Raw genomic sequence first — 57671 nt, 5'->3', positions numbered from 1 at the left:
GTCGTTCACGCACGCCCGACTCGCCGTCGCGATGGGCGATCGCGGTTGCCTTTCCATCTTCGGCGACCGCGCCGAGCAACACCGCCTGTTCGCCGAGCAAGTCACCGCCGAATACTTCGTCAAGACAGAGGGGCGCGGACGAACTGTGGACGAATGGAAGGCGAGGCCAGAGCAACCCGACAATCACTGGCTCGATTGTCTTGTCGGATGTGCCGTTGGAGCTTCGATGCAGGGTGCGTTGCTGTTTGGGACGGATAATCATGTGGCTAGCCGTCGCGAACGAGTTAGTTTCAAAGAGCTTCAACGCCGAAAGAAGGGATAATCGCAAGGTTTGCAAAGTTACTTGGTGGCTAGAGCGTGCTCCGGCGTCGGCCACCGGAGAGTCTACGCCGCTTGGAAAGACTTGCGCCGGCCTGAGGAACTCGTCCAGTTTTGTCGGCTAATAGTGAGTTGTAACGTACGGGACCGCAAGCGATTGCCTGCTTTGAGTCTTGGTACTTATTCTTACTTGGAACCTTTTTTTCTTCGCCGACAAAGTGATGGTGTAATTGGTCGAATATGTGTTAAGCGAGTAGTCTTGTCAGCGATAGCAAATTTCCACACGCATCGGCCCGGAGAGGGCCTCCATTTCAGATTCAGTAAACTCACATAGGCTACATTCGACACACAGCAAGCAGAAGGTCTTGAGCCATTCTGGAAGAATATTTTCGAACCGACCACCACGATAATTCTGATAGGACGTCCTCCACAAACTAAGCTCTTCATAGAAGATCTCTAGACGCTTTTGTTCCGCTTTGTTCAGTCGCGAACGATCCGATTCGTATCGACAAAACGCTCGCTGTATGGCAGGTGCAGCCGGGTGAAGCGAGTTGAAGTGTGTACACAATATCGACGATCTGCTAAACCTGCTCTCGATGGACAGGACGCAAACACAATCACTCATTTCCCCCGAAATCGGAAAAGCTTTAAATTTTGAATATCCTAAATGAAACGTCTCGCGTTCAGCAAAAACTTCTCTTTTTCGACGGAGCGTGAACAGGTGATAGTCGCCGTCTATCAAGTGTCCATGGAATCCAGTTACTTCAAAAACTCTCGAGATTATGTTGCGAAACACTGCGCTGAGTGAAAGCCATTCTGCTGCAACATTATCACGATAACAGAATCCAAGGCTGTCCACTACAACTTCACGACCATGGCCTAGGACACGTTCTGAGTCACAGCGAACACCTTTGAGCCATTTCTCAATGTCTGGCCATTGCTTAGAATGGCGACGGTCAGTCATGAATGCGTTGGAGACAGTCTCGATTTCGTTTGGAAGCTCTCCAACAGTTTTGAGAAATAGTTCGCCATTGCCATGAAATACGCCGATAGGAAAACTAACCATTGGAAATACATTGCCGATCTCACATGGCCAATAGCGTTTGACTCGAGCGACGACACGACAACGTTCAGCTAAATTACCTTTTTCGAAGTCATTGCCAAACGTCTTTCGCACATAATCGTTGATTGTATCAAAGACAATTTTACGTACCGGATCAATTGAATTGCGGATCGCCCTTCGTGACAATGTTACCTTCAATTCCGTGGCGACAGGATTGAGGTTTACCGCGAAGTGAGGTCTTGGACTGCCACCAGCAAAACATTGCATTTCAAAATTGCACTCAGGCACCTTGATTCCCTGAACAAAGACATCTACGTTATCTTTGGACCGTATGCTAGGAGGGACACAGTCGTCACTAGTTGGATTGCTAGGGCTTGGGGGCGGCGACGGCCAGCGAACATGGACTGTGTTTGTTAGGTTTTTGACAGAAGCATTGGTGCCCCATTGGCCGACCCCTTCAATAACGTATGATTCTAACAGATCGTCGGATGGTTCAAGGAATCTGATCGTGCCACTGAATTCAATGCCATCAATCGTGCGGCAGAATGTTAGTTGCCGTTCGGTATACAAAACTCCTGAATGCCCTTGAGCAATCGCATCAATGTAGATTTCGGGAAGCGGATAATTGGAGTGTTTGTAGAGCTCATACGCGGGGTATTGAAGGCTGAGGTTCTTGCACTCTTCAGCGGTCGAATCGGCAGAGACAATCAAAGTATGCATGCCCCCTTCATCGATGAGGATGGGCGTGGGGCAGAACCCCGCTAACGACTTAAGGTAACTTGTCGCATTGAAGCCCCCGCAATTTGCAAGCCAACTATTAGTTAGCTTTTGTTCTGACAGTACTACCTCTACCGACGTGCCAATTGGGCCCGTGTTTTCGCCTAAGTTGCTGACACGAAATTGCTGTGTAGGCTCCGAGATTTCAACCAGAAGCCCTTCGGAAGATCCCCACCTGGGATCTTTTCTTGTTTGTATTGTAACTAAATCCGCTACCTCAAAGCAACTCAGCAACCCAACGCCAAATCGTGAGATGGGTTTAATTTCGCTTTTAAGCCTCTCGAAATCTTTGCTTATGTAGTAGCTTTTTCCGATGCATGCCAAATACTCAGTGACGATATATTGATCCATCCCCACACCGTCGTCCGTTATCGATATAGTTGGATTTCCGGCGTTATCGTGCGTAACGACAAACCGTATCGACTGTCTTCCTGGCGAAGCGTCATTGTCGGCCTTGTAAAGATCTGCCCTTAAGCGAGTGGCATCGATTGCATTTTGAAGCAACTCTCGTAAAAACACGTAAGGGTCGCTATCGTAGATTTCCCCACCAATCAATTTGATCATGGCTGTCCGATCGAATTTGAAACGGATATCTATTGGGACAAAACCTACCGGTTGCACCTGCCAGTCCAGTTCGATGTTTCCCAGTCCATAGTTCAAACATGCACGCAATGCCTGGATGTTTTCTTCAATTTGAGCGTGACAATAGCGTTTGAGATCAAGCAGTGCAGAGAAGAGTCTGTGATCAGATGTCTTGCCGTGTACGCATATCTGCCTGGGGATGTTGGCTTCTTCGCATGAGTCGATCGACACCGCATCAAGGATGTGATGTTTCTTCCATTCGGTAGCGGAGTACATGTTTTTCGGATTCACGAATTTCCACAAAGAATATGGGGTTCGATTGCTTCCGATGTCCAGGAGGTCAATGAGCCGCATGTAAATGGCAAGAGCCTTCAAGTTGACTTGTTTTCCAGCCACCGGCCTCTTCTCGCCCATGCATCGAATATCCGAGATTTCCATGCCGTGAGCGGCTGAAACTTCACCGACTGCGATACCGAGATGCCGAGTGTCTTCCTTGAAATACGCTTCAATCCGTTGCCTGCTCCGTTCGGCGTGAGTCAGACGCACATAGTTTCGCCACAATTCCTTTTCTACCATTGCCTCCTCCCTCACAAACCCAAATTGATTTGTCTCGATGCCTGCTTCGTTCGCAAATTGGGACCATAGGTGGTGTTCCTTTGGAAGAAGTGCAAATGCAGTGTGCTGCGGTGGTTTGCCGGTCACGATGGCAGATTTCTCATCGTTACTCACTGCCATACCCCAGTCATGGCCGTAAATAGAGCATGCCAATATGCATGCTTCCACACCGTTCAGCTGTTCGACCTTGCTGTCGAGCAACTCATCTACTATGCGAAATAGTGATTGGATGTGATTGGACTCGTCATGTGGCGTAAACTCGTCGAATAGCTGATTAGTTTGTGCTAGTAGTGGAGCGACATGTGATGCGAAATTGCGAACGATCGAATCAAGAGTGCTAGGTAGTGTTGAGTCCTTGCTTGTCGCTTCAAGCCTCGAGGTAAGCTTGCATGTAGGGAGGTCGTGCATCTATGCGTTCCTGAAAGCGTGCTGTCGGTCGAGTACAATTTGTATGCCGGTGTTTTCTCCCGCAAGCATAGCACAGCGGAGGTTATCCGCTTAGGGCGGGAAAAAGGTACGGGTGAGGAAAAGGTACGCGGACTTTTTTTTGCGGAGTTGCAGGTCGGTTTCAGCGTTCCGGTGGCCGACGCCGGAGCCGATTTCTCTTTTCTCCGGCATGCTCCGGCTTCATCGTTCGGAGCGTTGGACGGTCCCGTGACTCCGTCCCAACATACCTCGCTTTGATGCAGTATCCGCTGGGCTAGAAGTCCCCGCATCGTATTACAAGAGGGCCTACCGGCTCTTGGAACGAGATATTGGTGCCAAAAGCTAGCGTGCCGATGAGTTTTAGCACTCTTGGGAACGGGAGTTCGTGGATTGAGGCCGGACCGCCACCCTGCCGGCCGTATCAACTTCGCCATAGCTTCGGGAACTGCAACTAAATGAAGCTGCGCAAGCGAAATTGCATCTTTTTTCCCTGGCGTTCCGCCAGAATGCCTCGGGTGAGAGTAGTTCAAGGGGTAGAGAGCCTACTCACTTACACCAACGCAGTTGCGAGCCTTTGCCAAACAACCTCGAAGACGAGATTCACGAAAACGCCACCGGGCCTGCGAAGGCTTCGGGCGATGCGGGGTCGGTCGAACAGCACAAGTTGACCGAACAGATCGCGGCCGACAAACATCTCGCTAGTAAAGATGCCGTTCGTAAGCCGAATCGCGGTTTGCGGTTTAACAAGATCGTGCCGCCATCGGCTGGCTGATTTCTCTGTCACACAACACGACCAAAAGGGCTGCCGGGGACGGCAACAGGAACAAGCAAGGATGCTGAAACGTCTGTCAGGGATAATCGAGCAATTGCGTGGCGGGAATGTGTCTCCTTCTGCCACCTCTGGACGCTCGCCCCGGCAGCCCTTTTTTTCGCGGCTTCGTGCCAAGTACGACGCTGCGAATACGACGCTCGACAACATGAAACATTGGTCCCGTGCTGATGGTCTGTCGGCCGCCGCGGCGAATAGTCCTGACGTGAGGCGAACGCTTCGCAATCGTTCGCGATACGAGGTCGCGAATAACAGCTACGCTCGCGGGATAACATTGACGCTGGCGAATGATGTCGTTGGCACTGGACCGCGTTTGCAAATGCGGACGCCGGATGATGCCGCGAATCGTTTTGTTGAAGCAGAGTTTTTCGCTTGGGCCGAAGCGGTTGGTTTGGCCGAAAAGCTGCGAACGATGCGGCTGGCTCGTGTTTCCGATGGCGAATCGTTTGGATTGCTGACCAGCAACGAACGTGTCGACACGACGGTAAAACTCGACATGCGACTAATTGAGGCAGACCAAGTCGCCTCGCCGACGCTGGTCGCGGACCGCTCACGATACATCGACGGCATTCAGTTTGATGCCGACGGAAACGCGATCAGCTACGACGTGCTTCGCGAGCATCCTGGCGATGTAACGTTCACGAGCGACGAAAGATATGACACGGTGCCTGCCGCCGCGGTGCTGCACTATTTCCGTTGTGATCGGCCGGGACAGATTCGTGGTATTCCCGACATCACGCCGGCACTGCCATTATTCGCACAACTTCGCCGGTTCACGCTCGCGGTACTTGCGGCTGCCGAAACGGCCGCCGATTTCGCCGGGATTCTCTACACCGACGCGCCGGCCAATGGTGAAGCCGACGCTGCCGAACCATTCGAGCCAATCGAACTCGAGAAGCGAATGCTGCTCACGATGCCCGGCGGATGGAAGATGGCTCAAATGAGGTCGGAGCAACCTTCGACCACATACGCAGAGTTCAAGAAAGAGATCCTCAACGAGATCGCTCGTTGTTTGAATATGCCATTCAATGTCGCTGCTGGGAATTCTAGCGGTTACAACTACGCCAGTGGGCGGCTCGATCACCAAACCTACTTCAAATCGATCCGTGTTGAGCAAACCCAACTCGCTCGCGTCGTTCTGGATCGCTTGTTGAATGCTTGGCTTCGCGAAGCCATCCTCATCGAGGGCTATCTGCCCAATTCGCTTCGCACGCTCGACTCGACGTTCGAGCATCAATGGTTTTGGGATGGTCACGAGCATGTGGATCCCGCCAAAGAAGCCAACGCCCAAAAGATCCGTCTCTCAAATCATACGACTACTCTGGCCATCGAATTTGCGCGGCAGGGGCGTGATTGGGAGACGGAACTCAAACAGCGTGCCAAAGAAGTATCGCTGATGCGTGAGCTTGGTCTATCGGCCAGCGATGAAACACAACCCCAACCCTCAACCAAGGTCACGGAAGACAATGCCGAAGACAACGCCAGTCCGTAGCTATCAGTCTGTAGTCTGTAGCGAAGAGGATTCCCTCCAGACTCAAGACTCCGGACTCAAGACTAACAATGTCCCCAGTTCACTGCGAATCGTTTGTGATGATGCGGCGACGATTACTCTCGCCGCGGCCGAAACGCCGGAAGAAGGCAAGCCTTCGCTGCGCAAGTTTTCAATGACGGCTTACACCGGCGGTGCGATGCGACTGGGAGGTTGGCCCTACCCAGTCGTCGTCGACTTGGCCGGTATGCGGGTGACTCGCAAGTCGCGACCAATCCTGAAAGACCACGATCGTGGAAGCATCGTCGGACACACCGACGACATCGCGATCACCGACAAGTCGCTCGAAGTCGCTGGCACGATCTCGGGCGTCGGAGCGACCGCGCAGGAAGTGATCGCTACCAGCGAAAACGGATTCCCATGGCAAGCGTCGCTCGGGGCGAGTGCCGACAAGGTTGTCTTCATCCCTGAAGGCAAGACTGCGAAAGCGAACGGACGAGAATTCAGCGGCCCAGTCTACGTCGCTCGCAAGTCGACGCTTGGCGAGGTGAGCTTCGTCGCACTGGGTGCCGACGATGACACAGAAGCTCGCGTCGCCGCAGGTCAACATACCGATGATCCTGATGAAACCACGGAAAACATGGACGATCTCGAACCCGTTAATGCTAGTTTGAATATGAGCACGAAGCCAAAAACGAACCAAGACTCGTCCGCGGTCGATCAAATGCGGGCCGAAGCGGCAACGGAGTCACGCCGGATCGCCGGCATTCGCAAGATATGTGCCGGCAAGTACTCCGACATCGAGGCCGATGCGATCGAACATGGATGGAGCGTCACCAAAACGGAGCTTGCTGTGCTGAGAAGTGAACGACCGAAGGTGCCCGAGCAATCTGCATCGAAGCCGAGTTTTACCCGTGAAATCCTCGAAGCCGCGGCGTGTCTTTCGGTCGGTATCGACGAGAAGACGCTACTGGCCAGTTATGGTGAACGCACTTTGAACCAGGCTGATCCGATGCGTCACATCGGCTTAAAGGAACTGGTCGCCGAGTGCGCTCGTATGGAAGGGATCGACGTTCCTCGCGTCTTCGGTGACGGGACTGCCACGATCCGCGCTGGCTTCTCGACGATGAGTCTGCCGAGCATCCTTGAAAACGTGATGAACAAGACGCTGTTGGCGGCTTACACCAACACACCAATCGCTGCGTTTGATCTGTGTAGCGTGGGAACGGTGTCGGACTTCAAGGAAGTCTCGCGTTACCGTTTGCTCGGAACGGGCGGTTTCGAACAGGTCGCTCCAGACGGTGAACTGAAGCACGGAAAGTTGTCGGAGCAGAAGTACAGCAACAAGGCCGACACCTACGGTCAAATCTTGATGCTCACTCGGCATGATATCATCAATGATGATTTGTCGGCCTTCATGGATATCCCGCGTCAAATGGGTCGCTCGGGTGCCGAGTCGATCGACGATCTGTTCTTCACGCTGCTCTTGAAGAATTCTGGGTTCTTCGCGGCCGGCAACGGCAACTTGCTCACTGGAACTGACACCAAGTTCGGTGCCGACAGCCTGACCGTTGCCAAGACGACGTTCCGCAAGCAGAAGGCGGGTCCAGGGTCGAAAGCCAAAGATCAAAAGCCGATCAACATTCGGCCCGAGTACTTGGTGGTTCCTGTCGAGCTGGAAACCGAAGCGGAACTGTTAATGGGATCGGCCCAGTTGATGATGGACGCCCAGGGTTCACCGACCAAGATTCCAGTCGACAACCCGCACCGCAACAAGTACCGCGTCATCAGCACGCCACACTTGTCGGATTCGTACTACACCGGCGCGAGTGGCAAGGCTTGGTATCTGTTCGCTACCGGAGCAACCTGCTGCGAACTTGCCCAATAAGCTGCATCAACGCAACTGGACCGGCAAGCTCAACCAAGGCAGCTGCGTCCACGCGTCGCTCGTCAATCACTTGCGGTGGCTCAACGAGTACGAACTCGGCGAGCGTTGGCGAGCGACCTACAGCGATGGCGAATGGGACTCGCGATTGCGAAGCCGACTCGATGCCGCCGACATCGACTACAGCTACACGATCAAGGCCGACCCGCGGTTCCTTGATTGGGCGACGGCCACTCGGCGCGGTGCAATCCTGTGGTGGAAACCGGCCCACTGCTGCACCTTCGTCGGCTGGGTCAATCGCGACGGTCGGCAATACGCAGCGATTCTCGACAACAACTATCCCGGCCGCTTTGAACTCACACCGCGCGAACAATTCGTTCGCCTCTGGGCTGGCTACGGCGGATTCGCACTCACGGTCCTCGACGACCCGACCAGCTCCTTGCCCTATCGAAGTTATGAGGTGTTTTGATGTTTGTGAACGATGGAATCCGGATTCGATTGAGCATGGGCCTCGTCGCCTTGGCGATCATCCACGCACTATTGCTAGGTGGAGTGTTCACGGCACTGCGACCATGTTCGACCGTCCAGCCAGAGGATAACGCATGGAATGTACCCAATGCGGTTTCGCCCGCTCCACGCGTTGGCAGAATCGAAAAGTTCGATGAGCCACACTCAGTGAACCTGAGTGCGCAAGGTGAAATCAAACAGCAGTCTGTTTCGATTTGCCCAACATGCGAACCGACGACGATCTATACGCCGACGATCGCACCTCGGCCTGCGTTACCGACCGCGGCCCCCCAGCCTCAGCCAACGACGAAGAAGTATCAAATCGCTTTGTTCATCGGCAGTGATGCGAAGAGCAAGCAACTACTCGACTGGTTCAATCACGACCCGAAGCTTTACAAGCTACGAAACGCGTGCGACTTCCAAGTCTACACGTCGGGAAACGCACTCTACCGAACCCGTTTCGCGAGCATCGTCCCCGTTGAACAGTTCCCCGTCGTGCTGTTTCAAGACAACACTGGCGGACACGTTCATGCCGCGGGCCGAACCATGTTGCCGGCAACGGCAGCCGAACTCTACGCCGACCTTCGCCAGGGTTACCAACTGTATCAACAGACTCGGCAGGCCCAAAAGACCGGTGCGTTGAAAACGCGAGGCTATTCGTGGGACGACGCGATCTCGCCCAAATTGCAACTCAACTCCGAGGATTGTCCCGACGGTTACTGTCCGGTTGAACCATCGGATAGTTGGCGTCCGTTCGATCGCGACCGAGATCGTGACGGCGTCCGTGACCTATTGTTCGACAGGGCGAACGAAACTCGCAATGCCTTGCTTTGGGCATCGGCAGGCGAACTGGCAACCATCGCGATGATCGTGCTGGCCGTCTTTCTACTCGGATTCATTCTCATCAAGCGAGGTATGTGAACAAATGACGTTACTAACCGGAATCGCGACCGTGGTGGTGCTGGTGTTGATCGCCGTCGCCTTGTTGCCAACGAAGAAACGCGACAAAGACAGCAATCAATCAGCCAGCGTTATCAATCCGTTTCATTCGCCGGCCAATCCAGTCAATCTGCGTGAGCAGCAATTGCAGGAAGAGTCAGAAGCGATCGCCAGCGAGTATCAACGGCGATCGAATGAGGCGTGGCTGGATGATTTGAGCGACAAGGCATCGACGCTATTGAAAGCTCCAGCGAAACCCGCGGCTCGCAAATCGTGACCGACATGCTGCATCACGGGCAGTCTTGGTTGGCCGACAAACTGACCAAGCACGCTTCTCGCAGCGTGGTCTATCGCCGCGATGAACTCGGTGTCGAACTCTCGGCCACGATTGCAAAGAGCGAGTACGAACAGGACGACGGCGACGGCGTTATCACCCGTGCCCAAGTACGTGACTTTCTGATCGACACCGACACCTTGTTGTTGTCGATTATTGGATCGCTTCCCCGGCGTGGTGACTGCATTGTCGAAGTCGACGGTGATACAACGTTCATTTTTGAGCTGATGTCGATCGGCAACGAGCCACCGTGGCGATACAGCGATCCCTTCCGCGTCAAACTCCGCATTCACACCAAACTGGTTGACACGATCACATGACAGCAACACCTGCAACCGTCATTCAAATTGCCGAATGCGTCGTCGCGGAGATCAACGCCGGCGAGTTTAGCAAGACGAACCTCTCCGCACAGCGACTGTACGTCCCCAACTTCGATCTCGAAGATATGAAGGAACTGCGAGTCACGGTTGTGCCGCGCGAGGTGGAATACCTGCCTCTCGATCGAGTAACGAACAAGTACCACGCCACGATAGACGTCGCAGTCCAAAAGAAGTTCAGCAAGGGCGATGCAAAAGAGATCGACCCGTTGGTGCTCTTTGTCGAAGAACTGGCTGACTACTTCCGGCTCAAGCGACTCAATTCGTTCGTTGCAGCTCGCTGTATCAAGGTTGAAAACTCAGTCCTGTACTCCTCCGAGCATTGGACGCAGTTCAATCAATTCACGAGCCTACTTTCGTTGACGTTTGAGCTGGCGAAATGATGCAATTTCGGGCTCGCGTGCGATTCACGCCGGGCCAACTGAAAAAGAAGGTCAGCCAAGCGACTTTCAAAAGCATGAATCATGCTGCCGGCACCATCCGGATGACCGCTAAACGATCCATCCGCAAACGCAAGAAACCATCCAACCCAGGATCGCCGCCCAGTTCGCCGACCGGAATGCTGCGTCGTGTGCTTCGCTACGAAGTCAACCGCGATCGCGGTGAAGCAGTCATTGGCCCAGTCAACGAGATTGCTGGCCGACTGTGGAACCTGCACGAGTTCGGTGGCGTTGTTACCAAGCGACGCAAACTGAAACGACATCGGTTCCGTGTTGGCGAGTTTGGGCCGATCCGTGCGAAACAACCCGGCAAATTTGCCCGTATAAGACTGCTCACCGTCGCCCAAGCCAACCGAGCCACACGCCTGATCGAACAAGAGAACGAACGCCGCGGTGCCAACAATCCGCGTCGCTACCCCGCACGCCCGTTCATCCGTCGATGGGGATGCAATGAAGCTGTGTCGTGAACGGTTGCGTCCCGTATTTGGACTCATCCCAGCAAGATGGCGTGAACTCGAAAGGGACGAAGAACAGTTAGTCACGCTGACCACACAGCAACAAGTTGTACTTGATGGGTTGAGTGACAATCGTCGACTTGCAGTTCGCGGCGGTGCAGGCACCGGAAAGACGATGCTCGGACTTTGGCGCGCCGTTGAATACGCGAGAGAAGGTATCGACACGCTGTTTCTTTGTTTTAATCGACAATTGGGCCAGTGGCTGAATGAGCGCATGGACGAGGAACTTAGTTCCACCACTCGGAAGCATCTACAAGTCAATACATTCCACGGTTTGTGTCGCGAGTTCTATCGCCGGGCAAGGATTCCATTCTCGCCGCCCCAAGATCCGCAGCAGAAGGCCGACTTCTGGGCCAATGTCGTTCCGAACAAGATGTTTGATGTTCTACTTGACGAGGTTCCAAGCCTCCGATTTGAAGCGATCGTGGTTGACGAAGCCCAAGACTTTCGAAGCGATTGGTGGCTCGTAATCGAATCGCTCAATCGCGAGACAAATGGTCGTTTAGCAATTTTCTACGACCCCAATCAGAATATTTTCACTGATGAGAACACCATTCCGCAGACGGACGCAGTCTTCAATCTGAAGATCAATTGTCGAAACACGCGTGAGATACACGACTATTCAGTGAAAATGATGAATGCAGACGTGCAATCAAGCCCACGAGTTCCTGCTGGACTAAAACCTATCGAAATTGAAGTCGCTGATAGCCCGCAACAGCGTGAGCAATGCGAATCGTTGATCAAGTCATGGAAAACAGATTATCGAATTAGCCCAAACCGGCTTGCGATCCTGTCGCATCGCAAGCTGGAGCGATCCTGCTTCAATGGAGTTTCTCGCGTCGCAGGGATGCCAATCACGAGCGACTTGAACGAGTGGAAGAAGGGAAACGGAGTTTTGTTCTCCACCTTCGCCGCATTCAAAGGTCTAGAAGCCGATGCAATCGTCTTACTTACGTCTCGCCCCTCGCCACCTTCTGCAAGTGATTTCTACGTGGCTACGTCGAGGGCGAAGCATCTACTTGCAGTCATCGAGACAACCGAAGCGTAGGCGTCGTCTCGACGAAGCAGGCACTTAAATAGCAAAGCCGCGACGTTTTGCAGCGATTCTGACGATGTGTGACAAAGTCTCGGAATTCTGGGAGACAGGTGTGACGAACGCCGCTTGTCGACTGGTTGAAAACCGCCACCGCAGTGTGTTAACCGGCGTGTTAACCAGTGTTGCCATGTTAAACAGAGAACCAGAGAGTTTCTGGGGTTGTGTTCGGGGTTCGAACCCAACAGGTGGGGTTGGCTTCGGGGTCCCGGACTCTCGCCACGAAACGTGGATTCTTGGTCAGGTTGGGCGTATCACCAAAACACGGCGAAAAACGGGGTGAAAACGAAAAACGCCCGCTGGCCCCTAATGGGCAGCGGGCGTTAACCGGTTCGCGAGCGTTTTCGCTTTTTTAAATTCAGCTCCCCCGACAGGACTCGACCGACACGGCAAAACACAGTGTTTCTGCGCAGCAGCCTGAACTTACCCCTGAATATACCCCACAACCGGCAGCTATGTTTGCCGAGTGCATGCGGCAGCATCTGACTACAGGGCAGATGCAGGAACTGCTGCATCATATGCAACAGCCCTGCCGGTAGAGGTGACAGGTATTACATTGGGGCCAGCAAATGAGGCAACACCTTGACATGCAATTCGGCAGTATGCCCTGCAAATTGGCGATTTCTCGCTGTTGCGATGCCCTACAAAATTGCCTACCCAACGATTCGCAATGCTCGTTTCGCGTACAGTGCGTCTACACATCAACCGGCCGTATCAATGAGTGCGTTTATTTGAATTCATTATGCGGTGTCGTTAGCTACTTTCGACGATGATGTCGCGAGTGCCTTCCAAACATTTTTGCATCTCCTCGCACGCGAGCTCTTTTGGACCTTTACACTTTCCACACGTTTTCCCTTCTGTGCGATATATGACCCGAAATACCGGGATAAAATAGTGTCATTCCTTTCACCTGTTTTGGAGTGGAACTGCTGATTTGGCGGAATTAGCGGGTTTTTCGAAATATTTGCTGCAAAAAAAACACTGCCTGATCTGCGACTTTTTACCTGCGACAGCTCTAGATTTGGTAATGCGCGCGTCACAGCCGATAACGTCGCCAGCTGAATGGGGGGCCAAAATTCTTGGAACCGGAAAACTCGCCCAAAATGGAGGACTTGGCTGGGTTAACTGTATACGGGTAAGGGGGTGACTGGGGGCGACCGACTAAAAATGTCTTTAGACGCCATTTCCGCTTACGCCGAATGCATCTAAAGCTTTGCAGAGGCTCTCAAACATTGGAAAAACGCATAGTTTTGTTGTTATCGCTTCGGTGGGTCGAGTGATCAGAGTTTGGGAGCCGTCGGCGACCGGCGCGCAATAACTTGTGAACTAGGTTCCACCAGTGTCGATGCGTTCGGCGGACATATTTGGGCTGATTACGGTTCACTTCAAATTTAGGTCGGTAAATCGACGATTCGGCAGCCGAATCAAGATTGCTTCGGCATCACGGTGATGCAACGGGGTTTACCAATGGCTAAGTAAGGTTGGAATCCCATCTGTCTGGGTACCTAATCCCGCAAAAACTACTGCACTAACTCCATCAGCCTTTCGTAGCTGTCGACGACGTCGTATTTGACGTTGTCACTGGTGATTCTGGCGAAGAACTTGCGGGCGCAGTCGATTTTGGCGGCTTCGATCTTTTTGAGTTCCAGCGAACTCATGCTGCCTTTGGTCTCGGCGACGAAGAAGACGTGTTTGACTGTGCCTTGGTTGAAGGCGATCGCCCAGTCGGGGTTGTAGTTGCCCACGGGGGTTGGGATCGAAAAAGCCTTGGGGAGTTTTGCGTAGACACAGACTTCGGTGGACTTGTCGAGTGTTTCGACGAACTTACGCTCGGTTTTGCTGTCGGTGATGACATAGTCGTAGACGTGGCGGTCGGTGGGGTAGGCGTCCGAGATGGCGGCTTTCTTGTCGGCGTTGAAGATGTCCGTGTGGATTAGCCGTCAATGAGCAGCAATTCCCAAAGTATGCGTCCAAACATGAGCACAATCAAACCCATGATCCCAAGCACGACCGAACCAATCGAGGGAGAAAGTATCGTGCACACGGAGATCATCGCAAAACCAACACCCTTGATTGCAATTCCAATTCGGTCAACGAAATCGCGTCCACGTCCCCACGATGGAATCCAAACGGTGTCAGCGAAGTGAAAGTACGTAACCAGCCAAAACAAACCGGCAAACAACTCTTCTGACTTAGAGTCACTTTCGGCATTTTTTGCTGCATATGCCGTTATAGACATCGTAAACAGGGTGAACATCGCGACAGGTAAAAAACAGGGTTGTAAAGACCATTCCAATAGCGATCCAAGTTGACGGCTTTAGGCCGAGAATCGACCAAGACGTCGGTTGAGTGTTAGCATCCGTTCTGGACGGACCGACAGCTGGCTTCGATAGACGTTCATCCAGGGCCGTGTCAACAAAAAGTGAGCATAGCTTCGGATCAGCAATCGCTTGCCTTGAAGCAACTGGACCCTCAATGCTATGCCAGACTAGGTCAGTAGAGACAAAGCGTCCGGATCCTGCGAGCTCCGCAAGCGTGTCAATTCGAATGGCCCGTGAGTCTCACCACGTTGAGTTTGGATTACTCATTTAATTCTTAGAGCCTCTTTCGTTGCAGACGGTAGTCGCACAGATGCTCTGCACTTCTTGCAAGATGCTTTCTGCGCAATAGGGCGTTCTTCGTAGCGAAACCTCGCACCGCAATTTGGGCAATTACCGTGTTGCACTTGAGACTCAGAGCATCAATCAAAAACGAAAAAATTTTAATTACAGACATTAGCATTAGTGGGCCAATATGTCTTGACCCATTTGGCTTAACTAGCCAACTTTACTTCGTCGGCATGGTTATTCGCCCGGTTGTTATTGATTCTTCTTTCTCTTTAGGGCAGCTGACTTCTTGGTAACAGACTTCTTGGCTGTCTTCTTTGATGCGGGCACGGACTTCGTCGCCTCTGATACAACGGTTAGCACCTCGTCATCGAGTCCACACGCATAGTGTTGTAACCGGACAATAAAGGTCGACTCTTTGTAGTTTGGGATCAAGTCACGGTTCACGTTTAGCACCGGAAGAGCATCAAGATCGTAAGGTTCACCATCGTGGGATTTGACGTTACGCATTAGTCGAATCGTGAGTCCATTATAAGTGTAGGACCGCTCATTATTCCAAATCGGAAACCAGTCAGCAACGTCTTCCCGAAACCATTTCAAGCGAACGTCTTTCAGGGCGTCAACGTCAAACATTCGCTTAAATTCGTGATCACGAATACGGACGCCATCGTACCCTCGCCGCCAAGCCTCAACCGCAAGGAAATTAGCGACTATACGATGGTATCTACGGCAAGCGTTTCGGTATAGATCGGCGGGTTTGGTCATGAATCACAGGCCGGTTAGAAATGCATCAGTCGATAGCGAATTGCATTCTATCCGGGGACCAGGCGTGGAAAGGTCTTGATCAATGGTTGACTTGTTTCGCCTGGTCCACGGATAGAATGTGCGTTGCACTTTGTCGCGTGATCGCTTACGTCGGCAATCCGCTTAGAGTGAGTCTATCACAAAGTCGGTGCTCGGACACAGTCCCGCAAAGTACAACTGCTCAGCAGGGGCTCTGGTGGACTCTTCATTGCACTTTCTACCGCACTTTCCGCATACCAGTCCTCATAGCCAATACCATACTCGCGGTCTAAGTACTCACACAGTTCCTTGTAGTCACTCTCGGCGTAGACCATTTTCGGCGTGAAGGTCGACCCCGGTTTCTTGCCGGGAAATAGAAGCGACGGCGGCTTGTACTGTATCCAGTACTCTCGCAACTCTTTGAGCAACCTTGGCGAGAGCGGAACTTGTCGTTGTTTGGCTCCCTTGCCGTGGGTAATGTGGATCTGCATCCGCTTCGAATCGATGTCCTCGATCCTCAAGTTGGCTGCTTCGGAGAACCTCATCCCGGTCGCATAGAGGGTCGTGATGAAGGTTCGTTGTTTGAGATTCTTTGTGCATCGCAGTAGCTCGTCGACTTCTTGTCGGCCGAGGACCACCGGTAGCGTCTTAGGTCGTTTCCCAAACGGCACCATGGTAACCGGCCAAGGGACACGGATCGAATGGGTGTAGAGAAATCGTAACGCGCAAACCGCTTGATTGAAGCTACTATAGGCCAGCTTTCTGGTTTCAATTAGGTAAAGCTGGAAGGATCGAACGTCTTCCGGGGTTACCCGGTCGAGCGGTTTTTTAATAAAGTCGGCGAACTTGGCGGCGTGGTAGGTGTAAGCGTCGATGGTTCGATCCGCCATGTTGCGAATCTTCATATCTTCTGCGAGTCGCTTGGTGAGCGGACAAAGACGTTTTCGGTAGGGGGTCATCGTGGTAAACAATCCAAACTTGAGTGATTAAAAACCGCGATCAAAGACGTTTTTGATCGCGTTAAGTACTCAAGTAAAGGTCGTAACTGTAACCGGCGCAAGTCATTTAATCGTTTTAACCGTCAAACGAACAAAATAGTTCCCGAGCAACATGTGGTCAGGATTCTGACAGTGTGGCTGTACCCCTTTTGGCTCGCAAAACAAGCCAGCAATTTCGTTCTGACGATCACGAGAACCGAGCCAGCGCAGCGTGTATCGCATGCCTTCAAAAAAACAGCGAGCGAAGCTCATCGATCCCGTTCTTGGTTGGCATGGACGCCAACCCTCTTCCCGCAGGGATGCGGGCAGTCACCCCAGCAATAGAGACAACGACCTGAACCAGAGTGATTCGATTAAGTTCAACGGTAGACATCACCGGGTGGCGGCGAAAGACTTGCAAGCAAACGAAAAACCTAACCACCGCCACTCCGGTGCACATACTCTTAGGTGGACTGATTGGATTTTTAAATGAAAATGGCTTCTCTCGGTGTAATAAACGAGCTGAATCACGAGGATTCGCTCACTTGGTGTTAATGGTCGTAACCAACAATTTGGACATCGTGGTTCGACAATACATGCGAAAGAAGCCTCATGAATTCTACTACAATCTCAATGACACCATCAAACGCTGTTGAAAACCTGTTAGAAACCACCACTTTATCGGTGCATAAAATGTCAAAAAAAATCCATCACGCGCTAGAACCGCCCTAGACAACGTGCCTCAGATGTCTCCGTTGCAACCCATGGTTCGCCGCTTTATGACAGTCGCCGCGGGAGAAGACGTGAGTTGCAGTCGGTTCGGCAACAAGGCCGCATGTGATTTCATTATAGGATGCCGCGGGTGACAACGCGACAGGAATCCGAATGCAGCGTCGACCATGTCATCGCTTCTTTACGCCCAGCACCAAGTCAATGATCTCGGCAAAGAAGATGAATGGAGACATTAGGATGAATACGATCAAAGTTAATCCCAAATGATCCCATGAGTTCCAGACGATGTAGATAAGGACTGCGGAGTATGTCGTGATCTTGAACAGCGTGCGGAGCGAAAACTGCGGTCTCTGCACGGATGTTTGCTCGTCGGCGGATTCTTCGCTCATACACGTGGCCAGGTGCCGGGATTCAGTCGGCGAACGTTAACGATAACCGCGTCGGCCAGATTAACGCTGACCACAGAGTAAACGGCCGTGGCCGACTGCGGTTGATCGATTGGTTCTGCTTTTTACGGCTCACCTTGTTTAGGGTCGTTGGCAAACCACGTGTAAGGCTTATGGAAATCCAGATACGTCCCGGGTGTTTCACCTTTTTCGTCTTGTATTAGTTGAGCCACAGCTTTGATGAAAGCATCGTTGTTAGGTTCCACGGTTACATAGGCTTGGTCGTTGGAGATACCCCAGTCGAGAATTGTGTAGAGTTGTCCGTCCCATTTAACAGGTTTAGAAGGTACATCAAAATGCGTATTGAGCATCGTCGTCCTTTTTTTTCAGAGATCGTGCAGTTACCTATGCGGGTAGGTGTTATAGTGATCGAGTTCAACTCCGGGTTGTATCACGGTATGGCGTGGACAGCTAACCGCGTACTGCCGAAACAGTCTCACGAGTCGTTCGATACGGTTTTAGAGGCGACACGTGCTGCGGTGGTATCGGCGAGCAACGTGTGTCAGCAGAACTACTAAGTTATCCCTTGATAGTTAAGGGATATTGGGGAAATCATACTCTTATCCCCCTACTAGACAAGTTATTTTACCAATATCCCCCTGTCAGTCAAGTTGTTTGGCTAATATCCCGTGATGTGCGGGGGGATAATAGGGGAATCGTGCTCTTATACCCCTGTCAGTCAAGCTGTTTGACTATTATCCCCCTGTCAGTCACGTCGTTTGACTAATATCCCGTGACTGGATAAAAAGGGGGAATCAGGTGTTCAGCTGGTGACTATTTTCGCTTTTTGAAGGATTGTGTCGTCATGAGTATAGCTCAGTTTGAACGCGAGGTTTTGGGGGACCGACTGGGGGAGAACGATCAGGTTTGGTTCCCACGCTGGCTGAGGCGGTATGCGATGGGCGTTCGCAATGGCATGGTGGATGACTTGCCCGTGAACAAGGATTCGGTTCTAAAATTCTCGAGATCTTTGCTGGCCAACGGTGCTCCTGCTTGGCAGCGATATCAGGCGGTGCGTGCAGTGGAATGCTATCGTAATTTGGTTTTGCATCGCAGCGAGCCGGATTTGTCGTCCATCGTGATGACACTGGCTCAGTTGGGACGGCAAGAACGGAACATTGACCTCGAAGCACCTCCGACGGCGGAGGAATTGGCGAAATTACGGGGTAATATCAATCGCGGCGAACCGGCGTTCATTCAGACCATGCGCGGCGAAATGCGGGTACTGCATTACGCGATGGCGACTGAGAAGGCCTACGTTCGTTGGGTGAAGCGGTTTAGTGGCCACGTCGGTTCGACGAAGTTGGACCAATTTGACGAGAAGGATATTGGAACTTTCTTGACTTCGTTGGCGGTCGAAGGGAACGTTTCGGCGAGCACTCAGACACAGGCACAGTCGGGACTCATATTCTTTTATCACTGCATACTTGGCAAGCAACTTGGCTTCTTAAACGCGGTGCGTGCGAGGCAGAGCGAGTCGATCCCGGTATGGTTTAGTCGCGGAGAGATCGAACGCTTGCTGGTTCATTTTGTTGGTATGCACCGGCTGATGTTTTTGTTGATCTACGGTGCTGGGTTGCGGCACAAGGAGTGTCGGCGATTACGGATTAAGGATGTCTGTTTCGACGAGGGGCATATTGTGGTGCGAGACGGCAAGGGAGCGAAGGATCGAATTACCTTCCTGCCCGAACGTGCCAAGGATGGCTTAAAACGCCAGATTGAGGTCGCCGCCCGATTTCATCGTATTGACGTCGACGAGGGTTTTGAGCAGGTTTATCTGCCTTATGCATTGGCGAAGAAGTATCCCAATGCTTGCAAGGAGCTTGCTTGGAAGTGGGTGTTTCCATCAAATCAGCGATCTCGTGATAAGCGGAGTGGTCAATTGTGGCGACATCACATTGCGGAGCAACAATTTGCCAATGCTTTTAAGACGGCGCTAAGATTGTCGGAGATTCCAAAAAACGGTGTGCCTCATTCACTGCGTCACAGTTTCGCGACGCACCTTGTCGAATCGGGGACGGACATTCAGACGATCCAAAAGTTGATGGGGCACAAGGATGTTGAAACGACGATGGGCTACGTGCATACCAGTCAAGTGCTTGGCAAAAGCATTAAGAGTCCGATGGATACTCTAGAGGATTGAACGTTAGAAGACTGAAATGAAGTCTAGAGTGCCGAGTCGCGTTCACGTCGGCGCCCGGCACCGGCCAGAATTGGCCGTGACCAGCCCTGTCCATTACTTAGCTTTCCAAGCTGAATCAGCAGCGATCAAAAGTCGATTACCACAGGTAAAAATGGCAACGTCTGCCTGCACTTCGTGCTCTTGGGTGACAGCAGCAGCCTGTCAGCTCCGGCGAGTTGAGTGGAATCGTGTTCCCGATAAGTTCATGTTATGACGCGGGCGGTAGGAATGCAACTAAGAACATTTGCGCTGCGTTGCCAAATGAGAAAAAACGGATTCAATGTATTTACTCCAGGAACCCGCGGAGCTCACCGAACCGTAGCAACCGCTGCTAGTCGATCTTGGGCATTCGTCTGCACTTGCGACCGATCCTCGACTTAGCGCGGCGACCACCAAATTGTTCACTTGGCCGCCAGCGGCCACAGAGCATGCAGCCACGTCCCACGGTTCACCCCCCCGTCCAGTTGAAGTCGTTGCCAATTGAGATCTTTCGATCATTATTAATCGCTAATGTGCGATCAATTCGTGCGATCAACTCGTGCCATCAAACTCGGACCACTGTTGGTTGACGTACTCTTGAGCATCCTCGGCTACGATTAGCTCTTCCGGATCTCGATTGTCGTTTAATGCCGAATAGGTGTTTAGAAGCATGTTTGGACGGAATAAGAGTTCGGACCCAGCGACTTTGCGAAATCCAAGGCTCGCTAATTCTTTCGGCTCCAGATTCGTCGTGTCCTTCGACATCACCGTGGCAGTGTCCTCGGGAAACATGTGGCAGACGGAATCGAGAATAAATGTCCTCCATGAGTTGAGGTCTGGATGAAACACAGCCCCATGGATAAAGACCAAGCCGTTGACGGGATCGTCGAAACCGAAGTCCTCGCGAATCCCAAGGAAGTTGATGTCCGGCTCGATGGTGGTTTCATAGATTTGCATCCAGGTCGCTGACACGGCGTCACAAACGTGTAGGATGCTCTGACCATCGCCAACGGCACGGGCGATGTCGAAGTAGTCGACAGCCAATCGAGCTGCGACAGTCGGCTCATCACCGGCGGTATGGCACCAAACGTCAATCTCGCTGCTGCGGAAATAATGAGTCAGGTCGGTCGGTTTCGGATAAAAGGTCGAGTTGCATTCAAAACGCATCGTGTTGGCTTCCGTGGCTGGTCTCGTCAAATAGAACTCAGACAGTTTAGCGGAGTTGCAAATACTGACCAGCACCTTCCAAGCACCTTCGAGTGCTGAGTGCCAAATCCAGCAGTGCGTAGTATGTCGATGAAGCCCAGTTCTGTGTGGGCCATTCAGGTGGAAACGACGGAAGTAAGGCCAAACGCTGGGCTGATGAAAATCAATGCGACCGGGACATTTAGAGAGTCTGGGATGCACACGGCAACACAGTGAAACCATTTGCAGCAGTAGCCGATTGAAAAAGTTAAATTGTAAATTTTAAATTGCAAAATCAATCTTTTACGGGGTCTCACAGCATCCGCAATTTGCATTTTTCAGTTTTCAATTTAACTTTTTCAATAATCCCGTCCGGTCAAAAAACTCCGGCGACCCTTTGGACCGGTGATTTGCGAAGATGTTTGGACACTTCTCGCTAATCGCCACCATCAAACTATCCGCCCCCAACGACCTTGCGTCGTTGGAGCGAACGATTGTTAGCTAAATCCTAGTGTTTTTCACATGATCGACCCCAACGGGCTTGCCCCGTTGGGTGAGCGAGATCTGATTCACCAACGGGACAAGCCCATTGGGGTCTTACTTGACAACGGTGCTGTTTTTAGCTGCCAATCGTTGGCTCCAATGGGGCAAGCCCATTGGGGGCCGCTGCAATGACTGGGGCTCGGCGTTCACGCTGGTCCCATTGCCGCCGGTCTTCCTCGAGCTGGTCTCGCCCGCGATTGAGTTCACCTTGCAGATCGCCCACCGATTGTTGCAGGCGTACGAGTTCCTCGAAAGTCTCGGGTGTGACTCGTGTCGTCGTTGGCGTCGACATGCCGGGGAGAATCGTCAGCGAAAGACCACCGACGATCAGGTTGACGAGGAGTGGTTTCATGGGCCGGTTGCTCCTTGGTTGGTTGTTGGCGGATCATCATTTGCATCATCCGCCGCATGGTTCGTATTTGCCTCCGGTCGTTGCGTACCACGAGCATCGCTGACGCAAGGGCGAAAGACAAAACCGCGATCAGGACTAGCTGCGAGAGCATTCGTTGTATTGTCCCTGTTTTTTAGTCGTGAAGAGAAAGGAGCGAGGTAGTAGCGAATTTGATTCAGCTGGCTACGACGCAGTTTGGTTAAGACGGCTTTTGAGCTTTTCGATCAAGTCGCTGGCTTGCCTCAGCGTCAACTGCTTCGGCGTGGAAACGTCAAAGTCGGTTTCTAGCTGGCTTGCCAAATGGACATTCGCTTTCGATGCGATCGCGTGAATCGCTCGGATTTGGGCCTCGGTCGCTTCGCGAATACGCGATTGGCCGTTGCCGCCTGCGGGTGCTTGCCCATTGGTGTGCTGGGAAGCCTGAGGAGGGTCGCGAGAGGGCTGCGGGCTGGCTTTTGTAGTTTCAACCGCAAGTTCCCGTTCGACTTCTTGGCGTCGCTGATACCGAATCCACCCACTTCGCTTGGGCCGGCATCACGAAGGCAGAGCAGTTTCGCCCAGGCATACGGTGTGAACCGAAGCCTTGGGCGTGCTCGCCTCTGACGGCGTCTCGACCGGTTCGGTTTCTTGTTTTTCAACGCAATCATCGCAAAGGTTCTCCTGGTTTAAGCAGTGTTCACAATAGGAATCGCCACAAGCCGAGCACTCGCCCAGACAGTAGGCACAAAGGGTTTCGTCGCAGCTGCTGCAAGATTTCGAGCTGTCCTCGCACAACGTTTCGCTGCATTGGCTACAACCGCGACGTACGCGACGCAATCTCCGTCGCTATCTTTCGACATGGCTTGAATGGAAAAGCAGCAAGCTATGGGAATCCATTGCATCATTTCGGCGACGAGCCTTGAAAAACGAGGAAGCGGATGAAGACGCTGCCCAAGGTGCAACGCTTCGTTGGACGGTTGGAAGCCACACCATCAAACCGAGGCAACAAGTCTCTATCTGCAAGAAATTGTGCAAATACTTCGTATCGTCGGTGACGAAGTTCGCGACTCAGCGTCTCCCGGTATCTTGCTTTGGCAACTTGCTGAATGACTGCTCTCGATGGAGTCACAGAAACAACGTTTGCTTCCATCGGAGTTTGCTGAGTTCGTTTCGCTTGTGCTTGGCAAAAGAGACAATCTGTCTGACGAACTGTTGGTTTGGTTCGGCAAGCGGATGTTGCCGAATCCGATCGCAGCGGATTTACTAAACGTCCCGAAACAAACTTAATTTCATGCCGCGTTGCGCACGTTCGTTGTTTGCCCGACGGCCATTCTCGTGTTTGAGACGAGCGCCCAGTGACGCTTGGCTGATGGTCCGCTGTTGGACTTTTTCGACGAGGACGAAGATGACACCGGTTGCTCCCGAAGTTGACGACGCTACCGCTGGATGACGGCCGAATATAGGCCTTGACGACGCAGCAGGGCTCCAATCTCACCAGGCTCGGTACACGTTTCAGCCTCCAGTGCGATACGATGTTTGTACTCGGATGTGAAACGACGCCGATCCGCTTTTGCAACGACCTCGGGATTTTCCCCTCACTTTTTTGCCAGTAATTTCGGTCATTCAAATTCCCCCTGCCCTCAACTTTGAAAAACTCAAAGTTGTCTCACTCATGTTGGCACAGAGGCCTGTCGTTATTTCCTTGAAATAGTGATTTCACGAACCCCCTCTTCGACGGCCAGTTCCGCAAGGTAGAGATTGCTGCCGATCGATTGAAAGGAAGCACCTTCTAATAGGGGTGCACCCTTTTCGCTCCAAATCAGGAGCGGGCCGGATTCCTTCAACATGAAACTTACCGATGAGGACGTTACCGAATTCATTTTGATCGCAGCGGCAGGAAGGAACTTATCGCTACGACCGATTACAGCCCAGCCCTTGTTCTTTGGATAGATCAGGAGGAGTTTGGCATCGAAGTTTGGCACATCGGTAGAGAAGCCATTTGCTAAATCGACAGCCGTCTTTGTCTCACGATCATATACCAAGAGACCTTCGTCTGGCACGGGCCATGCGCCCTCGTTGGGCTGCAGCAGCTCACCAGCGTGGCTGTAGTCTTTAGCCGTAAATCCGCTGCTCAATGCTTTGCCACTCTCCGTAAAGTTAAACAAAGCGATCGCTGCCACCCCATCTTCCATGGGTGCAATGACACGGAAGACTTCGTCATTGCGGAAGGGATGGATGAAAAAGCTCTCTGGCAGAAGTGTCGCCGGGGCTGCGGTCCGTAGCAGTTTCCCGTCTCGATAGGCTAGTTGATGCAGCACTTTCGGGACGACCTTCGAAGGCTCATCGGAAATGTAAATGGGGCCGCCCGAGATCGCACGGGCGATGGCCATCGAATTGACATCCCGCTGGTCGTGGGTGTGGAACATGTCGAGATCACCCCAGACCGTTTGCCCCATCCAGAGATGATTCGCAAAGCTCTGGTAGGTATTGCATTTGTTCTTCGCCTTATCCATTTGGTTGTAATCCGGGCTGGATCGCGTGAGCATGCTATACTTGGTTTGCAGAGAATTCACATTGGGCTGGGCGATACAGTTCAGCAAGGGAATGCCCATCGAGTGGGTGGCCTCCTCAAGCGCTTCATTATTCAATCGCATCACGCCAACCGGATCGGCTGTCCCCATATAGTGGTCAAAGGTGCGGGTATGGAAGTCGACCTTAACGAAATCAAAACCGTTATCTTTGGTATCGGACACCATCTTTTCATAAAACGCCTTTGATGACTCTGGGCGTCCATCTGGTAGGACGGTTCCCCTACTCATGGTATTGGCCAGGAAGGGCTTCAGATCATCCATCGTGTGCGCCGATGAGGTTCCCCCCATATATCCGCCAAAGTTTCGCCAGATGCCAATCCATTTGATCTTCTCTGGATTCTTCAAATCCATGATTGGCTTCCAGCCATTCGGGAACTTCTTCTGATCCACACCAAAACTGCGTAGCTTTGCGCCCTGGACATCCAAATAGCCATCGTCGATCATGACCCAACGAATCGGTGCGCCACTTTTTTCCAGCGTGTGAACCGCCTCCGTGATGACCTCTTCTGAGATGTTTCTTTTGTAATGTTCCCAGGAACACCAGCCAAGATATCCGTAGGGCTCCTCGGGAAAGCCTTTGTCCCCACGCGGCTGGGCCGCAACGTAGCCGGACTCAAAGACCTGCTCCCAAACCGCCTGCGTTGCCGAGTAAGGCGAATTGCCATAAGCCCAGCACAGCAGAGGAATCTTACCTTGCACCGCATTGGTTCCAAAGTTCCCTGTTTTGAGCAGGAGCTTGCCCTTTTCAACAAAGAATTGGCCGTAAACCTTTTCAGAGGTCATGGGCAAAATCGCCAGATAGCGACCACCCTTGAGCTCTAGAAGAATGAACTGTCCCTGCTGAACACTCGTGTGTCCTTTCCGCGTCGCGGAGGGGCGATAGGCCTCGAGTTCAGCAATCGTTTTAAAGGCAACCGCTTCGACGCGGTTGCCTCTGGGGCCGCCACCCGAGTACGGACGATAGTAGGCACCTCGCTCGAATGTCGGTAACAACATTTCACGGATGAGCACCATACCCGACTCATCCGGCAGGGTGGAATCAAGGGTCTCAACGATCAATCCCTTGGAACGATCACCAATGACAAGGGGCTCAGCCTGCAAGGTCGAGCACAGGAAAATGATCATAAAAATCAGCGAGCATTGGAAACATTTCATATGGGGATATCCTTCAAAAATTTACTTTTACAACCGTATCGTATTGGTTTAGTAGCTTCGCCGGCGGTTGAATCGACAGCATAGGACCATCCTGACTCCAGTTGGCCTTTTTAGCATTGAGTGTTCCGTCATTCTCGAGGGCTTTCTTCCAATTGTGAATGACACTGCCATCATTAGCGTTTCTTTTCATCAGGGAAATCAGGAACGTCAATGGATGCCCCTGCCATCCAGTCCTGACCCTGGAACTCATAGGCTCCTAAATCAGGAGCCCCCACGGCATCGTCGTTTATTCCAGGAATTGCGATGCCTGCATCGATAGACATTGATATCGATTTTAAACGATAGTCTTTATTTCTTGGATCCACGTATCCCCTATCGTGCATATCCGACTGGTTGTGGTCAACCTGAGTGCCTTCGAAGTCACTGCCGTTACTTCGGTTGTTCTGAACAATGACATTTTTGGTATTGATGCTGCCCTTTTGTCCTTGGTTCATCCGGACAGCGTGTTTACAGTTTATGATCGTATTGTGGTAGACATAGACATCATGGGTATTGTTGTCCCGCGAGATGTCATTCAGATGCACGCCTGAGATAACATTCCTTATCACATTGTGATGAATCTTGTAGCCACTACTCATATTGTCGAGATAGATGCCTCCATGGGGGCGTGGGCTATCGGCGCTGGGATAATCATGCCAAATGTTGTAGCAGATTTCGGTATTGGCAAGCGGCTTCCCTCCCCCCTGATGATTGACATAGAACAATCCTCCGTCGGGGCATAGCAGTCCCAGATCATGCACATGGTTGAACTTAACCAGGGCCCGCAGAGCGTACTTATCGACCCATCGACCATTGCCCAGATCCATTCCCTCGCGGGCACCAAACCGGACGGTGTTGGCCTGAATGACATTGTCATCTCCGGGGCAGGAGATATTGGCCAATCGTTCTGCCTGCCAGTTGCAATGCTCGACGATGGAATTCTCCAGCGTATTGTGATGCCCCCACAGAGCAATGCCATTGCCCCAGGTCTTGCCGATGTAGCAGTTCTTAACCGTGTTGTGATGCCCGGAGATGTAGATACCACCGTCTCCGTTTTTGTAATCACCCCAGGCATGTTCACGAAAGGCCGAAAAGCTGGATGCATAGCGGAAGGTACACCGGTCTAGTACGCAGTTGGCCGAAGCTTCCATCTTCACCCCGGCGGCCTTGAAGTTGATTCCCTCAATGGTGATCCCCGTCCGCCCGGAGAGGTCCAGTCCCAGGATGCGGCTCCGGGCTTCGATACGTGCCGTTTCCATATCCGTGCCTGCGGGAGGATAGAGGTAGAGCGTATCGTCTTGAAGATGCCACTCGGTCTCAGCATCCAGGGCCAGCAGGTGTCCAATGAGATAGCCATAACCATCCCCCAGAAAACGTCCCTTACTGGCACCATTCATCCAGTTCCAGGAGATATCCTTGACGACGAGTGAATTGCCATCCGATTCCTGCACGAGCCCCTTATTGGCCGTGAACCAAGCGGCTACATTGTAAGAGGCGAGTCCCACAAAATAGGCTCCCTTCCAGGCGTCCTTTGCTGGCGAAGGCAAGTCCTCAAAGACAACCGTACCCAAAATCGAAGAACGCTTGCTGGTATCAGCACCGACCTTCACCAAACGCGTATCTTTGTTGTTGAGCATGTCGCCATCTTCATTGGGAGTGCGGGCCCAATTCATACGCTGGCCATCAACAAAGACCATGGAGGCCTTAAAGCTGCCAGGAGGAGAAGCCCGAGTAAACCCCGCTTTCCAGATCTTCCCTTCATGCCGAGTCCATCCCTTAACCGTATCCAACCCAGTGAGGAGGACATAATCATCTTCAAAGTTCCGGAAGGTCAGCCCATCGGCTTTGGGAATAAGGGTCTCACGGTAGACACCAGCCTTGATGATGCAAACATCGCCGAACACCATTTTGCTGGTCGCATGCTGAAGCGTCTGGAATGGCTTATCCAGGGTTCCAGGCTGGGTATCATCACCGCCGTTGGCATCGACGTATAGGTTCTTTGCCGCAAGTATGGAGGGACACCAGAGCAAGATGAATACCGCGATAACCGCTGCAACTGTATGTGCACCACTGGGCTCTTTCGGAAAACTCCGTCGTCGGCCCGAGAGCAAGTATTTTTTTGGACTGGCAACGAAGGCGAAGCAGGCGATATCGGTTGTATTGTCGATGGAGCCAGAAGCAGCCAGGCGAGAGATGGGTCGCTCGCAGCCAGAGCGAGTTTTATGACAGAGCCTAATCTTGGTCATGGGTCAAACTTTTCCTTTACTAGGATCGGCAAGAACCGCCCAATCCCAGTTGATTTAATTAGCGGTATGCCAGTTGCGTTTACTGTAAAATGTACCGGCCCTGTTTCGATTGGACCCATTTCGATTGGGCCTGTTTCGATTGGGCCTGTTTCGATTGGGCCTGTTTCGATTTCTCTAGGCTGTCCCCAAAGAACGCGGATACAAACGCTGATACACCGGCATTGTATTCAAAGGATCAACGGGTTTTCTCATCAATAAATTCAGGTTTGGAAAGATCGGAACCGGCCTTCCATTCCTCTCCACCATACTCGTAGGCGCCTAAGTCGGGGGCGTCGCCTTGATAGTCGCCATTCATTACCGGCAGGGCTATACCTTGATCGATTGCCGCAGAGCCCTTTACCAGCCGAAAATCACCTTTCTCTGCACTGACAAATTTATCGGCTTTGGCATCGTCGCGATTATGACTAAAAGCAAGCGATTTCTTATCGGTGGTATAAGGCGGACCTTGATCCGCACGCATGATTCCGTAAACCATATTACAAAGGTTATTCTTCAATTCAACGGCCCTCACCGGAGTGCGAACCCAGATGCCTGATATGCACCGTGTCGTGCATCATTTCGGCGTATGTTTTTTTGTTCCTCTGAGGAGCTTTTTGGACAATTCATTGGGCGTGAACTACAATGGCCGGCATTCGGGCAGATTCGCCGAGCAAGGATACTTCTTGTTGCTCGGTTTTGTCCGGTTTCGGTGATTTGGTAGACACGACGCGAAGTCGAATGTTGCAAATTGGGGAGGTGCTCGCCGAAACTTGGGTTATACTTAGGCCTGTCGTCCGACTTGTTTGAAGTCGGGGGAGTATTATCAACACCGTGCCGGGCGTTCCAACGCGTCGCAAGTCGTCCTTGGATGACTTTCTGCATCTCGAAGCGATGCACCGGCAAATCCTTTGTCACCATCGATCCGTCAGATGAGTTTTGAACGCGACAACCGCCGAAATATTGATTGGGGAAACATCGATTGGGGAAGATTCGAAGATTTTCGTCCTTTTCTCGTCTGGGTAGTCCCCGCCATTTTGCTGGTCATTTTTGCCTACACGTCGATCTACACGGTCCAAGCGGAATCGCAGGGGGTCGTGCTGCGGTTTGGCAAGTATGTCAAAACGGTCGACCCCGGTTTGCGTTTCAAGTTTCCTTTCGGCGTTGACCGGGTATCGATCGTCCCGGTAAAGCGTCAATTGAAACAAGAATTCGGTTTTGGCACCGCGGATGCTTCCGATCCGATGCAGTTTTCATCTGAGCAGGTAGAAGAACGCAGCATGGTCACGGGGGATCTCAATGCAGCGACTGTCGAATGGATCATCCAGTATCGGATTCGGGAACCGAGATTGTTTCTGTTTGAGGTACGCGACCCCGGCGACACGTTACGCGATATATCCGAATCGGTCATGCGTACTGTCGTTGGTGATCGCACCGTCGATGAAGTTATTACCGTGGGGCGGCAAGAGATCGAAGCGGATGCTCTGGCCCAACTACAGGAGCAGGTAAACAAATACCAGCTTGGTTTGAGCATCGATCAGGTCCAGCTGAAGAATGTCAATCCACCTTTACCGGTTCAGCCTTCGTTTAACGAAGTCAACCAGGCCCAGCAAGAGCGGGAAAAAATGATCAATGTCGCCAACGGCGAATACAACAAAGTGGTTCCTCGCGCCAGTGGTGAAGCTGAACAGAAGATTCAAGCCGCTGAGGGGTACGCGCTCCAACGCGTCAACGAAGCCGAAGGCGATGTCTCTCGCTTCAATGCGGTGTTGACCGAGTTCCTGAAAGCTCCAGAGGTGACCAAACGACGCATCTACATCGAAACGATGCGCGAGGTGGTTCCAAAACTAGGTAAGAAGATCATCATCGACGAAGATGCCAGTCAGATTTTGCCGCTACTACAACTATCAACCGAAAACCAACGGGGTCAGCGATGAAACGAGCTACTCTCCCCCTTGCGATCATTCTCCTGCTATTGGCGACCTTCTTCGGTTTCAGCGGCGCGTACACGGTGTCGGAAACCGAACAGATTATCATCACACAATTCGGCAAACCCGTTGGTGAACCGATTCGCGACGCAGGGTTACATTTCAAGATCCCCTTCATTCAAGAAGTCACCCGCATCGAAAAGCGGGTTCTGGCTTGGGACGGTCGACCTAACGAGATGCCGACCAAGGACAAAACCTACATCGTCGTTGATACGTTCGGACGCTGGCGAATCAACGACGCCAAGCAATTCTTCCTGCGACTTCGCGACGAGCGTAGCGCCCAGTCTCGTTTGGACGACATCCTTGGAAGTGAGACCCGCAACGCGATCGCGAAACACGAGCTGATCGAAGTCATTCGCACCACGAAGGACCGCGAGCCCGATCGCGATGCGACCCTGCTCGACGCGCCAGGTAACATTGGCATGCTCTATCCGATCACGATGGGCCGAGCAAAGATCGAGGCAGAAATTTTCAGCAAGGCCGCCAGCAAGCTCACCGATTTTGGGATCGAATTGCTTGACGTCCGGTTCAAGCGAATCAATTACAACGAAAGTGTCCGCAAGCGTATTTTCGAACGTATGATCAGCGAACGGCAACAGATCGCCGAGCGTTTTCGCAGCGAGGGTGCTGGCGAAGCGGCAAAGATCATGGGCAAGAGTGAACGCGACTTGCTAGCGATCGAGTCAGAAGCTTACAAAACGGTGCAGGAGATTCATGGGGTTGCCGACGCGAAGGCGACTGAGATTTACGCCGAAGCCTACAACCAAAGCGAGGCATCGGTCGCGTTCTATGAATTCATCATGACGATGGAGTCGTACCAAGAAATGCTCGATCAAGAGAGCACGTTGATTCTCACCACAGGAAGCGATATCTTTAAATTCCTCAAGAAAGTCGATCAGCCCAACGACCACGCAGCTGCTGCGAACTAGGCTGCTGCGAAGAAGTAGGGATGAAGGTGGCAATGAGATGCTAACGTTTGATTAACGTTCTCTTTGTTCCTTTTGGGAAATCTGAATCTATCAGGAAAAGCTTGGCTTCGCTGCGACACCCGCTGATCGTTCGCAGCGTTGTTCGGCGACTTGCTCGAGTTGGTCGAGCAGATCGAACAACCGCCGACTGAGCGTTTGAAACTGTTCAAGTGATTCACTCGCCTTGCTCTTTTCTCCTCTTTTGTACAATTCGACGATTTCCGCAGCGAATGCGTGAACACTCGCATGTTGCGTCTCAATCTGACCGAATAGTGGCAGGTCACCGAACTCGGCCTTTCCTTCCGCATAAAGCCACTTGCCGAACCCGCACTCGTGTGAGTTGGCCGCCTCAGGCTAGCGGTTGCGAGGAACGCAAGAGCGTCGCTTTGAGCATGAACGGCCCGGCAACTAGATGCTCTGTGGATTTGGCAGCACGCGTGTGAGCTTGAGCTGAAGCATGTCTTGATCAAATGGCTTCGTCAGGTAGTCATTGACTCCCGCTTGAATCGCCTTAATGACCTGCGTCTTCTCCGTTTCCGTCGTAATCATTATGATCGGTAATTTGTGTCCAGCCGCTCGAATTGCATGCACCAGTTCCAGACCGTTCATATTCGGCATGTTCCAGTCGGTTATCACCAGATCAAAGCCGTCTCCGTCTCCGAAGAGTTGTAGCGCTTCGGCTCCGTCACCCGCCTCAATCACTTCATTGATCCACAAACTATGTAGACTTCGGGCGATGATCTTTCGCATGACGCCGGAGTCGTCGACCAATAGAACTTTCACTTGTAGAACCTCAAGAATGCACTTATAGGTAGAATGGTTTAATGACGCCGCTCAATGCGGATAAGCCGTGGTAGCTAGACAATGCAGGCCGCGATCTTTTCGTCTGTCTTGAACCGCTAATGTGATTTTCTATCACTGGAACGCTGCATGCGGCGCCGTCACTGGTTAAGGTTAGCTCACGAATTAGCAGGGTGCGACCGTTATCGACATTTTGGAATAATGGTGCAAATTCTCTGGGGTCCTCGGTACTTGTGCCCTAACTATTGCATGTAACCAATACGTCACGTAGAAGCAATGCAATAGAAATGGACGATTCCGATCTTTTAAATGAGTTCGTCGACGAAGCGAAAGAACACCTTGGCAGTGTCGACGCACAGCTACTACACATCGAAGCACTGGGCGCAGATAGACGACGGTTCTTTCATCAAAAAGATGGTGGGTGGAAAGTCAATGATGAACTGAGAGGTTTGGTCAGATACCAAGTCGGAAATTTGCTAAGCGGCGTTCAGCCGACAGGGCCGTTTGACATTATCTTCTGTCGAAACGTGATCATCTATTTTTCTGGCGATGCCCCAAAGCGAACGTATCGAATGCTCTCGAGCCGTCTAGCCAAAACCGGACGACTATTTGTTGGTTGTAGTGAGGTGTTGACGGATACTGACCAATACTTAAAGCGAGAACGGATTCGCAATGTAACGTGCTACGTGCCTGCGCGGCAAACCGAAGCGCGGCAAAAACAATAACTCTTACATTTGTCTTACTTGATTGTTTGACGGTTTCGATCGAGCATTCGGGCTTGGTAGGACAGCGCCACTTGGCCTCCGTGATTCGGCCTTAACCGATTTCTGAAAAATTGGTTTTTCCTGGCAGGAGGACTGCTAGTTGCAGGAGTCGAGAAAATGACGATCCTTCGTGTTGTCAAACAACCCAAATGGACTCACGAAGGATCGTTAGTACAACGGCATTCGCCACAAGGTCGAAATTTGCATCGTACTCATGCCTAGGGTGTGGGCTTAGCCGGAGAGAATGTGGACGAGTGACCGGAGCCAAAGTCGCCATATCTTGGATTGTATTCATTGTGCCGATGCAATCTCTGGCAAGACCGGCTATCCCCGAATTCAACGGGGAGTAGAACGCTGTGTACCAATCCGAACTTGTCGCAGATCACAGGCTGGAAGCCTGTGCTACGGATGGATTGTCGTAGGTCACAGGCTGGAAGCCTGTGCTACGGATGGATTGTGGCAGGTCACAGGCTGGAAGCCTGTGCTACGGATGGATTGTCGCCCAAACTGGAAATAGGATCAATGCATTAGAAACCGCCTCCACCGAGGGCTTGGTAGGCGTTAACGATCGCGGCGAGTTGTTCTTGCTTGGTTTCGACCAGCACAATCTTCGCTTCCATTAGTTCTCGCTGAGCTAACAGGACTTCGACGTATTCGGCTCTCGCGTTCTGAAACAGCTTATTGGCCGCGTCGACGGAGGCTTGCAAGGCTTCGAGTTGCCGCTTCTTGACTTCGATACTGCGGCGGTAGTTTTCCGCCTTTGTGATCTGGTTGACGACTTCGATGTGCGCTTCAAGGACGGTTTGCTGGTAGTTGTAGATCGCTTGCAGTTGCGCCGCATTGGCGCTACAGTAGTCAGCCTTGATCGCCCGTTTGTTGATTAGCGGACCAACAAGTTCACCCGCCATGCCGTAGATCAATGATTCGGGCGTCCGGAAGAGGTAGCCCGTGCTGAATGCGTTCCAGCCGAGCCCGGCGGTGAGGCTGAGTGAAGGATAGAAACGTGCTCGAGCAACTTTGATGTCCAATCCTGCCGCAGCGACTTGTCGCTCCGCTTCGCGAATGTCGGCGCGGTTCTGTAACAACTCCGAAGGGACGCCCGCTCCAAGTGTGCTCAAGTGCAAGTCGACGAATTCGGCATCGATTCGCTCGACGGGTTGCGGATAGCGACCGGCGAGGAAGTTGATGCGGTTTTCGACTTCGACAATCTCTTGGGCAATCAGCGACCGTTCGCTGAGGTTTTTCTGCACTTCGGCCTGAAAACGCTGAACCGCCAGTTCGGTTCCTCGCCCGGCGGCTTTCTTGGCTTGGGCTACTTTCAAGCTCTGTTGTTGAATTTCGATGGTTGATTGCAATATTTCCAGTCGGTTGTCTAACGCTAACAATTGGTAGTAGTTCTCGGCAACTTCGGCGACCACTCGCGTGACGATGTAGTTTCGCCCTTCCCGTGTTCCGAGGTATCGCATCGCGGCGGCACGTTGCGAGTTGTGAAGCTTGTTCCAGATGTCGAGTTCCCAGGAGACGTTGGCTCCGACGCCAAAGTCCCCGAGCGGATCGGGGAAATCTTGCCCAGGAGCGACTTCGAGTTGATCTTCGACGGCACCTTCGCGAGTGTGTCGACCAGGCTTTTCAAATCCTGCGCCTGCTCCCAGGGTTACAAATGGTCGATACTCACCGCTGCGAGCGTACGATTCATTGCAGGCGATGCGGATTTCTTCGGACAGAATTTTTAGTTCCTGGTTACCCGACAATGTGTCAGTAATCAGGCTTAGCAAGTATGGGTCAGAGTAGAATACAGCCGTTGGTAGCTGTGCTGAGTTCTCAAATGGCATGACTCCGACGTTGCGATCACTGGGCCCGATGTCGGTGTCGATCAAGCCATCGTCGGGGCTATTCGGGGCAGCGATGACATTCCCCATCGATGTGTCACCGTCGGTGTTTGCGTCATCCACCGCCGAAAGTGTGAGCCCACCGGTGGTGCTATATTCGCTTTCGAGCTCCCGAATGTCTTCATCAATGGCTTTCGTTTTTTCGTCGTCCTGTGAGGCCGGACTCAGGAAACTAGCGGACCGGATGAAACGAGCGAACGCTCCTGATTCTTGAGGTGCATTGAGCTTCGCACCGTCAACGTTGTCCCCATCGGATACGTCACCCTCCTTATTGATCCTGTCTTTGCTGTGGAGGTGATCGTCGATTCGTTCGAGGCTAGGCTCATCTTGCTGTGTCTTGTCGCTGGGCGAGCTCGGAGGTAGGGTGAGACCGTTTGATGACGACGTTGTGCTGGAACTCCAGAACGGAATACCATTGTTCCAATGATAGGAACCTGGCATCGCAGATCCAGATTGGGCATGCCGAAGTCCAGGAATACCGCAACCGTTCGTGGTCAGCAGCGTCCCGCACAGCAGAGCCGAGAGCACGATGCGTTTCAGCGTAGTGGAGCTGGGCACCATGGACGAGGCAACGAGTTCTACACCAAACATCGCCCCCGAAGGACGCATCGTCTGGTCCACCACACGACGACTTGGTGTTAGCAATTTAATGGCTTGCGAGCGTTTTCGGATCATGTTCATCCCTGATGACCTTCGCCAAATGGCATCCTGCCTAGCGATTGTGCTACTTCAATTTGGTTTGCTCGAACGACGTGTCGAGCCGATTAGGTATAGCGGTTATCGTCCTGCCGGTTGTTCCCAATTTTTGCTGTGAGTCCAATGGAGGGGATTGTGCCAGGATTTGCAGAACGATTTTATCGAACGATTCGGATGCGTTGACTTTGCCGACCACGGTCTCTTTTTCAGGGAGGTCATCGAGTGGTAGATCGTTCATCTCGATAGGGCCTAGCACGCAGGAATCTTCGAAGGAGGAAGACGCTGTAGCAAAACGTGGGCCGGAACGCTCGATTGCTTCCGCGTAAACGATATCATGTTTGCAAGGAGAAGATGCCTGCAAAGGTTAGCATGCGGATGCAAACGCTTGCTTCGTAGCGACCGCTTTTGGAGAACGTGGGGTGAGGAGAATCAAGCCGTTTGGCTTCTGCGAAAACCTGCGATTTCTGGCACCTTCTGGCTAGGCGTCTTTCGGTCTTTCGTCAGATTGGCGGTTTTGGCCCGTCGCGTGCTTTGCCTCTCATTCGTCCATATGACCGACCCGTGTCTCCAACAAAAGGAATCATCCCATGGCACTCCATGTCGCTGGCATCGAACACAAAGCGGAAAGCAACATCTTCAAATGGGTGCAAGCCGAAAATACCCACCGTCGATTAGCCACGCGTGATCCGACCAAGGCGTTCGGGCCCTATTTGGCATTGTCCCGCGAAACCGGTGCGTGCGGAAGCGAGATCGCCCAAAAGGTTGCCGAGCGTTTACGGTGGGATTTGCTAGACCAGGAGATCGTCGATTATATCGAGCATCATTATGGCACGCCGCGTTGTTTAATTCAGGGAGTCGATGAGCGGCACGAGAATTGGCTCTGCTCGATCTTCACTTCTCGAATCGGCGGACTTGGTTTTTCTGGATCGACCTACACGCGCCGAGTCACCAAGTTGTTATTGATGGCCGCTTCGCATGGCGATGTGGTCATCGTTGGCCGCGGCGCTCGCTTCGTTTTGCCTCGCAATCGCGGCCTCTCGGTGCGGATCGTTGCACCGATGGATTTTCGAGTCAATCAGGTGATGCGGGAACAAGGGATTGGCGTAAAAGAGGCCCATCGGTTCGTTGTCGAAAGGGACCACGATCGCGACGTCTACATCAAAGACCATTTTCACCAAAATGCTTCCGATCCGCACTTGTATGACGTCGTTCTAAACGTCGGTGAAATGTCGCTCGATGATGCTGCTGACACCATTGTCGAATCGATTGGTCATTTTATTCGCAAAGCCGCATAGTTGTTTCGATCTCACCCTCACTCAGACCGTTTTCAATAGAGTCTCAAAAGAAAGCTCACTACCCAATCATGGAGGAGACCATGTCAGTGCTGGACATGTGCTACAGTGACGACCAATTTCTACAGTCGTGCGAGGTTTGCGGACGACCGACGATCATTTCGCATGAACTCGCAGGCGAGCGAGTGGGCTGCTGTCATTGCGGCGGCACATTCCTTGCCAGCGGCCACTCACCAGAACGCTGCGTGTACGGTGAAACGCCATCCGTAACAAGCGATGATTGGAGTAGGCTACGAGCTGCCGCAAGCCTGTTGACGGCGATCAGCAATCTGTTTGCAGAGTTCCTTTGAGACTCAACGTTCTCTCGAGGATCCGCACGCCGAGAATCGAGTCGAGGATCGAGTCGAGTTGCGCCAAACCGTAGCGAAAGTCGTCAAGACTTTCGGTAACTCGGGACGCGGGGCGCCGAAACGCTTGGCGCGTTTCGCTACCTACCAGGTTGCGGGCGGATCGCTGGCGGGAAACGACTCGGCACTCGCTTCGTCCACCGCATCGATCACACCATGCTCGGCATCAAAATGTTCAGCAACTCGGTTCTGGCCTATATCCGCTATCGGCGCCGTGCCTGATTCCGCGGAACGTTCAGACAATGTAAAGCGCACTTCGAGCCCATGAACGGTTCGGTAGACGTGCTCTCTCATAATCGCATCGTGTTGGGCATCCGTACTCAACTGATTTGGTTTCATTATCATCATGGTTCTCAGGTTATTTGGAGTTGCTTTCAAAAAGTTCGGCAGTGCAGTTCGGCCTTCAGGTCGTCAGCCGTGAAACGCGGCTCCTTTCGCAATTCGCCTCGACGGACCGCAACCTCGCGAGGGGCATCAATGCCGATCTGGACTCGTCCGCTCGTAGCACGAGTGATAATCAGTGTGATATCCGATCCGATTTCAATGGTTTCGCCGACCTTGCGGCTGAGAACTAACATGGCCTGATCCTTCAATGGGGGGTGGGTGCAGCAACACTCGCTATCTGTGCTGCGAGTTCGGCTGTTGTTGCTATGACGCTGCAATCGGCAGGCCACTGTGAAGCAAGTTGCTAAAGATTTTGAAAATATTCCGACACTTCTCGCTAATCGCCACCATCAAACTATCCGCCCCCAACGACCTTGCGTCGTTGGAGCGAACGATTGTTAGCTAAATCCTAGTGTTTTTCACATGATCGACCCCAACGGGCTTGCCCCGTTGGGTGAGCGAGATCTGATTCACCAACGGGACAAGCCCATTGGGGTCTTACTTGACAACGGTGCTGTTTTTAGCTGCCAATCGTTGGCTCCAATGGGGCAAGCCCATTGGGGGCCGCTGCAACAGTGGTGGCGATTAGCGAGAAGTGTCAATATTCCGAGTCACTTCAGTTCGTTTTCCTTTGGTTTGCGATGGAATCGTGAGACGCCGATTCACGTTGACAACTCTGGCCAAATCAGCTCGCTCGTTGTCGTGAAGCAACGGATTGCAGGTCCATGCGAAGGCTTGCATAACTGGACTCGAAAAGCCAAATGCAGCGGCTTGCCGAGAAGGTGAAAGGATTTGCAGATGTTGATAGGAAACTGGACATGTCGGTCAGAGCCAGGGTCTTCTTTCAACCCGGGAAAACACGTGGAAACCCGTCGGATTTGGCAACATCGCAAAGCGGCGAAACGAGATTGGCACAGGCGATGCTGACATGAACCGGAAAGATCTGGTAGCCAAAATCGCCAAGCATTTCCATTCTTGTGCCGAAGGAGCCAAAGAGGGCGAAGGTGTCGAACGCCTCCGCGGCTTTGGTAGCGGAAAGGTTTGCTAGCGATCACTTAAACACACCTAAAATAACACAATAGATATAGGAAGCTTCCTCCCATGCGTATCATCCTATCCATCGCTTTGCTCTTTGCGATCGGTTCTCTCTCGATGACCCGGGTCGACAAGTTGAAAGACAGCTACGACGAGTACTTCGGTTCGAATGCGTCGTTGAGTGAAAACGTCGATGGGGAGCATGATTTGGACGAGCAGGACGAGCATCAAGAGCATGCGGGGCATCCAGAATCTGGAGAGCACGCCGAGGGCGACCATCACGCCATCCACAAGATCGTCGCGACGAGTCCCGTTGCCAAAGACGTGACCTTGACGCAGCAATACGTTTGCCAAATTCACTCTCGTCGACATATTGAAGTTTGCGCCCTCGCAGGCGGTTACTTGAAAGAGATTCAGGTGAATGAGGGCCAGATGGTCCGAAAGGGACAGTCGATGTTCCGCATTCTGCCGACGTTATACGAAGCAAAGCTCGACGCTGACATGGCCGAAGCTCGGTTGGCTCAAGTGGAGTACGACAACACGGAAAGTCTAGTGCAACAAAACATTGTTTCGCCACAAGAGCTGAAGCTTGCTAAAGCGAAGCTGGCCAAAGCATTCGCTAACGTCAAGTTAGCCCAGGCGGAAATGGATTTTGCAGACATCAAGGCTCCTTTCGATGGCGTCGTCGACCGGTTGCACGAACAGGAAGGCAGCCTTGTCGATGAAGGCGCAATGTTGACGACGATGTCCGACAACAGCGTCATGTGGGTCTACTTCAACGTCCCCGAGGCTCGTTACTTGGAATACCAAACCGCGATGAACGCTGGCCAGGACCAAGACAGCCTGAATGTGCAATTGAGGCTAGCCAATCACACCATCTTTGACCAACCCGGCAAGATTGGTGCGATCGAAGCGGACTTTGACAGCGAAACAGGGAACATCGCGTTTCGCGCCGACTTCCCCAATACGAACGGACTACTGCGTCATGGCCAAACCGGCACGATACTGATTCATAAAATCGAGAAGGATGCCATTGTGATTCCTCAGCGAGCGACGTTCGAGATTTTGGCTAAAAAGTACGCCTATGTGATCGATGCTAACAATGTGGTGCACCAACGCGAAATCGTCATTCAGAACGAGAAAGACGATGTCTTCCTGGTCGCCGACGGATTGGAAGCTGGCGAGACAATCGTCTTGGAAGGTATTCGACAAGTTCGCGATGGCGAAACGATTGAGTGCGAATATCAAGATCCCGAAACCGTGCTGGCTAACTTGAAGTACCACGCTGAATAGCGACCCAATGTGAAGGCCACCTAGTAGCGGAACCCGCCAAGAGTTCCGAGCCGCCCGATCGGCGAAAGCCTTTGCGGCTTCCCTTAACCACTTGTTCATTCCGCACAAACCCCATTCGCATCGCGAAAGTCACGACGACTTTCACCACGACACAGGAACGTCAACGAATTCATGTTCGAAAAATTTCTGCATAGGCCCGCATTGGCCATCGTCATCTCGTTGCTCATCCTATTCATGGGTGGGATGGCGATCAACGTGCTGCCGATCTCTCAGTTCCCCTCCGTCGCGCCACCCAGCGTTCGAGTGTCGGTATCCTATCCTGGTGCCAGTGCAAAAATCCTGATCGACTCGACGATGGTGATTTTGGAACAGGCCATCAATGGTGTTCCCAATATGCGCTACATGATGGGGGACGCGACCAGCGCTGGTGAAGGCACCATTCAAATTGTGTTTGAGCCAGGCACCGATCCTAATGTTGCAGTCATGAACGTCAACAATCGTGTTCAGATGGTCAAGAACAATCTGCCACCGATCGTCGAACGTGAAGGCATTATCGTGATGCAGAACATGACCAGCATGCTGATGTACGTGAACGTTTTCAGTACGGATTCCAACGTCGACCAGAACTATCTTTACAACTACGCTACCGTCAATATTCTCAACGAGATCAAACGAATTCCCGGGGTTGGTCGTGCAACGATCCTGGGAAACCGTTCGTACGCAATGCGTGTGGAACTCGATTTGGAGCGCATGCGTGCATACAAAGTCGATGCGGAAGACGTGATGAAGGCACTCGACGAACAGAGCATGATCGGCTCCCCAGGGCGACTTGGGCAAGCCACCGGCACAACGTCGCAGACCCTCGAATACGTGTTAACGTGGGTCGGTCGCTACAAAACGCCAGAGGAATACAGCAAGATTATCTTGCGAGCGACACCTGAAGGCGAGATTTTACGACTGGGAGATGTCGCCAATGTGTCTCTCGGTTCTTCCTTCTACGACCTCTATTCCGACATCGATGGTTTGCCATCCGCCGCTATCGTACTGAAGCAAACACCCGGGTCCAATGCGGCAGAGGTGATCGAGAGGGTAAAGGAAAAAGTCGAAGAGATCAAACAAAAGTCGTTCCCACCAGGAATGGACTATGCCGTGACCTATGACGTATCAAACTTTTTGGACGCGTCGATCGAAAAAGTATTGCATACGCTGTTTGAAGCGTTCATTCTGGTTTCGCTTGTTGTCTATCTGTTTCTCGGTGATTTTCGCAGCACACTTATCCCGACACTGGCCGTGCCCGTTTCGCTGATCGGCACGTTTTTCTTCATGCTAATGTTTGGCATGTCGATCAACCTGATCACATTGTTCGCACTCGTGCTTGCAATTGGAGTGGTGGTCGACGATGCGATCGTGGTCGTTGAAGCGGTCCATGAGAAAATGCACACCAAGCATCTTGGACCGTACCAAGCGACTCAGGAGGTCGTCCGAGAAATCAGCGGGGCGATCATCGCGATCACGCTGGTGATGACCGCTGTCTTTATCCCCGTGACGTTCATGACCGGCCCAGTGGGCGTGTTCTACCGACAGTTTGCATTGACGATGGCGATGTCGATCGTTATCTCGGGCGTCGTGGCGTTGTCGCTGACACCGGTGTTGTGTGCCATGATCCTGAAACCGCTCGGTGACAAGGGACAGCGTGGCGTTATCGGCGCGGTGAATCGTGGTATGAAAAAAATCGCAGGGGAATATGCGTATATTCTGCGCGGATTGCTGTGCCTGTTGTTGGGGGCGGCAGTCGGTGCGGGGGCCTTTTTTCTGTTGCATGTCGAAATCGTTCACGAAGTCCTTTCGGAACAAGTCGAACTCACGGGCATTCGTGTGATGATCATCACGGGCATCGTTGCTGTGCTTGCTGTATTTTCGTTCTGGGCAGCCTTTTCAGGTTTCGAGGGCAGTCCGAAACGGCGAAGCCCTATCGGCGTATTCCTGCACCTGTTTGACCGTGGCGTGGAGAAGGTCACCGGTGGCTATGCGGGCGTGCTTCGCCACATCATCACTCGCCGCGTCTTGACGATCGCCGTGATCGGAGTGTTCGCATATGGCATTCTGGTCGTCAATAAAGTCCTGCCCACCGGATTTATTCCGCTGGAAGACCAAGGGATGATCTATGGCATCGTGCAAACGCCACCTGGGTCAACGTTGGAATACACCAATGCGAAGTGTCACGAGCTGCAGAAAATTTGTAAAGATTTTACTGACGAAGACGGAGATCCCTTGGTGACTTCGGTCTCGTCAATCGCTGGCTACGAAGTTCTCACCGAAGGGCGTGGATCGAACGCTGGTACTTGCATCATCAACTTGCAACCGTGGGCGAAACGCGAATTGACGTCCAAGCAGATTATCGAGGAGCTTGAGAAACGTGGTGCCGAGATTGCTAACGTCAAGCTCGAGTTTTTTGAACCGCCTGCCGTTCCCGGATTTGGTGCCGCCGGAGGTTTTTCGGTGAACTTGCTCGATAAGACCAATAGTGGCGACTATACGGCGTTGGGCGAAGAAACGGACAAGTTCATGGACGCGCTCAGCAAACGACCGGAACTGAAGGGGCTCTTCACGTTTTTCGCCGCAAACTATCCGCAGTACGAGATCATCATTGACAATGATGTCGCGATGCAAAAAGGGGTGTCGATTCGAGCTGCGATGGACAACTTGTCGATCGTGATTGGCAGCACATGGGAACAAGGCTTTGTGCGGTTTGGTCAGTTCTACAAGGTCTATGTCCAGGCGGCACCCGAGTTTCGCCGCTACCCAGAAGATTTGGACAACATGTTTGTCAAGAATGAAGCGGGAGACATGGTACCCTATTCCGCGTTCATGCGAATCGAGAAGAAGCAGGGACTCAATGAGATCAGCCGCTACAATCTATATCCGACCGCGCCGATTCAGGGCGCACCCGCCGCGGGATATAGCAGTGGCGAAGCGATCGCTGCGATCAAAGAAGTCGCCGCGGAAACACTTCCTAATGGTTTTGATATCGACTGGCGTGGGCTTGCGTACGATGAGGCCAATGCGGGAAACACGGCCGTCTACATCTTTTTGATCGTGGTCGTGTTTGTCTATATGGTGTTGGTGGGGCAATACGAGAGTTTCATCATTCCCATTGCCGTCCTGGCGTCACTACCAGTCGGATTGTTCGGCTCGTTTCTGTTTCTTAAGTCAATGGGGCTGGCCAACGACGTGTATTGCCAGATCGGTCTCGTCATGCTGGTCGGCTTGCTCGGTAAGAATGCGATTCTAATCATCGAATTTGCGGTCCAACGTCGCCAACAGGGACTCAGTATCCAAGATGCCGGTATCGAAGGTGGCAAGCTGCGGTTTCGACCGATTCTGATGACCTCGTTTGCCTTTATTGCTGGCTTGATCCCGTTGGTTCGAGCAACCGGTCCCGGTGCGATCGGCAACCGTACGATCGGTACCACAGCGGTGGGGGGCATGTTGCTGGGAACACTTGTTGGTGTGCTGGTGATCCCTGGTTTATACTATCTATTCGCTAGGCTCGCCGATGGACGTTACCTGATCAAGGACGAACACGAAGAACCATTGAGCGAGTATTTTGAGCGACACGAAGGGGAGACACCTTAAAGATGTTTCGCAATCAGCCAACGGAACTAGGAAAGAGCTACCGAATCGCGGTGATCGGATTGTCGTTACTGAGTGTCGCTGCGCTGGCGATCACCCTTTGGATGCTGGTTGACTTACTAAAAGAGCAGAATGTTGTCGACGACCTGATGAAGGAATTGCCTCGCGGAGCCAAGAGAGCTGCCGAATTCTTGGCAGGGGAACTGAAGTGGCATTTTCGTCTGACGATTTTGGTCATCATCAACGTCGTGGTTACGGCAATCGCAGTCATCTTATTGTGGCGTGCCTACCACGCTTCCCAAACTTCACTTCGCGACTTCAAAGCGCTCGCCAGCGATGTGCTTAGCAGCATGGCCCTCGGAATCATCACGACTGACTTGAATGGACATGTCACCAGCATCAATCGTCGCGGCATGGAACTGTTGGTCGCCGATTCGTCCTGCATTGGCCAATCCATTGCAAGTATCAAGTCGGTGCCCTTGAGAGAATTCCGCGATGACTGGATGGCCGAGCGGTCGACCGATATGTTTCGCGACCTCACCGTCACCGAGGGTAGTAACCCCCGTAGGCTCCGTGCGTTCTGTCAAATCCTAAGCGATCACAATGGAAAGGAGGTGGGCAATGTGCTGCAGCTACGTGACGTAACCGAGCGGATCTTGATCGAACAACGGATGCGTCGGATGGAACGCTACATGGGCTTGGGCTCACTTGCAGGTGGTTTGCATCATGAGATCAAAAACCCACTCGCTGCGCTTTCGCTACACGTCCAGCTATTGGAAGAACAACTTGAAGCCGATGACACGTCGGAAGACAACCGACAAATGCTAGGTGTCATCCGAACGGAAGTCACTCGAATCGGTGGTGTGCTGGAGAGCTTTCGTGATTTCGCGTCGGTTGACTGCCTCCATACTCGTTGTGTCGATGTGGCGGAGATACTGCGCCAACAAATCGACTTGATACGTCTCCAAGCGGATCAGCAGGGCGTGCAAATCGTTTTCGATCCATGCGCAGAAGATGTGACGGTGGAAGCCGATCCGTCACGGTTGGAACAGGTTTTCTTGAACTTGTTCATCAATGCTATCGAAGCGATGCCAGATGGCGGCACGTTGACAATCGCGACAAGTCGAATGGCCGACTCGTTACAGATCGGCTTTGCCGACACCGGACGCGGCATACCGCCAAACTTGGCTGACAAAATACTCGATCCCTATTTCACGACGAAAGATACCGGCACCGGTTTGGGTTTGGCGCTATGCGACAAAATTGTTAGGCAGCACCGAGGCGCCCTCGACTTCCAAACTTCCGAGACAGGAACGATCTTTGCGATCACATTGCCGATCGAAATCCCCCATCCCAATCGAACGGACAAGCAACCGGCCAACTCCGTTGTTTGATAACCATACAAGACATTGTTTTCATGATGCAAAACGAATTTCATATTTTGATCGTCGATGACGAACCCAACATCCGCTCTGGATTAGCGAGAGGTCTGTCCAAAGTCGCGGACAAAGTCGCGACAGCTGGTTCGGTCAACGAGGGGCTCGACAAGTTTGACGCCGGCAACTTCCAACTCGTGATTGCCGACGTCCGAATGCCGGGCGATCGAGACGGCTTGGATTTGATTTCGTTGGTGCAGCAGCGAAAGCCAGGTACGACAACGATTGTGATCACAGCCCATGGCAGCATGGAAACGGCCGTCGATGCCATGCGACGCGGTGCTTTTGATTTCATCAGTAAGCCGGTCGACCTGAATCTGATTCGTCAACAGGTCTGTCGGGCGGCCGAGCATCATCGTTTGCAGTACGAAAACCATGAGCTGAAAGAAAAGTTGGCTGCCGCGGGCGAGATCAGTGGCATCATCGGAAACAGCCAAGCTCTTGAAGAGTTACTCATTCAGATTCGTCAAGTCGCTTCGACCGATGCGACCGTGATGATTCATGGCGAGAGTGGAACGGGCAAGGAACTGATTGCGAGAGCGATCCACGACCAAAGCAACCGATCAACAGGCTCGTTTATCGCCGTCAACCTGGGCGCACTACCCGAAACACTCCTTGAAAGCGAATTGTTCGGTCACGAGCAGGGATCGTTCACCGGAGCATCGCGGCAAAAACCAGGTTGTTTCGAACAGGCGGTTGGCGGCACGCTGTTCCTCGATGAGATCACCGAAATTCCAGCCAAAAGTCAAGTCGATTTGCTTCGCGTATTGGAGTCGCAGCAATACACTCGCGTTGGTGGAGAGGATCAAATGCATTCGGACGCACGAATTGTGTCGGCAACCAACCGCGACGTGTCACAAATGCTTGCCGAGGGTACCTTCCGCGAAGATCTTTACTATCGGTTGAACATCGTTCCCATCCATGTTCCACCGCTAAGGTCCCGACGTGGTGATGTCCCATTGTTGGTCGAATACTTCATGGATCACTTTTGCAAGCGTCACGGTCGTCAGCCGAAAACGGTCGACTCCGAGGCGATGCATCTTCTTGCCAATGCTCGATGGCCCGGAAATGTTCGGCAACTCCGAAACGTCGTCGAACGTGTTGTCGTCACCTCGACGAGTGACAAAATCCAAACGAGTGATCTGCCGGAAGAGCTTCGCAAGGGTGAGACCATGCTGAATCCTGTCATACGGACGCTTGCTGAAATCACCGAGACGGCTGAAAAAGCTGGTATTGAGAATGCACTCGCAGCCAACGACCATCATCGTGAACTCACCGCCAAGTCACTCGGCATCAGCGTGCGAACGTTACACTACAAAATGAACAAATACGACCTTCACTAATGTTTCATCCCCAAACCATCGCCAAGTAGCAGAATTCGTCAAAGGTTTCGGCCGACTTCGCAATCCCCGAATGCCTTGGCGGCGTCCGCTACCGATCTACCCAGGGCTCGGGTGAATGCTATGGAATCTTCGACCTATCAACCAACCCAGTCAAGCGACCCCGCGGTCGAGCCAGGACTCTCGTTTTCGAACGTCTTTCATGCCGACTGCATCATGGTTTTAGGTGATGGCGAAACCAAGTCGTCAGTGATCGCACAATTGGTGAAGCGACTTGCTAAAAATGGTCGACTGTGCCCATCCCAGGATGACTTTGTCGCCCATCGAATCAAATATCGAGAGAGTCTGGCGTCGACCGCTTTTGGCCGTGGCCTCGCTTTCCCCCATTTGCGGACTCCCTACGTCGATGATTTCATCGGCGCGATTGGGATCCTGCCATCCGGTATCTCCTTCGATTCCAACGATGGCGCCAAAACCAAGCTCGTATTCTTAACCCTGTCACCATACGCCAGTCGCCAGCACCACACCCAATTGCTCAGCCGCCTCGTCAGTCTTCTGAGCAATAAAGCCGCCGCCGTCCGACTGCTGCACAATGTCAACCCAACCGTCTTCCACCGAATTCTTTGCAGCTTTGATTCGATGTAGCCAATCGGGCGACGGGCCCCTCTTTCAGGCCCCTCTTTCAGGCCCGATGACGCGACGATCTCGCTGGCATTTTTCATTTGCTTCCGCAGAAATTCACGCTGCATGTTCCGGATTTTTGGCTCGGCGAACTCCTGCAAGATAAATTGCGGTTACTCGTTTCCAGCCACAGACCGATCCCAGTTGGTTCTCGGATAACGGCGTCGGTATTGAATCGGGGGAACGCCTGAGTCGGACCGCGGAGCCCTGACATTGTCATCCTACCGGGTTGTTTCGCATCGTGTCGTAGGGTGCGGCTGGCGATTGACTACTCTTGTGAGTGCAATCCAAACATGTTCCCCTCGGTGTCGACCGCCAACGCCATGAAGCCGTACTGCCCGAGCGACACCTTCGCCTTTTGAATTTTGCCACCAGCGGATTCGACTCGGGACGCTTCGATCGCGCAGTCTTCGCAAGCGAAATAGACCCGTGTACTGTTTCCACCTGATGGGAATCCCTCCATTTTTACGAGCGCACCTGCGGCACCTTGGGCTCCCATCTCCATCGGAAAAGCCAGTAATTCAATTTCGGGCGACGGTGCGTCCAATTTGGTTAGTTCTGTGCCGAGTACCTTCTCGTAGAACTTCTTCGCGCGGTCAAGGTTTTCGACGTAAATTTCAAACCAGCACACAGGATTCGTTTTCATCGTTTTGGTTCCTCTTTTGTTTGGCAATACTTTTGATGGCACTTCCGAAGTAGAGCCCACCTCCGTTTAACGTGGCATTACCGATGATATCGAACAACTTCAATCCGAACGGCAAAATCAGTCATCAAATTCTTTCTGCCCTGCGATGCCTTTAAACACCGCCAGTATCTGTGCGATGGCCTACGGACTCTTCCAAGGAGCCCAATCAAAATGGAGATGACTGAACCGACGCAGCGCTACGTGGCATCCGGTAGTGTCTCAATCGGCCGTATCTCGGCCGTTCCTCGTCGCGATCCGGGGATCCTCGTTGCGATCTCGATTGCTTCATCGAGGTTTGCAACACGGATCAAAAAATAGCCACCGAGCTGTTCTTTCGTTTCGGGAAACGGTCCATCGACAACCGCACGACTTCCGTTGCGAACACGCACACAGGTCGCGGTTGCTGGCGGCTGAAGAGGCGATGCCGAAAGGAATTGGCCGTTCGCATGTAGTTGATGGCAGACTTCGACCGATTCGGCCAGCGCGAGTGCATGTTCTTCGGGCGGCCAAGCACCGTCCTCGGCATACATCAGCAAGATGTAGTTCCTCGGTGTCTCCCTATCGCTTGGGACTCGGTTACTTTCTCCTGTTTCGGGCAACGACAACGAGCTTGGCAACGGGAAAAGCGGTCGAATCTCGACCGTCCCCTTTTTTGCAGGCGGTAATCTGCTGGCGATCTCGACCGCCTCGTCACGGTCGCCAACATCGATGATGTAGTAACCGCCTAGCTGTTCCGTTGTTTCGGCGAAGGGGCCGTCGGTGATCTGACGCTTACCGTCACGAACGCGGACGCTGGTCGCAGTCGTCACCGACCGTAGTGGCGACGAGCTGATCCATTTACCTTCCGTTTCAAGTTCGTCGCAGATCGCCATGGACTTGAGCATGCAGTCCTTGCGTTCTTCCTCCGTCCAGCAATCCTCGGCGCCGTAGATCAATAGCATGTACTTCATTTTACAACCTCAATCGTCGCTGTTTGTTGCCTACTGCTATCCTCGGGGACCATCACCATCCAACCGATACCGAATTTATCGGTGACCATGCCGTATCGAGGTGACCAAAACGTCTTCTCCAGCGGCATGTCGACAATGCCGCCTTCGGAAAGCGCAGCGAACACACGATCGCAAACAGCCTCACTCTCGACCGACAAGGCCAAGCGAAATCCCTCATGACTGGTCGCGTCACCGCAGCCGTCGGATGCCATCAGCATCATCTTGCCAACCTTGAAGGAGGCGTGCATCACCTTGTCCTCAAAACCCGGCTGCAGCATTCCCTCGGGCACAGGATCGGGACTCTCACTGAATCTCATCTTCAATAAGACGTTGGCCCCAATGGCTTGCTCGTAGAAAGCCAGCGCCTCTTCACAGCGTCCGCCGAAAAATAAGTACGACTGCACGTCCATTTGCTGCATCGCAATCTTCTCGCGAAGGCTGCCTTCTTGCTCGCTCAAATCGATCGCTAGATCGCCCTCGGCAAAGTCTTCCATTGTGAACAGCGGACGAATTTCGATGTCTGAATCTTCGTTCATTGGATTGGGACAACGCTTGACCCAGTCGATGGCTTCCTGCATCGAAGCGACTTCCCAGAGCCAGTAGCCCGCGACCAACTCTTTCGTCTCGGCGAATGGACCGTCCGTCACGCTGCGGTCGGAACCGCTGAAATGAACGCGTACACCTTGGGAGCTTGGCTTCAGCCCTTCACCCGCTTTCATGATTCCGGCTTTCACCAGTTCCTGATTGAACCGGCCCATGTCGGACAACCGTTTTTCGTCTGGCATTTTCCCGGCTTCGGAACTCTTCGTTGCTTTTACAAAGACGATGACTTTCATTTGCTACTCTCTCATTCGTAAGAAAAGAACTCTAATTGAAATGACGTACTGCGGTTTCATCGGTAAACAACGGAATATTCTCGAACCCAATCGCTTCATAAAACGCCATCAACGCCTTGAGGTCGACGACGGGAAAGTTCACGAAAATCATTCTTTCCAACTGTTTTTCCTTCAAAATGGCTGTTTTGTTTTAGCTGCGAACTGCTGCCTCGATTGCAGAAACGTCGATCTTTTGCATCGTCATCATTGCGTCGAAGACTCGCTCGGCGACTGCGGGATCGGGATTCGTATAGCCTTGCGTCAGAACGGTCGGCGTGATCTGCCAATGCAAACCCCATTTGTCTTTGCACCACCCGCACTGGCTCTCCTCGCCACCGTTGCTGACGATGGCATTCCAATAGCGATCCGTTTCGGCTTGGTCGGCGGTTGCGACTTGAAACGAGAACGCCATATTGTGCTCGATACCGGGGCCACCGTTGAGTCCAATGCAAGGAATGCCCAACACTGTGAACTCGACGGTCAGTACGTCTCCCTTTTTCCCCGACGGAAAGTCGGAAGGCGCGCGATGAACCGCGCCGACGGAGGAATCAGGAAAGGTCTCGGCATAAAACCTCGCCGCCACCTCGGCGTCACCATCGTACCAAAGGCAGATCGTGTTCTTCGCTGGTTTTGTCATTGTCAATTCTCCTTGTTGGCAACTGATCTAAGTTCGCAAGACGCGTTTTCGTTCTGAATTACGTTGTAGTCGAACGGGAAGATGACGAATCGACATTGAACGCGACTTTTTTTGAAAAAGTCGTTGTTCCGTAAACAGAAGGCCCGCGAAGTCCGCGTTCGAGGCTCACGATTCTCGCAGTTTTCTCAGTCTTTCCGTCAGGAAACGACGCTCCGGTTGCTGTTGCGTCAGTGCCAACGATTGCTCGAATGCCGTAACCGCTTCGGCGGTTCGACCTGCTCGACGAAGAAGTTCTCCGCGTGCGGAGTGCGTGAGATGATAGTTGGCGAGTTCACCTCGCTCTAGGATCGCGTCGATGAGTGTGATTCCAGCGTCGGGGCCGTCTCGCATTGCCACCGCGACCGCTCGGTTCAATTCAACCACTGGTGATGGATCGACCTGAATCAATACCGAATACAACGCGACGATTTGATTCCAGTCTGTGTCGGCTGCGGTGATCGCGTTAGCGTGGGCTGCCGAGATCGCCGCTTGTAACGTGTAGAACCCGAACTGGCGTGATGTGAGCGATCGTTCGACCAGTCGTTTACCTTCGACGATCAAGTCGCGATTCCACATACTGCGGTCTTGATCCTCGAGCAAAACAATCTGGCCATCGCCTGTGGCTCGCGCCGTCCGACGCGACTCATGCAACAGCATCAACCCGAGCAGTCCCATCACCTCTGCATCGTTGTGTAGCTCCAGCAGCAGCCGACACAACCGAATGGCTTCATCGGACAGTTCGCAGCGTACCAGCGAATCACCGTTGGATGCTGAGTAGCCTTCATTGAAGATTAGGTAGATCACGGAAAGCACGCCGTCGAGTCGTTCGGGTAGATCGCTCAAAGCGGGGATGACGAACGGGATTCCGGCGTCTCGAATCTTCGCTTTGCCGCGCACGATCCGTTGGGCCATTGTTGTGGGCGAAGTGAGAAACGCTTTCGCAATTTCCTCCGTCGTTAAACCGCAGACCTCACGCAACGTCAGAGGCACCTGCACTTTTGGATCAATCGCGGGGTGGCAGCAAGTGAAGATCAACCGCAACTGATCATCTTCGATTTCGGTCGCAGCTCGTTGGACATTCGCTTCGCAGACTTGCTCAATCCGTTTTGTGACCTCGGGAGCAATATCGCGAGCCTTCTCACGGCGGCGAATGATGTCGACCGCCTTGAATCGTCCGGCCGAAATCAACCAAGCCATTGGATTCGCTGGAACGCCATCGGCTTCCCACTGGATGATTGCCGATGCAAACGCTTCCTGCATCGCTTCTTCGGCTAAGTCGAAATCTCGCAGCAATCGAACCAACGACGCGAACACCTTCCGCGATTGGTTTCGGTATAAATCGTCAATCCGCGTCCCATGATCATTCATCACGTTTGACTCGACTTGCCACGATGAACGTTTCCGAAAGCGTCAAGTAGGTCTCGCCCCATTGTTGTCGTAGACGTAGTGCTCATCATCCATGAAAGCTTAGCGAGAACAAGCCGAATTTACCTTGGCAGCATCAGAACCGTGCCCTCGGCCAATCCAATCTTCTCGATGTGGCCGGTGAGGAGTTTTCCTGTGGTTTTATCTTTGTAGAGGAGGTGTGCGTGGGTAGAGGTGGCGGGATGCGTTAGATTTCCAACGGCGTCTTTTGCGTAGATACCGACAATCGTTCCAGCCACCTTTTTGAGCTCGCTCTCAAATGGTTGTTGTTCTTTCGGTAGTTCAATCTTCTGTACCCGTGCATGTATCGGGCAAGCTCCGTGGATGACGTGAAGGCTGACGTCCGTGAATTGACCTTCCAGCGAAAAAATAAAGGGTTTGTCCGTGTCAACGCCCGCCGCCAAGGCCGAGCTGGCGATCCATTGATCAAAATCCTTGGGGGCAACATTGTCTAGAACGGAGTGACGTGTCCACGACGGCACGTAGGCGCCGGCTAGCATGGTGGCTTGCCGGTCGCCATCGACATTTGAGATCGGGGTGAGTTGTCCGTTGGAACCAACACCCGTGATCACGACCTTGTTGTCGAGAATTGTAACCTCACCTGCGAGTCCTTCCAGTGCCGCGACGGCATAGAAATGAGGTTGCTTCACAAGGTCAATCAGTTGCACTCGACCTTGGTGCTGTTGCATTCCGATCGCTTCATGCATCGTACCATACTGAACGATGGTGCCGTCCCATGGTTGCTGTGCGAATGCCGTCGTATTCACGAGCGTCGTATTCACGAGCGTCGCCACTACGATCGGCAAAAGAGACGTCATCAAAAGACTTTTGCTAATTTTCATGGCTCATTCCTCGATGGCTCATTTCTCGTGGGTAGGCTGTCTGGATTTCTGGGGTCTCGGGAAGTTACTAACCTTGCGATTCAAGCATCCGTGCATGGGCCATTGCGTCTTCGGCTTTTTGAATGTAGATCTGTTCCTGCGTTCCGGCCCAAGCCCGTTGGTAGGTGACGCTGAGTGCCGTGAAGTTAAACGCATCTTGCGGTTCGAGCTGGCAAGCTTTCTCCCCATGCTGGATTGCCAAATCATGCTGGCCCGTCTTGGTATGAACGCGGGCGAGAGCAAGGTGACCGAGTACGAACGACTCGTCTTCCGCAATGATCTGATTCAATCCAGCGATCGCTTCGTCAAATTTTTCATCGTCGATTAGCTTTTCGACGTCGTTGTATTGGGTGTAAATATCAGACATATTATTGACATTCCGAGGTGAAGGTGGTTTAGGTTAAGGTCGTAGCTTAGCAAATTCGCCTACGCATCGGCAGGGTCTTTCGATTGTTGCCGGTTCAGGTTGTCTTTCTTATTAAACATCGCTTCGATCCGCGCTTGAGTTTTTTTTCGCGCCGAAGCGAGGTGGTCCATTAGCACCCGGATTGGCGCCCTCTTTCGATGGCCGTGCTTGTCGGTTTGGATGACGTGGCCAGTGGTGAGTTCCATCGCCGTCAAATAGCCGCCACCAAAACAATAGGTGTCAAGGCAAATGAGGTGACCAAGGTTCAAAATTTCTCCGCCCGCTTGCGGGGTATGTCCGACATAGACCCGTTTGCCGCTGAAGTGCGGTGCCGGGTAGGGATATTGCAGATGTTTCCAATATCGGCACGCATCGTCTTGATTGCTCATCGGCTGATCGGGCTGGTAGCAAGCGTGAACAAATATCTCGTTCTCTGTCTCGTGGTATTCGTAGAGCGAATGAAAAAAGTCGAGATGGGTGGTAGGAATCTTCTTCAGCGAGCCACCATAGCTGGCGATCGTCGCTTGACCGCCACCATTCTTCCAGATCGATTGATCCAAACCGGCCGAGACGACTCCCATCAGCATGATCTCGTGGTTTCCCCGGAGGGCGATCACGCGGCATCGCTTGCGTAATTCAATAATCTGGTCGACGACATCCTTACTGTTGGGCCCGCGGTCCACGTAGTCGCCCAAGAAAATGATCTGATCGCTATGGCTGGGGTCAATCGCCTCAACCAAGGTGCGCAGCGCCTTGCTACACCCATGAATATCTCCGACAACAAATTGGCGATTCACCATGAACTAATTTCGGTTGGGGTCACCAAAGTGGACGCCTGGAGCCAATGAGTGCAGGATATCGTGCCCGCAACGTTTTACGGCGGTTTCCCAGATTGTGTCAGGGTCGCCAAACAGTATATCGGTGTCGGCTTTGCCGATCAGCCATCCGCCAACGCGAAGTTCTTCATCCAATTGGCCAGGCCCCCATCCACTGTACCAAGCAATATATCGAACCTTTGCATCGGGCCGTTTGAGCAAGATTCGGAGATGGTCATCGTCACCGGTGATCCAAGCAGGCGGGTTACCAAAATCGATCGACATACTGCCGAACGGGTCCGCGGGATGGTCGTGGATCGTTACCTTGGTTCCTGGTGGATAGAGCGAATCGCTTCCTGCGTTGGCGCCGCCCCCCATTTCATTCTTTCCGCACGGTTCGCCAACGCCCGCCAAGGTGTGGATCGCAATCAAGGGGCCTTCGACGGGGCCACCACGAAATATAAAGTCGTCTTCTCTGGGGGCACCGCCCGTACTACTGAGTTCAACGATTTCTCGAAAGCGACGATCGGTTGGGCGGTTGATTGCTAAGCCAAACGCTCCCTCGGCATCGTGGCGAATAATGAATACGACCGACCGCATGAAATTGCCATCGCTTAAATAGGGCGAAGCGATGAGCAAACGTCCCGACGTGTCTTCGGCCATCACTTTGTCTCCAATGTGTCTCGCCACAAACATCCAGCCCAAGACAACCCAACACCAAAGCTGACCAGCATGTTCACCGATTCGGCGTTGAGTTCACCTCGCCGGCGGAGTCGGTCGATCAAAATGGGGATCGTACAGGAAACCGTGTTGCCGACGTCACGAAGCTCGATCGGAATTCTTTCGGGGGCGATCCCCATTCGACTGGCCAATTGATCCAGCATTTTCCAAGTTGCTTGATGCATTAGGTAGCGATCGATATTGGAATCCTCGAGCCCATTCGCTTCCAAGATTTCGCCGACCAAACGTGGTACCGCTTCGACCGTAAAATTGATCAGGCTGGGGCCATCCATATACAATCGACTTTTCCATCGCTTTCGATGACGCGGCTTAATCGCATCTTCACTCGGTCGAGTACCGCCATCACCGACAAGCAACATATCACCTCCGCTGCCGTCGCTGCCGAATTGAAACCCCCACAAACTTTTTTCAGGTGCGGCCCTCACCAAACTGGCGGCCGCCGCATCTCCAAAAATTGTGCGTATGCTGCGATCATCCGCGTCGATGTATTTACTGTAAGTCTCCGCGGTCAACAAAAGTATGTTTTTGGCAACACCACTTTGAATCAACCCATCGGCAATCGCCAACCCGTAAACAAAACCACTGCAACCGAGATTGAAATCGAATGCACCGCAACGTGTCGGAAGTCCCAACCGGTCTTGGATCAGACAGCTTGTGGTCGGCAGCGGATAATCGGGCGTTTGAGTGCAGAGCAATACGAAATCAATCGAACCAGGATCGATCGACTCGGATTCGAATAGTTTTCGTGCGGCGGCGACCGCTAAATCGCTGGAGGTCTCGTCCGGCGCGGCCACGTGCCGTTGATAAATCCCCGTCTTTTCCTCAATCAACCGCAAATCCCAGTTGGGGAATTGCGTTTGCAGTTCGTCATTGGTTTCGACACGCGAGGGCAAATGGACAGCGATCGGGCCAAGTTGAGCGTACGGCACGGGAAAGATCCATTGATTGCCGAATGAAAATATTGTTCAAAACTTCAATGTGCAGGATAACGAGAAATAGAATCGGTGGCGAGTGGTGTTGTCAGTCTGGCCCAATGAAACTTTTGCTCCCCCGATAATTTGCTCCCCCGACAAAACGCATCTCCATGGGACGGGGCGCTGAATGCCATCGTTGCTCGATATGCCATCGTTGCTCGATTCCCCAGTGCTTTGTCACAACGAAGAATGAGAGTAAGAATCTTTCGTGGCCGTGGTCTCCAACCGCCGCTTATTGGGGCAAGATACTCCAGCCACTCTTTTGCCAAGCCGAAAATCAAGCGGTGACAAAGCGCTAGGTGGACAGGATCGACAGCCTTGGGGATTGAAAGCTAAGGGTCGAAGATGGACCGAGCGAATCAGTAGAGGCTTTCCGCCCTGAGACCACCCCGCCCTGAGACACCGACCAAGAGTTCGGCAAAGCCGTTTTCAGACGCAAAGCCGTTTTCAGACGCAGGGGGGCGTTAGGCAAGCCAGGCCGACGGGGCCAAAGAGAAAAAGAAAGAGCGGCTGATCGGATTCGAACCGACGACAATCACGTTGGCAACGTGATGCTCTGCCAACTGAGCTACAGCCGCAGGTCTTTCATGTCCGCAAAGATTATCGACTGCTCAAAAACTTTGCAAGACCAGTGAGGCAAAAAGAGAAAAAAAGTTTCTACGGCTCGCCTCCCGTTCCCCCGTTCGAAATCGCACGCTAAACTAACCTGCTTAGATCCGATCGATAAGATCAACGAAATCTAAATGTACGAGGGGAGAGCCTGAGTCGTTGTTCGACTGGCCAAAGCCACCCTTTTTTTACTGCTGAATACGATCAAGCCAAAAGACGAGAGGCCTAACGCGGATGTCTACTTCCACCGAGCCCGAAACCAATCCCGTTTCTGATGAAAAGAAAACGATTCAACTGCAATCCAAGGTCGAAAGCCCTAGCGCTTGCGTACGGGAAGTGGTTGTGACAATTCCCCATCAAGAGGTTGAACGTTATCTGAAAGACGCTTATGACGAGATTGTTCCCGAAGCGAGCGTGTCTGGCTTTCGCGCAGGCCGCGCGCCTCGCAAGTTAGTCGAAAAACAGTTTCGTGATCGCGTTCGCGAGCAGGTCAAAGGGACGCTGTTGATGGATTCGCTTGCTCAAGTCAGCGAGAATGAAGAGTTCTCCGCCATTGGCGAGCCCGATTTTGACTTCGAATCGATCGAACTGCCCGAAGATGATGGCGATTTTAAATACCAGTTCACAATCGAGGTCCGCCCCGATTTCGAAACCCCGACCTGGAAAGGTCTCGAACTGACGAAGCAGGTTGAAGAGATTTCTGACGATGACGTTCAAGAATCTCTCCAGCGTGTCCTCAGCCGTTATGCGACACTCGAAGCAACGGACGAACCGGCAGAACTCGGCGACAAACTCGTTGTCGACATCAAGTTCACCGATAACGGAAAGCTACTTTCCAAACTGGAGGAGGAACGTGTCACATTCTGTAATCGTCTAAGTTTGTCCGATGGAGTGATCGAAGACTTCGGGACATTGATGAAGGATGCAACCGAAGACGACGTTCGAACTGGCAAGGTTAAACTTAGCGACAGCGTTGCTGATGAAGCATTGCGTGGAACCGAAGTGGATGCTGAAATTCGCGTTGTCGAAGTGCTCAAGAGCGAACTGCCGAAGTTGACCCCCTCGTTCCTTGAAGAGCTGGGTGATTTTGAGTCGGAAGAAGAATTGCGAGACTTCGTTCGCGATTCTCTGGTTCGCCAAGCCGATTATCGAACGCAGCAAAAGATGCGTGAAACGGTTGTTGAAAAGTTGGCTGGGAATGCTGACTTCGAACTTCCCGAAACATTGGTCACTCGTCAAACTCAACGAGAACTCCAACGCAAAGTATTGGAACTCCGACGCAGCGGTTTCGATGAGGACAATATTCGCCGGTTTGTGAATGCCGCTCGACAAAACGCAAAAGCGTCGACGGAATCATCGCTTCGAGAGCACTTTATCCTCGAGAAAATTGCCGAGGAGGAAAATGTTGACGCTGAGGCTGCCGATTACGATGCGGAAATCGCTCTGATCTCTCAGCAAAGCGATATGACCGAACGCAAAACGCGTGCTCGCCTCGAAAAGAGCGGCCAGATGGACGCGGTTCGTAACCAAATCGTTGAACGCAAGGTGATCGAAATGATTGTCGAAGCGGCAACCATCACGGAAGAAAAGGTCGAGAAAACCGATGGTGATGAGCATGAGGAATTCGCGGTCTATCATAATGTCTTGTCCACTCGCGAAGAGGGAAGTATCCCCGAAGCGAAATACGAGGACAACACACCGAAGGGTGCTGAGAAAGAAAACGAGAAGGAATAGCCGAGTCTCTCCGAGACTCGTTGACTAATAGTTTCCGTCTCGGCGAGACGGATCGACGTAGCCGAGTCTCTCCGAGACTCGTGGTGCTCATATGTTTCCGTCTCAGCGAGACGGATCGACGTAGCCGAGTCTCTCCGAGACTCGTGGACTAATAGTTTCCGTCTCAGCGAGACGGATCGACATAGCCGAGTCTCT

Annotated in this window: 56 protein-coding genes, 1 tRNA gene and 2 pseudogenes (1 of these 59 running past the window's edge); 26 read left to right on the top strand and 33 right to left on the bottom strand. The window is 52.5% G+C overall.

The window, feature by feature from the left end:
• A protein-coding gene (locus Q31b_RS16670) for a terminase gpA endonuclease subunit (RefSeq protein WP_146600783.1) crosses the window boundary here: on the top strand, nt 1–322 show its end. The gene continues 1940 nt to the left of window position 1, outside the view; 322 of the gene's 2262 nt are visible here — the last part of the coding sequence; its start codon lies off the left edge, out of view; it ends in the stop codon at nt 320–322.
• Between the two features lie 258 nt (nt 323–580).
• Here the strand turns inward: Q31b_RS16670 and Q31b_RS16665 are convergent, their stop codons facing one another.
• Entirely contained in the window at nt 581–3763 is a 3183-nt protein-coding gene (locus tag Q31b_RS16665; protein WP_146600782.1) for an HD domain-containing protein, read from the bottom strand.
• 592 nt (nt 3764–4355) lie between these two features.
• On the opposite strand from Q31b_RS16665, the gene Q31b_RS16660 reads away from it, so the two are divergent.
• From Q31b_RS16660 to Q31b_RS16615, 10 genes are all read left to right on the top strand, one after another.
• Nucleotides 4356–4553: a hypothetical protein gene (locus Q31b_RS16660; RefSeq protein ID WP_146600781.1), complete on the top strand. Its 198-nt coding sequence runs from the start codon at nt 4356–4358 to the stop codon at nt 4551–4553.
• A gap of 61 nt (nt 4554–4614) precedes the next feature.
• Complete coding sequence (locus Q31b_RS16655) at nt 4615–6102, top strand: phage portal protein (protein WP_197171686.1); 1488 nt, start codon at nt 4615–4617, stop codon at nt 6100–6102.
• Entirely contained in the window at nt 6077–7987 is a 1911-nt protein-coding gene (locus Q31b_RS16650) for a phage major capsid protein (RefSeq protein ID WP_146600779.1), read from the top strand. The genes Q31b_RS16655 and Q31b_RS16650 overlap by 26 nt, the downstream gene beginning before the upstream one ends.
• On the top strand, nt 7977–8453 hold the full coding sequence (locus Q31b_RS16645) for a hypothetical protein (protein ID WP_231617630.1): 477 nt from the start codon (nt 7977–7979) through the stop codon (nt 8451–8453). Before Q31b_RS16650 ends, Q31b_RS16645 begins: the two co-directional genes overlap by 11 nt.
• Nucleotides 8453–9412: a hypothetical protein gene (locus tag Q31b_RS16640; RefSeq protein ID WP_146600778.1), complete on the top strand. Its 960-nt coding sequence runs from the start codon at nt 8453–8455 to the stop codon at nt 9410–9412. Before Q31b_RS16645 ends, Q31b_RS16640 begins: the two co-directional genes overlap by 1 nt.
• Before the next feature lie 4 nt (nt 9413–9416).
• Complete coding sequence (locus Q31b_RS16635) at nt 9417–9707, top strand: hypothetical protein (protein ID WP_146600777.1); 291 nt, start codon at nt 9417–9419, stop codon at nt 9705–9707.
• Nucleotides 9708–9712: 5 nt separating this feature from the next.
• Nucleotides 9713–10084, top strand: a complete 372-nt coding sequence (locus Q31b_RS16630; RefSeq protein ID WP_449289932.1) for a hypothetical protein — start codon at nt 9713–9715, stop codon at nt 10082–10084.
• Nucleotides 10081–10524, top strand: a complete 444-nt coding sequence (locus tag Q31b_RS16625) for a hypothetical protein (RefSeq protein WP_146600775.1) — start codon at nt 10081–10083, stop codon at nt 10522–10524. Before Q31b_RS16630 ends, Q31b_RS16625 begins: the two co-directional genes overlap by 4 nt.
• The gene (locus Q31b_RS16620; RefSeq protein WP_146600774.1) at nt 10521–11048 is read left to right on the top strand and encodes a hypothetical protein; all 528 of its coding nucleotides are present in this window, start codon (nt 10521–10523) and stop codon (nt 11046–11048) included. Before Q31b_RS16625 ends, Q31b_RS16620 begins: the two co-directional genes overlap by 4 nt.
• Nucleotides 10975–12144 carry a UvrD-helicase domain-containing protein gene (locus Q31b_RS16615; protein ID WP_197171684.1) on the top strand — a complete coding sequence of 390 codons (1170 nt, stop codon included), beginning with the start codon at nt 10975–10977 and terminating at the stop codon, nt 12142–12144. The genes Q31b_RS16620 and Q31b_RS16615 overlap by 74 nt, the downstream gene beginning before the upstream one ends.
• Nucleotides 12145–13709: 1565 nt before the next feature.
• Here the strand turns inward: Q31b_RS16615 and Q31b_RS28380 are convergent.
• From Q31b_RS28380 to Q31b_RS16585, 6 genes are all read right to left on the bottom strand, one after another.
• A complete protein-coding gene (locus Q31b_RS28380) occupies nt 13710–14084 on the bottom strand; it encodes a restriction endonuclease (RefSeq protein WP_261343866.1) in 375 nt (124 codons plus the stop codon).
• Nucleotides 14085–14122: 38 nt separating this feature from the next.
• Nucleotides 14123–14428 carry a hypothetical protein gene (locus Q31b_RS16605; protein ID WP_146600772.1) on the bottom strand — a complete coding sequence of 102 codons (306 nt, stop codon included), beginning with the start codon at nt 14426–14428 and terminating at the stop codon, nt 14123–14125.
• A gap of 619 nt (nt 14429–15047) precedes the next feature.
• A complete protein-coding gene (locus tag Q31b_RS16600) occupies nt 15048–15428 on the bottom strand; it encodes a hypothetical protein (protein ID WP_146600771.1) in 381 nt (126 codons plus the stop codon).
• A 308-nt stretch (nt 15429–15736) separates the two neighbouring features.
• The gene (locus Q31b_RS16595) at nt 15737–16537 is read right to left on the bottom strand and encodes a tyrosine-type recombinase/integrase (RefSeq protein WP_146600770.1); all 801 of its coding nucleotides are present in this window, start codon (nt 16535–16537) and stop codon (nt 15737–15739) included.
• Between the two features lie 920 nt (nt 16538–17457).
• Complete coding sequence (locus tag Q31b_RS16590) at nt 17458–17676, bottom strand: hypothetical protein (protein WP_146600769.1); 219 nt, start codon at nt 17674–17676, stop codon at nt 17458–17460.
• Nucleotides 17677–17798: 122 nt separating this feature from the next.
• Entirely contained in the window at nt 17799–18044 is a 246-nt protein-coding gene (locus tag Q31b_RS16585) for a hypothetical protein (protein WP_146600768.1), read from the bottom strand.
• Between the two features lie 494 nt (nt 18045–18538).
• On the opposite strand from Q31b_RS16585, the gene Q31b_RS16580 reads away from it, so the two are divergent.
• Complete coding sequence (locus tag Q31b_RS16580; RefSeq protein ID WP_146600767.1) at nt 18539–19876, top strand: integron integrase; 1338 nt, start codon at nt 18539–18541, stop codon at nt 19874–19876.
• A gap of 570 nt (nt 19877–20446) precedes the next feature.
• Here the strand turns inward: Q31b_RS16580 and Q31b_RS16575 are convergent.
• The 3 genes from Q31b_RS16575 to Q31b_RS16565 all read right to left on the bottom strand — a co-directional run bounded on the left by Q31b_RS16575 (nt 20447) and on the right by Q31b_RS16565 (nt 22660).
• Nucleotides 20447–21061 (bottom strand): hypothetical protein, encoded by a 615-nt coding sequence (locus Q31b_RS16575; protein ID WP_146600766.1) that lies wholly within the window; start codon nt 21059–21061, stop codon nt 20447–20449.
• Nucleotides 21062–21698: 637 nt separating this feature from the next.
• Complete coding sequence (locus Q31b_RS16570) at nt 21699–21974, bottom strand: hypothetical protein (RefSeq protein ID WP_146600765.1); 276 nt, start codon at nt 21972–21974, stop codon at nt 21699–21701.
• 323 nt (nt 21975–22297) lie between these two features.
• Nucleotides 22298–22660 (bottom strand): hypothetical protein, encoded by a 363-nt coding sequence (locus Q31b_RS16565; RefSeq protein ID WP_146600764.1) that lies wholly within the window; start codon nt 22658–22660, stop codon nt 22298–22300.
• A 301-nt stretch (nt 22661–22961) separates the two neighbouring features.
• On the opposite strand from Q31b_RS16565, the gene Q31b_RS28375 reads away from it, so the two are divergent.
• Together Q31b_RS28375 and Q31b_RS28370 are read left to right on the top strand one after the other, a co-directional pair.
• Nucleotides 22962–23102: a hypothetical protein gene (locus tag Q31b_RS28375; RefSeq protein WP_197171682.1), complete on the top strand. Its 141-nt coding sequence runs from the start codon at nt 22962–22964 to the stop codon at nt 23100–23102.
• Between the two features lie 9 nt (nt 23103–23111).
• Nucleotides 23112–23279, top strand: a complete 168-nt coding sequence (locus Q31b_RS28370; protein WP_197171680.1) for a hypothetical protein — start codon at nt 23112–23114, stop codon at nt 23277–23279.
• 164 nt (nt 23280–23443) lie between these two features.
• Here Q31b_RS28370 and Q31b_RS29065 read toward each other — a convergent pair.
• From Q31b_RS29065 to Q31b_RS16550, 5 genes and pseudogenes are all read right to left on the bottom strand, one after another.
• Nucleotides 23444–23587 (bottom strand): annotated as a pseudogene (locus tag Q31b_RS29065) (IS3 family transposase); the annotation flags it as partial.
• Nucleotides 23588–23686: 99 nt separating this feature from the next.
• Nucleotides 23687–25738, bottom strand: a complete 2052-nt coding sequence (locus Q31b_RS16560) for a Sip1-related alpha-galactosidase (RefSeq protein WP_146600763.1) — start codon at nt 25736–25738, stop codon at nt 23687–23689.
• A 13-nt stretch (nt 25739–25751) separates the two neighbouring features.
• Complete coding sequence (locus tag Q31b_RS28365) at nt 25752–25928, bottom strand: hypothetical protein (RefSeq protein ID WP_197171678.1); 177 nt, start codon at nt 25926–25928, stop codon at nt 25752–25754.
• Nucleotides 25912–28023, bottom strand: a complete 2112-nt coding sequence (locus tag Q31b_RS16555; RefSeq protein ID WP_146600762.1) for a right-handed parallel beta-helix repeat-containing protein — start codon at nt 28021–28023, stop codon at nt 25912–25914. The genes Q31b_RS28365 and Q31b_RS16555 overlap by 17 nt, the downstream gene beginning before the upstream one ends.
• Before the next feature lie 235 nt (nt 28024–28258).
• Nucleotides 28259–28558 carry a hypothetical protein gene (locus Q31b_RS16550; RefSeq protein WP_146600761.1) on the bottom strand — a complete coding sequence of 100 codons (300 nt, stop codon included), beginning with the start codon at nt 28556–28558 and terminating at the stop codon, nt 28259–28261.
• A gap of 433 nt (nt 28559–28991) precedes the next feature.
• Here Q31b_RS16550 and hflK point away from each other — a divergent pair, with 433 nt between their 5' ends.
• Together hflK and hflC are read left to right on the top strand one after the other, a co-directional pair.
• On the top strand, nt 28992–29996 hold the full coding sequence (gene hflK, locus Q31b_RS16545) for an FtsH protease activity modulator HflK (RefSeq protein ID WP_146600760.1): 1005 nt from the start codon (nt 28992–28994) through the stop codon (nt 29994–29996).
• Entirely contained in the window at nt 29993–30976 is a 984-nt protein-coding gene (hflC, locus tag Q31b_RS16540) for a protease modulator HflC (RefSeq protein WP_146600759.1), read from the top strand. Before hflK ends, hflC begins: the two co-directional genes overlap by 4 nt.
• 90 nt (nt 30977–31066) lie before the next feature.
• Here hflC and Q31b_RS29060 read toward each other — a convergent pair whose 3' ends face one another.
• From Q31b_RS29060 to Q31b_RS16530, 3 genes and pseudogenes are all read right to left on the bottom strand, one after another.
• Entirely contained in the window at nt 31067–31225 is a 159-nt protein-coding gene (locus Q31b_RS29060; RefSeq protein WP_231617629.1) for a hypothetical protein, read from the bottom strand.
• A gap of 15 nt (nt 31226–31240) precedes the next feature.
• A pseudogene (locus Q31b_RS29665) lies at nt 31241–31342 on the bottom strand (CZB domain-containing protein); the annotation flags it as partial.
• 81 nt (nt 31343–31423) lie between these two features.
• Nucleotides 31424–31798, bottom strand: coding sequence for a response regulator (locus Q31b_RS16530; protein ID WP_146600758.1), 375 nt, complete (start codon nt 31796–31798; stop codon nt 31424–31426).
• A 305-nt stretch (nt 31799–32103) separates the two neighbouring features.
• Here Q31b_RS16530 and Q31b_RS16525 point away from each other — a divergent pair, with 305 nt between their 5' ends.
• Nucleotides 32104–32541 carry a CheR family methyltransferase gene (locus Q31b_RS16525; protein ID WP_146600757.1) on the top strand — a complete coding sequence of 146 codons (438 nt, stop codon included), beginning with the start codon at nt 32104–32106 and terminating at the stop codon, nt 32539–32541.
• A gap of 566 nt (nt 32542–33107) precedes the next feature.
• On the opposite strand, the gene Q31b_RS16520 is transcribed toward Q31b_RS16525, so the two are convergent.
• A complete protein-coding gene (locus Q31b_RS16520; protein WP_231617628.1) occupies nt 33108–35150 on the bottom strand; it encodes a TolC family protein in 2043 nt (680 codons plus the stop codon).
• Nucleotides 35151–35193: 43 nt separating this feature from the next.
• On the bottom strand, nt 35194–35403 hold the full coding sequence (locus tag Q31b_RS16515; RefSeq protein WP_146600756.1) for a hypothetical protein: 210 nt from the start codon (nt 35401–35403) through the stop codon (nt 35194–35196).
• 349 nt (nt 35404–35752) lie between these two features.
• On the opposite strand from Q31b_RS16515, the gene Q31b_RS16510 reads away from it, so the two are divergent.
• Entirely contained in the window at nt 35753–36460 is a 708-nt protein-coding gene (locus Q31b_RS16510) for a cytidylate kinase-like family protein (RefSeq protein ID WP_146600755.1), read from the top strand.
• An 80-nt stretch (nt 36461–36540) separates the two neighbouring features.
• A complete protein-coding gene (locus tag Q31b_RS16505) occupies nt 36541–36807 on the top strand; it encodes a hypothetical protein (RefSeq protein ID WP_146600754.1) in 267 nt (88 codons plus the stop codon).
• Between the two features lie 141 nt (nt 36808–36948).
• Here Q31b_RS16505 and Q31b_RS16500 read toward each other — a convergent pair whose 3' ends face one another.
• Together Q31b_RS16500 and Q31b_RS16495 are read right to left on the bottom strand one after the other, a co-directional pair.
• Entirely contained in the window at nt 36949–37212 is a 264-nt protein-coding gene (locus Q31b_RS16500; RefSeq protein WP_146600753.1) for a hypothetical protein, read from the bottom strand.
• Between the two features lie 26 nt (nt 37213–37238).
• Complete coding sequence (locus Q31b_RS16495) at nt 37239–37442, bottom strand: carbon storage regulator (protein WP_146600752.1); 204 nt, start codon at nt 37440–37442, stop codon at nt 37239–37241.
• Nucleotides 37443–37671: 229 nt separating this feature from the next.
• Here Q31b_RS16495 and Q31b_RS16490 point away from each other — a divergent pair, with 229 nt between their 5' ends.
• From Q31b_RS16490 to Q31b_RS16465, 6 genes are all read left to right on the top strand, one after another.
• A complete protein-coding gene (locus Q31b_RS16490; protein ID WP_146600751.1) occupies nt 37672–38034 on the top strand; it encodes a hypothetical protein in 363 nt (120 codons plus the stop codon).
• Between the two features lie 315 nt (nt 38035–38349).
• The gene (locus Q31b_RS16485; RefSeq protein WP_197171676.1) at nt 38350–39576 is read left to right on the top strand and encodes an efflux RND transporter periplasmic adaptor subunit; all 1227 of its coding nucleotides are present in this window, start codon (nt 38350–38352) and stop codon (nt 39574–39576) included.
• Between the two features lie 171 nt (nt 39577–39747).
• On the top strand, nt 39748–43212 hold the full coding sequence (locus Q31b_RS16480) for an efflux RND transporter permease subunit (protein ID WP_146600750.1): 3465 nt from the start codon (nt 39748–39750) through the stop codon (nt 43210–43212).
• A gap of 2 nt (nt 43213–43214) precedes the next feature.
• The gene (locus tag Q31b_RS16475; RefSeq protein WP_146600749.1) at nt 43215–44603 is read left to right on the top strand and encodes a two-component system sensor histidine kinase NtrB; all 1389 of its coding nucleotides are present in this window, start codon (nt 43215–43217) and stop codon (nt 44601–44603) included.
• Between the two features lie 23 nt (nt 44604–44626).
• Complete coding sequence (locus Q31b_RS16470; protein ID WP_146600748.1) at nt 44627–45988, top strand: sigma-54-dependent transcriptional regulator; 1362 nt, start codon at nt 44627–44629, stop codon at nt 45986–45988.
• Nucleotides 45989–46108: 120 nt separating this feature from the next.
• A complete protein-coding gene (locus Q31b_RS16465) occupies nt 46109–46630 on the top strand; it encodes a PTS sugar transporter subunit IIA (RefSeq protein ID WP_146600747.1) in 522 nt (173 codons plus the stop codon).
• Between the two features lie 304 nt (nt 46631–46934).
• Here the strand turns inward: Q31b_RS16465 and Q31b_RS16460 are convergent, their stop codons facing one another.
• From Q31b_RS16460 to Q31b_RS16405, 11 genes are all read right to left on the bottom strand, one after another.
• Complete coding sequence (locus Q31b_RS16460; protein ID WP_146600746.1) at nt 46935–47312, bottom strand: VOC family protein; 378 nt, start codon at nt 47310–47312, stop codon at nt 46935–46937.
• A gap of 236 nt (nt 47313–47548) precedes the next feature.
• Entirely contained in the window at nt 47549–48301 is a 753-nt protein-coding gene (locus Q31b_RS16455) for a YciI family protein (protein WP_146600745.1), read from the bottom strand.
• Nucleotides 48298–49176 (bottom strand): YciI family protein, encoded by an 879-nt coding sequence (locus tag Q31b_RS16450; RefSeq protein ID WP_146600744.1) that lies wholly within the window; start codon nt 49174–49176, stop codon nt 48298–48300. The genes Q31b_RS16455 and Q31b_RS16450 overlap by 4 nt, the downstream gene beginning before the upstream one ends.
• 190 nt (nt 49177–49366) lie before the next feature.
• Nucleotides 49367–49852, bottom strand: coding sequence for a VOC family protein (locus Q31b_RS16440; RefSeq protein WP_146600743.1), 486 nt, complete (start codon nt 49850–49852; stop codon nt 49367–49369).
• 165 nt (nt 49853–50017) lie between these two features.
• Complete coding sequence (locus tag Q31b_RS16435; RefSeq protein WP_146600986.1) at nt 50018–51259, bottom strand: RNA polymerase sigma factor; 1242 nt, start codon at nt 51257–51259, stop codon at nt 50018–50020.
• Between the two features lie 119 nt (nt 51260–51378).
• Nucleotides 51379–52158 (bottom strand): acetolactate decarboxylase, encoded by a 780-nt coding sequence (locus Q31b_RS16430; protein ID WP_146600742.1) that lies wholly within the window; start codon nt 52156–52158, stop codon nt 51379–51381.
• A 67-nt stretch (nt 52159–52225) separates the two neighbouring features.
• Nucleotides 52226–52564, bottom strand: coding sequence for a scaffolding protein (locus tag Q31b_RS16425; protein ID WP_146600741.1), 339 nt, complete (start codon nt 52562–52564; stop codon nt 52226–52228).
• Nucleotides 52565–52623: 59 nt separating this feature from the next.
• On the bottom strand, nt 52624–53403 hold the full coding sequence (locus Q31b_RS16420; protein ID WP_146600740.1) for a metallophosphoesterase family protein: 780 nt from the start codon (nt 53401–53403) through the stop codon (nt 52624–52626).
• 3 nt (nt 53404–53406) lie between these two features.
• The gene (locus Q31b_RS16415; protein WP_197171674.1) at nt 53407–54081 is read right to left on the bottom strand and encodes a YqgE/AlgH family protein; all 675 of its coding nucleotides are present in this window, start codon (nt 54079–54081) and stop codon (nt 53407–53409) included.
• Nucleotides 54081–55088: a ketoacyl-ACP synthase III gene (locus tag Q31b_RS16410; RefSeq protein ID WP_146600738.1), complete on the bottom strand. Its 1008-nt coding sequence runs from the start codon at nt 55086–55088 to the stop codon at nt 54081–54083. The genes Q31b_RS16415 and Q31b_RS16410 overlap by 1 nt, the downstream gene beginning before the upstream one ends.
• 550 nt (nt 55089–55638) lie before the next feature.
• Nucleotides 55639–55711, bottom strand: a tRNA-Gly gene (locus Q31b_RS16405).
• 265 nt (nt 55712–55976) lie between these two features.
• On the opposite strand from Q31b_RS16405, the gene tig reads away from it, so the two are divergent.
• Nucleotides 55977–57476, top strand: coding sequence for a trigger factor (tig, locus tag Q31b_RS16400; RefSeq protein WP_146600737.1), 1500 nt, complete (start codon nt 55977–55979; stop codon nt 57474–57476).
• Nucleotides 57477–57671: the final 195 nt, after the last annotated feature.

The organism is Novipirellula aureliae (assembly GCF_007860185.1).
Lineage (GTDB): Bacteria > Planctomycetota > Planctomycetia > Pirellulales > Pirellulaceae > Novipirellula_A > Novipirellula_A aureliae.
The sequence above is the reverse complement of the archived record's forward strand: the minus strand, read 5'-3'. Positions and strand labels throughout refer to the sequence as shown.

Coding starts and splice junctions, on each gene's coding strand:
- Q31b_RS16665 (WP_146600782.1), bottom strand. CDS start 3,763: ATGCACGACCTCCCTACATGCAAGCTTACCTCGAGGCTTGAAGCGACA.
- Q31b_RS16655 (WP_197171686.1), top strand. CDS start 4,615: ATGCTGAAACGTCTGTCAGGGATAATCGAGCAATTGCGTGGCGGGAAT.
- Q31b_RS16650 (WP_146600779.1), top strand. CDS start 6,077: ATGCCGAAGACAACGCCAGTCCGTAGCTATCAGTCTGTAGTCTGTAGC.
- Q31b_RS16640 (WP_146600778.1), top strand. CDS start 8,453: ATGTTTGTGAACGATGGAATCCGGATTCGATTGAGCATGGGCCTCGTC.
- Q31b_RS16635 (WP_146600777.1), top strand. CDS start 9,417: ATGACGTTACTAACCGGAATCGCGACCGTGGTGGTGCTGGTGTTGATC.
- Q31b_RS16630 (WP_449289932.1), top strand. CDS start 9,713: ATGCTGCATCACGGGCAGTCTTGGTTGGCCGACAAACTGACCAAGCAC.
- Q31b_RS16625 (WP_146600775.1), top strand. CDS start 10,081: ATGACAGCAACACCTGCAACCGTCATTCAAATTGCCGAATGCGTCGTC.
- Q31b_RS16620 (WP_146600774.1), top strand. CDS start 10,521: ATGATGCAATTTCGGGCTCGCGTGCGATTCACGCCGGGCCAACTGAAA.
- Q31b_RS16605 (WP_146600772.1), bottom strand. CDS start 14,428: ATGTCTATAACGGCATATGCAGCAAAAAATGCCGAAAGTGACTCTAAG.
- Q31b_RS16600 (WP_146600771.1), bottom strand. CDS start 15,428: ATGTTTGACGTTGACGCCCTGAAAGACGTTCGCTTGAAATGGTTTCGG.
- Q31b_RS16595 (WP_146600770.1), bottom strand. CDS start 16,537: ATGACCCCCTACCGAAAACGTCTTTGTCCGCTCACCAAGCGACTCGCA.
- Q31b_RS16590 (WP_146600769.1), bottom strand. CDS start 17,676: ATGAGCGAAGAATCCGCCGACGAGCAAACATCCGTGCAGAGACCGCAG.
- Q31b_RS16585 (WP_146600768.1), bottom strand. CDS start 18,044: ATGCTCAATACGCATTTTGATGTACCTTCTAAACCTGTTAAATGGGAC.
- Q31b_RS16580 (WP_146600767.1), top strand. CDS start 18,539: ATGAGTATAGCTCAGTTTGAACGCGAGGTTTTGGGGGACCGACTGGGG.
- Q31b_RS16575 (WP_146600766.1), bottom strand. CDS start 21,061: ATGCGTTTTGAATGCAACTCGACCTTTTATCCGAAACCGACCGACCTG.
- Q31b_RS16570 (WP_146600765.1), bottom strand. CDS start 21,974: ATGAAACCACTCCTCGTCAACCTGATCGTCGGTGGTCTTTCGCTGACG.
- Q31b_RS16565 (WP_146600764.1), bottom strand. CDS start 22,660: ATGATTGCGTTGAAAAACAAGAAACCGAACCGGTCGAGACGCCGTCAG.
- Q31b_RS28370 (WP_197171680.1), top strand. CDS start 23,112: ATGGAGTCACAGAAACAACGTTTGCTTCCATCGGAGTTTGCTGAGTTC.
- Q31b_RS16560 (WP_146600763.1), bottom strand. CDS start 25,738: ATGAAATGTTTCCAATGCTCGCTGATTTTTATGATCATTTTCCTGTGC.
- Q31b_RS28365 (WP_197171678.1), bottom strand. CDS start 25,928: ATGAAAAGAAACGCTAATGATGGCAGTGTCATTCACAATTGGAAGAAA.
- Q31b_RS16555 (WP_146600762.1), bottom strand. CDS start 28,023: ATGACCAAGATTAGGCTCTGTCATAAAACTCGCTCTGGCTGCGAGCGA.
- Q31b_RS16550 (WP_146600761.1), bottom strand. CDS start 28,558: ATGGTTTACGGAATCATGCGTGCGGATCAAGGTCCGCCTTATACCACC.
- hflK (WP_146600760.1), top strand. CDS start 28,992: ATGAGTTTTGAACGCGACAACCGCCGAAATATTGATTGGGGAAACATC.
- hflC (WP_146600759.1), top strand. CDS start 29,993: ATGAAACGAGCTACTCTCCCCCTTGCGATCATTCTCCTGCTATTGGCG.
- Q31b_RS16525 (WP_146600757.1), top strand. CDS start 32,104: ATGGACGATTCCGATCTTTTAAATGAGTTCGTCGACGAAGCGAAAGAA.
- Q31b_RS16520 (WP_231617628.1), bottom strand. CDS start 35,150: ATGAACATGATCCGAAAACGCTCGCAAGCCATTAAATTGCTAACACCA.
- Q31b_RS16515 (WP_146600756.1), bottom strand. CDS start 35,403: ATGAACGATCTACCACTCGATGACCTCCCTGAAAAAGAGACCGTGGTC.
- Q31b_RS16510 (WP_146600755.1), top strand. CDS start 35,753: ATGGCACTCCATGTCGCTGGCATCGAACACAAAGCGGAAAGCAACATC.
- Q31b_RS16505 (WP_146600754.1), top strand. CDS start 36,541: ATGTCAGTGCTGGACATGTGCTACAGTGACGACCAATTTCTACAGTCG.
- Q31b_RS16500 (WP_146600753.1), bottom strand. CDS start 37,212: ATGATGATAATGAAACCAAATCAGTTGAGTACGGATGCCCAACACGAT.
- Q31b_RS16495 (WP_146600752.1), bottom strand. CDS start 37,442: ATGTTAGTTCTCAGCCGCAAGGTCGGCGAAACCATTGAAATCGGATCG.
- Q31b_RS16490 (WP_146600751.1), top strand. CDS start 37,672: ATGATCGACCCCAACGGGCTTGCCCCGTTGGGTGAGCGAGATCTGATT.
- Q31b_RS16485 (WP_197171676.1), top strand. CDS start 38,350: ATGCGTATCATCCTATCCATCGCTTTGCTCTTTGCGATCGGTTCTCTC.
- Q31b_RS16480 (WP_146600750.1), top strand. CDS start 39,748: ATGTTCGAAAAATTTCTGCATAGGCCCGCATTGGCCATCGTCATCTCG.
- Q31b_RS16475 (WP_146600749.1), top strand. CDS start 43,215: ATGTTTCGCAATCAGCCAACGGAACTAGGAAAGAGCTACCGAATCGCG.
- Q31b_RS16470 (WP_146600748.1), top strand. CDS start 44,627: ATGATGCAAAACGAATTTCATATTTTGATCGTCGATGACGAACCCAAC.
- Q31b_RS16465 (WP_146600747.1), top strand. CDS start 46,109: ATGGAATCTTCGACCTATCAACCAACCCAGTCAAGCGACCCCGCGGTC.
- Q31b_RS16460 (WP_146600746.1), bottom strand. CDS start 47,312: ATGAAAACGAATCCTGTGTGCTGGTTTGAAATTTACGTCGAAAACCTT.
- Q31b_RS16455 (WP_146600745.1), bottom strand. CDS start 48,301: ATGAAGTACATGCTATTGATCTACGGCGCCGAGGATTGCTGGACGGAG.
- Q31b_RS16450 (WP_146600744.1), bottom strand. CDS start 49,176: ATGAAAGTCATCGTCTTTGTAAAAGCAACGAAGAGTTCCGAAGCCGGG.
- Q31b_RS16440 (WP_146600743.1), bottom strand. CDS start 49,852: ATGACAAAACCAGCGAAGAACACGATCTGCCTTTGGTACGATGGTGAC.
- Q31b_RS16435 (WP_146600986.1), bottom strand. CDS start 51,259: ATGAATGATCATGGGACGCGGATTGACGATTTATACCGAAACCAATCG.
- Q31b_RS16430 (WP_146600742.1), bottom strand. CDS start 52,158: ATGAAAATTAGCAAAAGTCTTTTGATGACGTCTCTTTTGCCGATCGTA.
- Q31b_RS16425 (WP_146600741.1), bottom strand. CDS start 52,564: ATGTCTGATATTTACACCCAATACAACGACGTCGAAAAGCTAATCGAC.
- Q31b_RS16420 (WP_146600740.1), bottom strand. CDS start 53,403: ATGGTGAATCGCCAATTTGTTGTCGGAGATATTCATGGGTGTAGCAAG.
- Q31b_RS16415 (WP_197171674.1), bottom strand. CDS start 54,081: ATGGCCGAAGACACGTCGGGACGTTTGCTCATCGCTTCGCCCTATTTA.
- tig (WP_146600737.1), top strand. CDS start 55,977: ATGTCTACTTCCACCGAGCCCGAAACCAATCCCGTTTCTGATGAAAAG.